This window comes from Microbispora sp. H10830, assembly GCF_014161375.1.
GTDB lineage: Bacteria > Actinomycetota > Actinomycetes > Streptosporangiales > Streptosporangiaceae > Microbispora > Microbispora catharanthi.
The window spans coordinates 1-57,671 of the sequence record NZ_JABBWX010000011.1 but is presented as its reverse complement, the minus strand read 5'-3'; the positions used below and the strand labels follow the sequence as shown (position 1 = coordinate 57,671).

Genomic DNA, 57,671 nt, shown 5'->3' with positions numbered 1-57,671 from the left:
GATCCTGGAGCCCTCACCCGACCGGGTCACGCCGCCCTGTCCGTTCGCCGGCCCAGGCCGCTGCGGCGGCTGCGACTGGCAGCACGCGTCGCTGGAGGCGCAGCGCCGGCTCAAGGCCGACGTGGTCGCCGAGCAGTTCCGGCGCCTGGCGGGCCTCGACCTCAAGGTCGTGGTCGAGGAGGTGCCGGGGGCGGAGGACGGCCTCGGATGGCGCACCCGCGTGCGGTTCGCCGTGGAGCGGGACGGCACGGCGGGGCTGCGGCGCCACCGGTCGCACGAGATCGAGCACGTCACCGAGTGCCTCATCGCGCACCCCGCCGTCGAGGAGGTCGGCGCCGAACGCCTGGCCTGGCCGGGGGCCGCCTCGGTCGAGGTGGTTGCGGCCTCCGGCGGCGACCGCGCCGTGATCGTCGAACCCGTCCCGCGCCGCCGGGCGGACATCCCGGACGTGGACGCCGCGGTCCTGCTCGACGAGGGCAGGCGGGGCACGCGGGCGCTGCGCGGCCGGGCATCGCTGACCGAGCGGGTGGGCGAGCGGGACTTCCGGGTCACCGCGAGCGGATTCTGGCAGGTCCACCCGGGTGCGGCGGCCACGCTGCTCGGCGCGGTGCTCGACTTCGGCCGGCCCGAGCCGGGGGAGTGGGCGCTCGACCTCTACTGCGGCGCCGGCCTGTTCGCCGCCGGGCTCGCCGAGGCCGTCGGCCCCGAGGGCGCGGTGCTCGGCATCGAGTCCGAGCCGCAGGCGGCGCAGGACGCCCGGTTCAACCTGCGTGACCTGCCGCAGGCGCAGGTCGAGCGGGGCAGGGTCGAGGAGGCGCTCGACCGGCTGCGGATCGAACGGGCCGACCTGGTGGTGGCCGACCCGCCCCGCGCGGGTCTCGGCCGTCCGGTGGTCGAGCGCGTCGCCGGCCTGGAAGCTTCGCGCGTGGTCTACGTCTCGTGCGACCCGGCCACCCTGGCCAGGGACGTCGCCTGGTTCGCCGGGCACGGCTACCGGCTGGAGGACCTGCGGGCCTTCGACCAGTACCCGATGACCCACCACGTGGAGTGCGTCGCGCTGCTCGTCAGGGACTGAGCAGGGCGCCGCCTCACGGGTGGGGCCGGGCCATGCCGGCGACCAGGAGGTCGGCCAGCCTCCGGACCGCCGCCGCCGCGCTTTCGGGCGAACCGGCGCGGAAGGAGGCGATGGCCCTCAGGCCGATCCTCACGTCCTCGACCGACAGTTCGGGACGGACGCCGCCCGCGCTCCGGGCCCGCTCGACGAGCTGCTCGAGCCTTCGGGCCTGTGCGCGGCGCTGCCCGGCGAACGCGGCGCCCGCGGGATGGGAGCCGAGCAGCGCTCCGTTCAACCCGCGGTGCCGCACCTGGCCTTCGGCGAACCGGTGGACGGTCCCGCGCAGCGCGCGCCAGGGGTCGGGGTCGTCCAGGGCGGCACGCATCTGCGCGCGGCACACGGCGACCTGCTCGGCGAGCACCGCGCCGACGAGGTCCTGTCGCGACGGGAAGTGCCGGTAGACGGTCGCGACGCCCAGGCCGGCACGCCGGGCGATCTCGTGCACCGGCAGGTCGAGCCCGTCCGCGGCGAACGCGGCACGGGCGACCGCCACGACGTGCCGCCGGTTGTGCTCCGCGTCCATCCGGGGTTTCCGAGTCAATGTCGTCCGCGCCCCTCTCACTTGCGGCGATCCGAGGCAGCCGCTCCCGTTCGTCCGCCTACCGTGGTCGGCGGCCAGTCGGAACAGCCGGATGGGTGATTATGTTCCCGGATGTGGAAATGTTTGCGGTGCGGTTCGAGCGGTTCGGTCCCCCCGAGGTCCTCGCCGTCGGGGGATTGCCCGAGCCTCACGCGGGTCCCGGCGAGGTGCGCGTCAGAGTCAGGGCCGCCGGGGTCGCACCGGTCGACCTCGCGCTGCGCGCAGGCGCGTCGCCGTCGAGCGCACGACTCTCCCTGCCGCACATCCCCGGCGTCGACGCCGCCGGGGTGATCGACGAGGTCGGCGCGGACGTCACCGGGTTCGCCGCCGGGGACGAGGTCTTCGGCGCCGTCGACGTCTCGCGGCTGGGCGGCGCCGCCGCCGAGTTCGCCGTGCTGGCGTTCTGGGCCGCGAAGCCGCCCTCGATGTCGTGGGAGGAGGCCGGCGCCGCCGGCACGAGCGTCGAGACCGCCACCCGGGCGCTCGACAGGCTCGGCGTACGCACGGGAGCGACGCTCCTGATCGACGGCGCCTCCGGCGGTGTCGGCAGCGTCGCCGTCCAACTGGCGGTCGCCCGCGGCGCCCGCGTGATCGGCACGGGCCGCCCGGAGAACCACGCCTTCATCGCCGGGCTCGGCGCGGTCCCGGTCGCCTACGGGCCCGGGCTCGCCGAGCGCGTCCGCGCTCTCGCGCCCGGAGGGGTCGATCTCGCGCTGGACGTCGCCGGCGCCGGCTCGCTTCGCGAACTCATCGCGATCATCGGTACGCCGGCATCGGTCCTCACCATCGCGGACTTCGCCGGTCCGGAGCTCGGGGTCGGCATCTCCCGCGGTGAGCTCGGCGGCGAGCCGGACGGGCGCCATGGTCTCGCCCTCGCGGCCGCACTGTCGGCGGAAGGGCGCTTCCGCGTTCCCGTGCGGGCGGTGTTCCCCATGGACCGGGCGGCCGAGGCGCACGCGGCCGCCGCGCGAGGGCCACGGCAGGGCAAGGTCGTCCTCGCGGCTCCTCCCTCTCACGGCGAGCACGATGGAGGCGCCTCGATGTGACGGCACGGCGGTGGCGTCCCTGTCGGGTCGCTCGCGGGCCGAGCTACAGAAACCGATCGCGGCTCCGCCCCGCACCCGCGCACACGGGTCGAGCCGCCCGCAGGAAGAGCGCAGGCCGGTGAGAAGGGTCACCAGGGGCGGACGGGACGGGCGCCGGGCGTGACCTCGGGGCGGGCGACGCCCGCGTCGGGGCGTGCCGGCCAGGCCAGGATCCGTACGACCTCGCCGGCCGGTGCGGCGCCTCGCAAGGACAGCCAGCCCAGGCCGTTGCGGGCCCGGAACGCCGCCAGGCGCCCGGCCTCGCCGGGGCCGAGGTCGCCGGGGCCGGCGAGGACCGGCGCGAGGCCCATCCGCCGCCACGCCCGGTCGGGCGGCACGTCCAGCGCCGCGGCGATCTGGAGGCGCGCCGCCCGCGCGGCGACGGCCAGGTCGTGGAGGTTCGAGACGCCGGAGGCGATCGGCACGAGCAGGCCGACGGACTCGATCTCCGTCCCCTCCTCGCGGGCCGCCCGCAGCATCTCCTGGTCGGCGGGCTCCAGGCCGCGCCGGGAGGCGGGGAGCGTGAACGTGACCCGCAGCGGGCGGCCGCGCGCCCGCGCCTCGCGCTGCAACCGGGCGACGGCGGCGGCGCGGCGGCGGACGGCGGCGGGCCCGGCCGACCCACCGGCCTCGAAGTCGACGCCGGGTGGGTCGAGCGCCGTCACGACGTGGCGGTAGGCCGCGAGCAGCCGGGCCGGGTTCTCACAGGTGACCGCCAGCTCCTGCCCGTACGGCCCGCCGAACGCCGGCCACACCTCGCCGCCGTCGGCCCTCAGCCGCTCGATTCGCGCGGCGACGGAGTCCCCGCCCCGCGGTCGCGCCCCCGCCCAGTGAGGAGCGCAGCCGCCCGGGCCTGCGACGATGTGACCGATGGCGAACGAGCGCACCCCCGCTCGCAGCAGTTCCGGGTGCGGCTCCCCGGCGGCGTCGAGGAACCCCCGATAACGGGTCGCGGGCTCGTCGGCGGGGGGAGCGGCGGCGGGCGGGGTCGGCGAGGCGACCGTCTGGCGCGCGGCGACCAGCGTCTCCGGCACCGGGGAGGCCGGACTCCGCGCACCGGTGGGCGCGGCCGTGGCACCCTGCCTGCTTTCGGGCCTGCTTCCGGGCCTGCCTCCGGACGTCGCGTCCCAGCCGCCGGGCGGCGTGGCGGGCAGCGCCCACAGCGCCGCGCCGGTGCCCGCGACGAGCGCGGCCGACGCCAGGAGGACGAGGGAGCGCGGGGGGCGGCCCGCTTCGCGGGAATGACGTGCGGAGTCCACGCTCACCACCCTGAGTTGCGATACGACCACGTTGCGCACAGGCGGCTCGCACTCTAGCAAGTCATGGACGCGGGGGCGGGGATAATGGACGGATGAAATTGAGGATCTTCACCGAACCCCAGCAGGGGGCGAGCTACGACGACCTGCTCAGGGTGGCGCAGGCGGCCGAGCGGCTCGGGTTCGACGCGTTCTTCCGGTCCGACCATTACCTGCGGATGGGCGACGGCGACCCCGCCCCGGGCCCGACCGACGCGTGGATCACCCTGGCCGGTCTCGCGCGGGAGACCTCGCGCATCAGGCTGGGCACGCTGGTGAGCGCCGCGACGTTCCGGTTGCCCGGGCCGCTGGCGATCAGCGTCGCCCAGGTCGACCAGATGAGCGGCGGCCGTGTGGAGCTGGGTCTCGGCACCGGCTGGTTCGAGGAGGAGCACACGGCGTACGGGATCCCGTTCCCCTCCCTGGGCGAGCGGTTCGAGCGCCTGGAGGAGCAGCTCGAGATCGTGACCGGGTTGTGGGCGGCGGCCAAGCCGTTCTCCTTCGAGGGCGCGCACTACCGGCTGGCCGACTCACCGGGGCTGCCCAAGCCGGCGCAGCGGCCCCGGCCGCCCGTCATCATCGGCGGCGGGGGCGCCAAGCGGACGCCGCGGCTGGTCGCGCGGTTCGCCGACGAGTACAACGTGCCGTTCCACCTCCCCGAGGACACCGCCGCGGCCTTCGACCGGGTCAGGCAGGCGTGCGACGCCGTGAGCCGGGAGACCGTCCTGCTGTCGGCGGCGCAGGTCGTCTGCGCCGGGCGGGACGAGGCGGAGATCGCCCGGCGGGCCGCCAACATCGGCCGCGAGGTCGACGAGCTGCGCGTCAACGGGCTGGCGGGCACGCCGCAGGAGATCGTGGACAAGATCGGGCGGTTCGCCGAGATGGGCGCGGAGCGTCTCTATCTGCAGGTCCTCGACCTGCACGACCTGGAGCATCTGGAGCTGATCGCGGCCGAGGTGCTGCCGCACGTGTGAGAAGGGCGCTGCCGCACGTGTGAGAAGGGCGCTGCCGCACGTGTGATAGTGCGGCACGTCTGAAAAGCCATAGCCGGTCGAAGGGGGCATCCGGCACACTTTGCCGGGTGCTCCTCACGATCTCGACGACGCTACGGCCCGCCACGGACCTCGGCTTCCTCCTGCATAAGCACCCCGACCGGGTGCAGGAGTTCGAGCAGTCGTTCGGCATGGCGCGGGTCTTCTATCCGGAGGCGGGCGAGGACCGGTGCACCGCGGCGCTGCTGCTGGAGGTCGATCCGGTGCGGCTGGCCCGTTCGCGGGGCTCGTCCTCGCCCGACTTCTCCCTGGGGCAGTACGTCAACGACCGGCCGTACGCCGCGTCCTCCCTGCTGGCGTCGGCGCTCGCCGACGTGTTCCGCACGGCGCGGACCGGCCGGTGCGCCTCCCGGCAGGACCTCGCGGACGGGCCGATCCCCCTGGAGATCGGCCTGCCCGCCCTGCCGTGCCGGGGAGGGGCCGATCTCGCGCACCGGCTGTTCGGGCCGCTGGGCTGGGAGGTCGGCGCCGAGGCCGTGCCGCTGGACCCCGGCTTCCCCGAGTGGGGCGAGTCCCGGTATGTACGGCTCGCGCTGCGCGGCGACGTGCGCCTGGCCGACGCGCTCAACCACCTGTACGTCCTGCTCCCGGTGCTGGACGACGCCAAGCACTACTGGCTGGCGGGCGACGAGGTCGACAAGCTCGTCCGCGCGGGAGAGGGCTGGCTGGCCGGTCATCCGGACAAGGGGCTGATCACCCGCCGCTATCTCGGCCGGCGGTGGGCGCTCACCCGCACCGCCTTCGCCCGTCTCGCCGAGCTGGGCGACGACGTGGAGGAGAGCCTGGACCCGCCGGTGGAGGAGGAGCCGGGCGCCGAGGCCCCCGGCTCCGCCGCACCGGTCAGCGGAGCCGGGCAGGCGGAGCCCGACATCGCCGACCCCGACATCGCCGACCCCCAGATTGTCGAGCCCCAGATCGCCGAGCCCGGCCGCACGCCCGACGCCGCCCCTGAGGAGCGGGTGCCGCTGAACACGCTGCGCCGGGAGGCCGTCGTGGCGGTGCTGGAGGAGGTCGGCGCCCGCACCGTGCTCGACCTCGGCTGCGGCTCGGGGCAGCTGCTGTCGGCGCTGCTCGCCAAGCCGGCCTTCGCCAAGGTGGCCGGCATGGACGTGTCGGCCCGCGCGCTCGCGATGGCCAAGCGCCGCCTGCGCGCCGACCGGATGCCGGACGCCAAGCGGGCCAGGCTGGAGCTGTTCCAGGGCTCGCTGACCTACACCGACGCGCGCCTGGCCGGGTACGACGCCGCGGTGCTGATGGAGGTCGTCGAGCACGTGGACCCGCCGCGCCTTCCCGCGCTCGAACGCGTGGTCTTCGGCGCGGCGCGGCCCGCACACGTGATCGTCACGACGCCCAACGTCGAGCACAACGTCAGGTACGAGCTGCTCGCGGGGGCGCGGCGCCACCCCGACCACCGGTTCGAGTGGAGCCGGGCGGAGTTCGCCCGGTGGGTGGCGGGCGTGTGCGAGACGTACGGCTACGCGGCCGAATCGCGGCCGGTCGGCGAGGACGACCCCGAGGTGGGCGCGCCCACCCAGATGGCGGTCTTCAGCAGGAGGGAGGAGCGGCCGTGACCGAGATCAGCGTGCCGGAGCTGTCGCTGGTGGTGCTCGTCGGCATCTCCGGGAGCGGCAAGTCGACGTTCGCGGCCCGGCACTTCGCGCCCACGCAGGTCGTCTCGTCCGACTTCTGCCGGGGCCTGGTCGCCGACGACGAGAACGACCAGACGGCCACGCCCGAGGCGTTCGACCTGCTCCACCACATCGTGGGCATCCGCCTGAGGCGGGGCCTCCTCACGGTGGTGGACGCGACCAACGTGCAGTGGGAGGCCCGCAAGAAGCTCATCGAGCTGGCCAGATCTCACGACGTGCTCGCCGACGCGATCGTGCTCGACGCGCCGGAGGAGGTGGCGCGCGCCCGCAACGCGGCCCGCCCCGATCGAGCCTTCGGCCCCCACGTGATCACCCGGCAGCGCAAGGAGCTGCGCCGGTCGCTCGGCAAGATCTCCAAGGACGGCTTCCGCCGGGTCCACGTGCTGCGCGGCGACGAGATCGACGACGTGACCGTCACGTACGAGAAGGCGTGGACCGACAAGACCGACCTCACCGGGCCGTTCGACATCATCGGCGACGTGCACGGCTGCCGGGCCGAGCTGGAGTCCCTGCTGGTGAAGCTCGGCTGGGAGGTCGGGCCGGACGGCGCCGTCCACCCCGAGGGGCGTACCGCGGTCTTCGTCGGCGACCTGGTCGACCGTGGCCCGGACACGCCGGGCGTGCTGCGGCTGGTCATGAGCATGGTCGAGGCCGGGACCGCGCTGTGCGTGTCCGGCAACCACGAGCAGAAGCTGGTGCGGGCCCTCGACGGCCGCAAGGTGCGGGTCGCCCACGGCCTTGAGCGGTCGCTGGAGCAGCTCGCCGCCGAGCCGGAGGAGTTCCGCGCGGCCGCCAGGACGTTCATGGACGGTCTCATCAGCCACTACCGGCTCGACGGCGGCAAGCTGGTGGTCGCGCACGCCGGGCTCAAGGAGGCCTACCACGGGCGGGCCTCCGGGCGGGTGCGGGCGTTCGCCCTGTACGGCGACACGACCGGGGAGACCGACGAGTACGGTCTGCCGGTGCGCTACCCCTGGGCGAACGACTACCGGGGGCGTGCCATGGTCGTCTACGGGCACACCCCGGTGCCCGAGCCGGAGTGGGTCAACAACACGATCTGCCTCGACACCGGCGTGGTCTTCGGCGGGCGGCTGACCGCCCTGCGTTACCCCGAGCGCGAGCTCGTCTCGGTCCCGGCCGAGAACGTCTGGTATGAGCCGGTGCGGCCGCTGGCCGCGGCCACCCCCGCCCGCGATCCCGGCGTGCTGGATATCGGCGACGTGGACGGCACCCGCTTCGTGGAGACGAGGTTCGGCGGCCGGATAAGGATCGCGGAGGAGAACTCCCGCGCCGCACTGGAGATCATGAGCCGGTTCGCCGTGGACCCCCGCTGGCTGGTCTACCTCCCGCCGACCATGGCCCCGCCGGAGACCTCCGCGCTGGAGGGCTACCTGGAGCACCCGGCCGAGGCGTTCGACGAGTTCGCCCGGGCGGGGGTGACCCGGGTGGTGTGCGAGGAGAAGCACATGGGCTCGCGGGCGATCGCCGTGCTGGCGCGGACGCCGGAGGCCGCGGCCCGCCGCTTCGGCGTCGCCGACGGCACGACGGGCAGCGTCTACACCCGCACCGGGCGGCCCTTCTTCGACGAGCGCGTGCCGGAACTGGTGGACCGGCTGCGCGAGGCGGCCGCGCCGCTGTGGGAGGCGCTGGAGACCGACTGGGTGGTGCTCGACTGCGAGCTGCTGCCGTGGTCGGCCAAGGCGGAGGGACTGATCCGCGACCAGTACGCCTCGGTGGGGGCGGCCGCCCGGGTGGCGCTGCCCGAGGCGGTCGCCGCGCTGGAGTCGGCGGCGGGACGTGGCCTGGATGTAGGCGCTCTGCTCGACCGCACCCGCCGCCGTGCCCACAACGCTGCCCGGTTCCGCGACGCCTATGCCCGCTACTGCTGGCCGGTCTCGGGCCTCGACGGCGTACGGCTCGCGCCGTTCCAGATCCTCGCCTGCGAGGGCAGGGCGACGGCGGTGGAGGAACCGCACGAGTGGCACCTGAAGACGCTCGGCCTGATGGACTCGCCGCTCGTCACTCCGACCCGTCACGTCTTCGTCTCCCTCGACTCGCCGGAGGAGCTGGAGGCGGCCGTCGCGTGGTGGACGGCGCTGACCGAGGCCGGGGGCGAGGGCATGGTGGTCAAACCGGCCGCGAATCAGGAGGGACGGGTGCAGCCGGGCGTGAAGGTGCGGGGCCGTGAGTACCTGCGGATCATCTACGGCCCCGACTACACCGAGTCGCTCGACGTGCTGCGGCGCAGGTTCACCGGCAGGAAGCGGTCGCTGGCGCTGCGGGAGCACGCGCTCGGCCTGGAGGCGCTGACGCGCCTGGCCGGGGGTGAGCCGCTGTGGCGGATCCACGAGGCGGTCTTCGCCGTCCTCGCGCTGGAGTCCGAGCCGGTCGACCCCCGTCTTTGAGACCGGACGGCCCCCTGGTGCGGCCCCCCGGTACGGTCTCCCGCTCACGCGACGGGAGCCGTACCCGGGGGCCGTGGTCAGGGAGCCGGGTCCAGGGGACAGGGCTCAGCGGGACAGGGTTCAGCGGGACAGGGCTTGGCTCAGCGGGACTCGGCCGCGGCGGGCGCGTCCGCTCCGGCGGCGGCCGGCTCGGCCAGGTCCACGCTGTCGCGCAGCCGCACCTGCGGAAGGAACAGCACGGCGAGGATGCCGACGACCGCGATGCAGGCCGAGATCAGGAAGATGTGGCCGGTGGCGTCGCCGTAGGCGGCCCGCACGATGGTGCGGATCGGCTCGGGCATCGCCTTGATGTTGAGGGTGCCGCCGCCCTGCGACCCGGTCGGCCGGATGCCGGCCTTCGCGAGGCCCGCGACGATGTTCTCGGTGACCCGGTTCGCCAGCACGGCGCCGAGGATCGAGACGCCGATCGTGCCGCCCAGTGAGCGGAAGAACGTGACGGCGCCGCTTGCCGCGCCCAGCTCGCGCAGCGGGACGGTGTTCTGCACGGCCAGGACGAGGTTCTGCATGGACATGCCGACGCCGACGCCGACCACCAGCATCCCCGCGCCGACGAGGACCAGCGAGGTCTGGTGGTCGATCGTGGACAGGGCCAGGAAGCCGAGCGTGAGCACGATCGAGCCGACGAGGATGTACGGCTTGACCCGCCCGCTGCGGGACACCATCCGCCCCGAGATCGTGGACGACACGAGGACGCCGAACATCATCGGGATGGTGAGCAGGCCCGCCTCGGTGGGGCTGTAGCCGCGGCCGATCTGGAAGTACTGGCCGAGGAAGACCGCGCCGCCGAACATCGCCATGCCCACGGCCAGGCTGGCCAGGATGGCGAGGGCGGGCACGCGCCGCCGCACGACGTGCAGGGGGACGACGGGCTCCCGGACCACGGTCTCGACCCACACGGCCAGGACCAGCAGCACGATCGCGGCGCCGACCATGGCGAAGGTCTGCCAGGAGATCCAGTCGAAGGAGTTGCCGACGAACGTCACCCAGATCAGCAGGACGCTCACGCCGATCGCGATCAGGAGGGCGCCCACGTAGTCCACCGAGGTGTCCGGACGGCGGATGGACGCCACGTCGAGCGTGCGGTGCAGGACGACCAGGGCGATGAGGGCGAACGGGATCGGCAGGAAGAAGCACCACCGCCAGCCGAGCCAGGAGGTGTCGGTGATCAGACCGCCGAGCAGCGGGCCGCCGACCGTGGCCACCGCGATGACCGCCCCGAGGTAGCCGTTGTACTTGCCGCGCTCCTTCGGCGGGATCATCGCGGCGATGACGACCTGGACCAGGATCTGCAGGGCGCCCATGCCCAGGCCCTGGACCGCGCGGAAGGCGATCAGCATCGGGGTGTTCTGGGCGAAACCACAGGCGAACGAGGCGACCAGGAAGATGCCGATGGCGACCTCGATCAGCAGCTTCTTGCTGAACAGGTCGGCGAGCTTGCCCCAGATCGGGGTCGAGGCGGTCGTGGTGAGCAGCGCCGCGGTGACCACCCAGGTGTACTGCGACTGGGTGCCGTTCAGCGCACCGATGATCTGGGGGAGCGCGACCGACACGATCGTGCTGCTGATCATCGCGATGAACAGGACGAGGAGCAGGCCGCTCAGCGCTTCGAGTACCTGCCGGTGGCTTTTCGGGCCGGCCTCCGGCAGCGTGGGTGCGCTCACGCGCAGCCTCCAATCGGATGGGTGAGGACAACTGCCCCAAGATTACATGCCCACTGGGCAACTTTGCGCAGTGGGCAATGTTTGAGCGGCTAAGCTGAGCCCACCATGGAGACGACGGCGGGATTGCGCGAGCGTAAGAAGGCCGAGACGCGGCAGGCCATCCACAAGGCCGCCCTGCGGCTCGCCGTGGAACGCGGGCTGGATCATGTCACCGTCGACGACATCGTGGAGGCCGCCAACATCTCGCGCAGGACCTTCTCCAACTACTTCGGCAGCAAGGAGGACGCCCTCCTGTACGGCGAGGAGGAGCGGGTCCGGTCTCTGGTGCGGGCGGTCCGCGAACGGCCGGCGGGGGAGCCGGGCTGGCAGGCGCTGCGCGGCGCCGTGCGCGACGAGCTGAAGGACCTGGGAGAGCTCGACCGCGAGTGGGCGGTGCGCACCTCGCTCACCAAGCGCCACCCGTCCCTGCTCGCCCGGCAGCTCGCCAACCACGCCGCATTGGAACGGGAGCTGGTCCAGGCGATCTCCGACCGCGACGGGGCGGGAGCGCCGGCCGCCGACCTGAAGTGCCGGATCATGGCCGCCGCCTTCCTCGTCGCGTTGCGCATCGCGACGCACGTCTGGATCGAGGAGCAGGAGGCCCGCCCGCTCTCGCAGATCATGGAGCAGGCCCTCGACGAGGTGGCGCGGCCTTTCCCCTGAGCCTCCGGCTCTTCCGCCGGCCCGTCTGGGCCCCGTCTGGGCGCCGTCTGGGCGCCCGGTCTGGGCCTCCGGAGCTCGGCGGCGGGGCTCAGCCCGTGAAGCGGGCCAGGAGCAGCCCGAGCCTGAGCTCGTGGTGCTCGCGCGGGAGCCGGCCGCCGCGCATGAGGGTCACCAGGCCGTGCAGGGCGGCCCAGAAGGTCTCGGTCAGCGCGCCCAGGTTGTCGCCGCCCGAGTAGGGACGGACGGCATCGGCCAGCTCGCCGAAGGCCGCCTGCAGGGCGGGCGGGGCCTCGGGGGTGGCGAACGGCAGCGGGACGATCTGGCTGAACATCACGTCGTAGAGGGCCGGGTGCCGGTCGGCGAAGGCCATGTAGGCCGCGCTGACGCCGGCGATGGCGCGGCGGGCGTCCGGCGCCGCGGTCCTGGCCGCCCGCAGCTCCACGGCCAGGTCGGCGCAGCCCTCCACGGCGACGGCCGCCATGATCGCGCCCTTGCCCTTGAAGTGGCTGTAGAGCACCGGCTGGCTGTACTCGACCCGCTCGGCCAGCCGCCGGGTCGTCACCGCCTCCCAGCCCTCGGCCTCGGCCAGCTCACGGGCCGCCGTGATGATCAGCTTCTCCCGCTCGGCGCGCTCGCGCTCCCTGCGTGACTGGATAGACATGCTTGGAACTCTAGCAGCGCTAGCGTTTATCGCAACGCTCTGCTAGCGTCATTCTCGTTCCTAGCGCTGCTAGTTCTCGGAGAGAGACATGCTCACCCCCGTCGCGTACGGCCTCGCCGTCGTCCTCAACCTGTTCGTCCTGTTCATCGGAGCCCGTTTCCTGCTCGTGCCCCAGGCGGCGGCCGCCGGCTACGGCGTCCCGGCCAAGAAGGACGGCGACGCGGCCTACCTGATGATCAAGGGCCTGCGTGACGGGGGCTACGGTCTGCTGGGCCTGGCCCTGCTGGCCTTCGCCGGCGCCCGCGCCGAGGCCTGGTACATGCTGATCGTCGCCCTGCTGCCCCTGGGTGACACCCTGATCGTGCTGCGCAACGGCGGCACCCGGGCGGTCGCCTTCGGTATCCACTTCGCGACCGCCGTGACCGTGCTCATCAGTGCCGCGCTGCTCTTCGCCGTCTGAACCCCCGTATCCGCAGCACCACTTCTGACGAAGGACTCCGACATGTCGCTGGTCGTACCCGACTTCGCCGAATCCGTGATCGTCCGCTCCGCCGACGCCGAGGTCATCGGCCGGGCCCCCATCACCATGCGGCTGCTGGCCGACAGCAGCGCCACGGGCGGCGCCCTGTCCGCCCAGCGCATCACCCTCAACGACGGGGCGGACGGCGCCGCTCCCCATCACCACTCCGGCTCCGCCGAGCTGTTCTACCTGCTCGACGGCTGCGCCCAGCTTCTGACCGGGGACGAGGTCGTCACCGCCGAACGCGGCGACCTCGTCATCGTCCCGCCCGGGCTCGCCCACGCGTTCGCCGCCGCCCCCGGCCACGACGCCGACATCCTCATCGTCGTCACACCGGGCGTGGAGCGCTTCGAATACTTCCGTCAACTGGAGCGCATCGCCTACGGCAAGCAACCCCCGGAGTCCCTCCTGGAGGTTCAGGAGCTCTACGACAACCACCTGCGCACCAGCGCCGTGTGGAACGCGACCAGGAGCGGGCGGCACTAGCATCGCGGCATGGCCCCCACCAAGGCCGACCTCGAGGCGGCCAGGAACGCGACGATCGAGGACGTGCTCGGCCCCGGGCTCGACGTGCTGTTCTGCGGGATCAACCCCAGCCTCTACTCGGCCGCGACCGGTCACCACTTCGCGCGGCCGGGCAACCGGTTCTGGCCCGCCCTGCACCTGTCCGGTCTCGTGCCGCACAGGCTCGCGCCGTCCGAGCAGCACCTGCTCCCGGCGTACGGGCTGGGCATCACCAACATCGTGGCCCGGGCGACCGCCCGGGCCGACGAGCTGGCCCCGGAGGAGCTCCGCGTGGGCGGTGAGCGGCTCGCGCGGCTGGTTGCGGAGGTCCGCCCCCGCGTCCTGGCGATAGCGGGGGTGTCGGCCTATCGGGTCGCCTTCGCGCGCCCCGCGGCCCGGATCGGCCCGCAGGAGGACGCGATCGGCGGGACGGCGCTGTGGGTCCTGCCCAACCCCAGTGGGCTGAACGCCCACTGGAGGCTGGAGGACATCGCGGCCGAGATGGCCCGCCTGCGCCCGCCGCGTTCCTGACGGGATCGACCGCGGCGGTCAGGGGCGGCCCGCACCGGGCTCCTCAGGGTTTTCGGAGTCCTCCGGGTTCAGGCGCCGGTCCGCCTGTGCCTCGTGCCCGGCCCGCACCCGCGCAGACAGGAAGCGGGCGGCCTCGTCGAGTGCCTCGTCGGCCTCGTCGAGGTGGCCGAAGTGGTTCTGGAAGACGTGCGGCACCTGCGGCCAGACCCGCAGCGTGACCTCCACCTCGTCGGCGGCCGCACGCCCGGCGAGCCGGACGGCGTCGTCCAGCAGGATCTCGTTCGAGCCGGCCTGCACCAGGAGCGGGGGCAGGCCCCGCAGGTCGGCGAACACGGGGCTGGCCAGCGGCTGGGCGGGATCCTGACCGGCCAGGTAGGGGGTGGCGAGCGCCTGGAGCGCCTCCCGGGTGAAGATCGGGTCGGCGTCCTTCTTCGTGCGCATGCTCTGCCCGCCGAGTGTCAGGTCGACCCACGGGGAGAAGACGACGGCGCCCGCCGGCTGCGGCAGGCCGGCGTCGCGAGCCGCGACCAGGGTGGCGACGACCAGCCCGCCGCCCGCGGAGTCCCCGGCGAGCACCAGTTCCTCCGCTCGCACACCCCCGTCGAGCAGTGCCCGGTAGGCGGCGAGGCCGTCGTCCACCGCGGCGGGGAAGGGATGCTCGGGGGCCAGCCGGTAGTCCACGGACGTCGCCCGAAGCCGGGCACGGCGCGCCAGCTGGGCGGTGACTCCCGCGTGCGTGCCGGGCGACCCCAGGACGTAGCCGCCGCCGTGGAAATGGAGCAGCCGCCCGCGGCCGGTGGCGCCTGCCGGGGTCAGGTCGAGCGCGGGACGGCCGGCGAGCACCGTCTCCTGCGCCGCGACGTCGCCGGGCAGGGGCCGGGAAATTGCCTGGGCGAATCCGGCGCGCCGCTCCGCAAGCGTCGGGTTCGGGTGGACGGGGGCGTTGCGGTGCAGGGCGTCGACGGCCTCGCGCTGCCGGCGGGTCATCAGGACCTCCATGATGTCGGGGGTGAGAGGATGCATTCCGTGGAATGCACATATGACCCTCAATCCGATTCCGCAGAAGATGATTCCCGGGAATCAACCGAATCGGTTGATGTGACGGACATCACTCGTCTGTTCACCGATCTCGTCCGCGTCGAGACCCGGCTGTACAACGCGGTGAGCGACCGGCTGCGCGCAGAGCACGGCATCGGCCTGGGTCAGTTCGAGTTCCTGGAGATCATCGACGGCCGCCCCGGGTGCCGGGTGCTCGACATCGTGCGCGAGGTGGGGATCACCGTCGGAGCCGTGAGCAAGGCCGTCGACCGGCTCGAGAGCGCGGGCCTGTGCGTGCGCGCGGCGCATCCGGAGGACCGGCGGTCCTCGGTGCTCAGCCTCACCCCGGAGGGTTCCCGGCTCCTGGCCGCGGCCCGTCCGACCTTCGAGGCCGAGCTGGCCGCCCGCACCGCCACCGTCCCGGCCGCCGACCTCACCCGCACCGCCGCGACGCTCGCCACCCTGCGCGCGGTGCTGGAGGAGCACCGGCGGGACGGGGCCTGAGCCCTGTCCCGCCGGCGGGGCGCGGGCGCGTCTCAGGGGTGGCCGGGGCGGGACAGGATCCGCCGGGCGACCGGCGGCGGCAGGTGCGCCACCTCGCGGTCGTGGAAGGCCAACATGTCCTCGGCGTCGGCGTACAGTTCGGCGACGGCTCGGGCGCAGTCCTCGACGACCCGGGTGTCGGTGATCCGTCGTCCGCCCACGTGGGCGCCGATCTCGTCGTAGAGGACCTCGTACATCAGGTCCCGGTCGAGGATCAGCAGCTCGGGCAGCGGCGCGCGGCTCTCCAGGTGGCGTACGGACCGGGCGTGCAGCGCCCGTGCCCGCTCGCCCGCCCGCGTGCGCGCCGCGAGCAGGACGATCTCCCACTGCAGGTAGGGCGTCGGCGGCATCTCGACGATCCGCAGCCGGCGCAGCTCCGCCCGGGGCGGCAGGTCGTCGGCGAAGCGCATCTCGTCCATCAGCGCGAGCGACCGGTCCCAGTTTCCGCTCATCATGGCGACCCAGCTCGGGGTGTCGGGTTCGTGGAAGTGCTGGGCGCGTTCCAGCTTCCATACCACGCCCTCGATCCGGCGCAGGTGGTCGTAGAGCTCGGACCGGTACTCCGCCGCGGGAAGAACCTGTCCCGCGGCCTGTCTGACGTGCTCGAACGCTTCTCCGGGCATGAAGTCTCCTTCGGCCGAAGCCGAATCGCTGGTCGGAGCGCGCCAGGTTCCGGCCCGGATCTGGAAACGTGGCGCGCGTGGGTCTTCCGGGGACGTCCGGTGAATCAGTTCCCCGTCGAGTTGCTGCACACGGCCGTCTCCGTCGCGTCCAGCAGCCTGATCCTGATCTGTCTCGTCCCCGCCGTTCCTTCGGTCTCCTGCACCACCTCGGGTTCTGGCTCGGCCGGTTTCATCTCACCCTCCGTTCGTCGGCGTGGCCGCAAACTCTCCCCCGAGGGCGACATGTCGATCGTTGGCCGCTCCCGATCCGGGGTCAAGGCCCAATCTGGGCGGGCTTGTCCGACAGGCCGGGCGGAGGCGGCAGCGGGGCCACCTCACGCTCGAAGAACGGCAGCAGGTCCTCGCCCTCGCCGTACAGGGAGACCAGGGCGGACAGGCAGGGTGAGACGACGCCGGGATCGGTGATCCGGCGGGCGCCGACGGCGGCCCCGATCTCGTCGTAGCGGACCTCGTACAGCAGGCCCGGGCCGAAGACCACCAGTTCGGGCAGCGGCGCCCGGGTCTCCAGCGGTGCGACCGCCGCAGCCCCGATCACCCTGATCTCCTCGCCCGCCGCCACCCGCACGGCGAAGATCTGCGCCTCCCATTGCAGGTATGGGGTCAGGGGCAGCTCGACGACGCGCAGCCGCCGGAACGGGGCCCGCTCGCGGTACATCGCGGTCAGCGGGGCCCGCATCTCCTCGATGAGCTCGACGGCCAGCGCCCAGTCGCCCGCGTCGGCGGCACGCCAGCTCGGCACGGCCGGCTCGTGGAAGTGCTGGGCGCGCTCCAGCTTCCACACCACCCCCGCCGCGTCGCGGTAGACCTCGTCGAACTCGGCCTGGTAGGCGTCCAATCCCAGGAACTCGCCGTCGGCGGCCCTGACGTCATCGAACACATCGCTCGGGATCACGGTTCCTCCTCAGCAGTCCGGCGGCACGGCGCGCCTTCGGGCCGTGCCTGCGCCACCACGTCGTGGCCCAGAGGACGTGGAACCCGGTGACGACCAGCACCGTGACCACGCCGTCCGCCGCGGCGACCCAGCCGGGCGGGTCGAGCAGCGTGCGCACGGAACCGGCGAGCAGGCCCAGGGTCGCGGGAATCGTCACCGCGACGGCGAGGCAGAGGCACAGCGCGGTCCCGGCGAGGAGCAGCGCGGTGTACGCCCGGACCCAGCGGCCCTCGGTCCGCGGCAGCCGGGCGAGCGGATCGGCCGACCGGCGCAGCAAGGCCCGGCGGCACACGTGCGCGGCGTACGCGGCGGAGTCGCCGTACAGGTTCCGGCAGCCCGTCACGTCCTGCAGGACGAAGTAGAGATCGGTGCGCATGAACACCAGGAACTGGGCCGACAGCATGAGCAGCGCCGTCATCGCGACGACGGACAGGGCCGGTCGCGGACCGGCCGGCACGGTCAGCAGGAGGCAGGCCGCGCACACGGCGGCGTCCAGCGCCATGCCGGAGAGGTAGACCGTCAGCCGGACCCGGCGATCCGCCAGCCAGACGCCCGACACCTCGGTCTGCGCCGTGAGGAACTGCAGACGGGTGCCGAACCTGATGCGCCCCGGCACGCCGGCGGCGCGAGCCGTGCACAGATGGGCCAGCTCGTGCAGGAGGATCAGCAGCCATCCGGCCGCCGTCTGGGCGAGCAGGACCAGCGTCCCGCGGTCGCTCCAGAGCAGGTCCCGCCAGCCGGGTACGACGCCGGGCCGCAGCAGTGCCACCGCCGCCCCGGCCAGGATCACGGCCGCCAGGGCGGCGTGCAGGAACGGGTTGAGCGTCCACCGCACGTGGCGGGGCAGCAGCCGGGGGAAGGTGGGCGGCGGGGGAGCGGCCGCGGGAACGGGGCATCCGTCGACCGCCGCCACCAGTCCCGCACGGACCAGGCCGTCGACGAATCCGCCCACGTTCACCCGGGTGCCGGTCTCCGCGCCGAGCCGCCGCTCCACCTCGGGGACCGTCGCCCCCTCCTGGAACAGGCGGATGACCCGCATGCCCTGCGCGGGCACGGCGATGACGTCGCCCGTCTCCACCCGCCCGACGATCCACTCCTCGCGATCCCGGCGTACGCCGAGGTCGTGCAGGATGACCCGGGTCGGTGTCATGACGAGTGGCCCGTGGGGCGCACCGGGGCGGGAGTACGGCCCGCCCCGGTCCCGGTGCCCGGCAGATCACGCGCCGCTGCGCGCGGCCAGGGCGGCGCCTCGCCGCGCATCACCCGTGGGGAGCTCCTCGAAGGCGCGGACTTTTCGCGGGGCCCGAAATCGTCACCCGGCCCGTGGAAATTCCCCGCATGCTCGGAATTCCTACGGGACCAGAAACCCCACTCGCGAGAATTCCCCGTAGCCTCGGACTTTCCGCGGAACCCGGGAAAGGCGCCCACAGCTCCGCTACGGCCTCCTCCGCCTCGCGATGCGTCCACCTGGATCCCCGCTCCTGACGGGCAGCATGTGTCAGGCACTCGCGGGCCGGCCTCAGGTGGAGTTCCCCTGGCTGAAGGCCGTCGTCTCGATCTTGTCCAGTCTGCGGATCGCGATCTCGGCCGCGACAGGTTCGGCGGATTCCTCCGGCTGGGTCTGGTTTTGCTCTTGAGGGGTCATCGAGCACCTTCCGCTGTGGATTGTTGGTGCGGACCTCGCGCGAGAAAACATCTAAATGTTCGGATGTCGCACATGATCGGTCAAGTCCTATTTTGCGACTCGGTCGATTTCCGCTGACTTCCACAGACCGGGCAGTCCGGACGAGGCGGATGCCGCACCCAGACGTGCTGGTCCGGTGCGATGAGGTTCAATCCGACGACCGTCCCGGTGGCGGGCTCGGGCACTCCGGTGATCAGCGAGATCACCGAGTGGGCGACCAGGTGGCCCGAGACGCCGGCCGAGGCGGCGACCACGCCCGGTCCTCCGAGGTCCACCGGAAGACCCGGCCTGCGGCGGCGCGCCTCCCCCGCGGCCAGGCACTCGTAGCAGGCGCCCCGCCCGGGGGCGAAGGCGCCCACGGTCACGAGGGGACCGTTGTAGCCTCCGCCGACCCACGGCACGCCGGCCCGCGCGCAGATCCGGTTGGCCCAGATCCGGATGCCGGGCTCCCTCGGCTCGTCGGCGCACAGCGCGAGGACGTCGGCGCCCGCCACCACGGACAGCAGGTCCCCCTCGCTGCCGATCGTCCGCCGCTCGCCGGTGACCTCGATGTCGGAGTTGAGCCGGCGCAACCTGCCGACGGCCGCGTCCACCTTGGCGCGGCCGAGGTCGTCCTCCGTGTAAAGAACCTGCCGGTTCAGGTTCGACAGTTCCACCACGTCGGCGTCGACGCAGTGCAGGCGACCGACGCCGGAGGCGGCGAGCGCCCACGCGGCGTGGCTCCCCGTGCCGCCGAGGCCCAGCACCACGACCCGGGCCGTCCGCAGCCGCACCTGCGCGTCCCATCCTTGCCGTCCCGGCGCGAGGTCGACCTGATGGAAGAACGCCTGGCTCCTGTCGTACCGCTCGCGCTCCCGTTCGCTGAGCTCCCCCGGTATCGGGGCCGAGGCGTCCTCCACATGTCCCGACGCGATGAGGGCGGCGACGATCCGCGAGGCCTGGGGCGCGGAAACACCGGGCAGCCGCCGGCACACGGCCTCCGCGACGTCGGCGGGAGACCGGGTGCCGTCCATCAGGGTGAGCGCGGCCCACGCGCCGCCCGTCGGATCGCTGATCTCGGTGGCCAGGCCGTAGATCTCGCCCCCGATGCGCACCGTTCCGTCATCGAAGCGGTGCGGCTCGTGCTTCCGCTTGACCCGTGGCAACAGCACGTGTCCTGGTTCCTCCTCGGCAGACGCTGACGCGCTCCTACCGAGAAGTCATCACCTGGAGCTCCATTGCGCAAGACCCGGAGGTCAGTGCCGGGTGTGGTACCGGTGGTGACGGCGGTGGTGGGCCAGGCCGAGCACCACCTTCACCAGCAGGGCGACGAACAGGAGCTTGAGCACCAGGAACGGCGGCCACATCGGACCGGCCGCCAGGACGACGATCGCGGCCACCGGGATGAGGAACATCGCCGGATGCCGATGGCGGCCGTGCCGCCGCGGGGCCATGCCGTGTCCCCAGTTGCCATATGCCCAGTGCGGGCCGCCGGGCCGGGAGGGACCGTACGGGCCGTACGGGCCGGGGCGCGCGCCCACGGGGGAGCCGGGGAAACCGGGCACGCCGGCGGGCGGGAAGCCCGGGCGCCACGGGCTCCCGGCCCGTGCGTCGCCTGCCCGGCGGCCGCCGCCCGGCGCGCTCCCCGTCCGGGCGTCGTCCGGCCACGCGCCGGGCAGGTCGGCGGTCACCCGCCGCAGGTCCTCGGCCGTGCGCGCCGAGAGCGTCGCGTCGAGGCGCTCGTCGAGTTCCTCGCGGGTGATGCGGCCCTGCGCGAACGCGTCGTGCAGGAGCCGCGTCACCTCGTCGCGCTCCCGGTCGCCGATCCGCAGCCCGCCGTACGCCGGACCGCTCGGCGGGGCGTGGCCGGCCGACCCCGCGCTCGGCGTCTCGCCGCCGCGGGAGGCGTTTGCGCCGCCTGCGGCGGCGGGCTCGTCGGGGGAGACCATCGTCATTCCTCCACAGGGTCGCCGTCGGCGAGGATCCGGTACAGCTGCCGCCTGGTCTCGGTCAGGACCTGCCTCGCCTGCCTGACCTGCCCCTCGGTGCCCGAGTGGGCGATCTGGAACAGCGCGGACGCCGCCTGCCTGGACAGGTCGAACAGCTCGTGGACGTTGTCCCCGATGTCCGGCGTCATCTCCTCCCAGGGCGCCCGGACCTCGTCCCCGTGCTCCTCGACGTAGGCGCGGCCGGCCTCGGTGAGCTGGAACGTCTTGCGCCCGTCGGTCTCCTCCGCGCGCACCAGGCCCTCGTCGGTGAGCTGCTGCAAAGCCGGGTAGACCGCGCCCGGGCTGGGCTTCCATCCACCCTGGCTGCGCTCGGCGATCTCCTGGATGATCTGGTAGCCGTTGCGCGGCTCCTCGGAGAGCAGGGCGAGGATCGCCGCCCGTACGTCACCGCGCTTGGCCTTCCTGGGCCGTCCGAAGCCCCGGGGGCCGAACGGGAAGTTGCCGCCCGCCCACGGCGGCCCGAACGGGCCGGGCCCGAAACCGCCCCAGGGGCCGCGCCCCCGCGGGCCGCCCCTGTGCCGGTGCTCGTGAGGACCCCCGCCCTCGTGATGTTCCTGGTGCCACATGACTGCCCCCTTCACCAGCGCCTCGCGCAGCGCGCGCCGCATCTCATGCCTGAACTCGTGCCGGAACCGGTGTCCGAACTCCGGGCGGGCCCAGGGCCCGCCGACCGCGTGTGCCGAACTCATCGCAGTGCCCCCTTCTGGTTCACGATTCGCCTGGTTCACGATCCGTTCTCGATGGCTCAACGATATATCGCGATCGTTCTCGCGACAATGCCCGGGTAAGAGTGACATAGCTCACGCGGAAGTTTTTCGAGTAGGGGGAACAGGCCCCGAGACCGTAGCGTTATCTCTCACGAAGACGGGATCGTTCTGCTCTGAGAGGGCTGGGGGGTGCTCTTGGAGCGGGACGATCCCGTCTTTGTATTTTCCGGCCGCCGTCACGTGGCACGTTCCTGCCGTTGCCGTGCCCCTGGGGTGCGACACGGGCCCGGCGGGTGGGCGCTTCGCGGAATTTGTCGGTGCTTTGCCGTAGAGTCTCAAAGCGTGATCTTGTCATGATGGGGCACTCGCACGCCCTCAGCGGGGCGGCGGTGTGGCTGGCGGTCGCGCCGGCCCTGGTGGCGCTGCCGGACGCGCTGGGACATCCGGAGCTGGCGACGCTGACGGGGCCGATCCTGACCCCGCCCGAGCTCGTCGCAGGCGCCGTGGTGTGCGCGGGCGCGGCCATGCTGCCCGATCTCGACCACCCCAGTGCCACGATCGCCCAGACGTTCGGACCGGTGACCTGGCTGCTCAGCAAGGGTGTGAACTTCGTGAGCGGCGGGCACCGGCACGCCACCCACTCGCTGCTCTTCAGCGTCCTGATGGGAGTGGGCGCGCACCTGCTCGGCGACCGCTACGCCATCGGCCGCGACATCCTGGTCGTGCTGATGATCGGCCTGGCGATCCGCGCCGTGGGCATCGGCGTGCCCGGCAAGACGCTCACCTCCGCGATCGTGAACGTGGGACTCACCGCGGGGCTGTTCCTGACCTTCATGACGCTCGGGGTCACCTACTCCTGGCTGGGGCTGGCCATCGGCGTCGGCTGCCTGGTGCACGTGATCGGCGACTGCCTGACCGAGCGTGGCTGTCCCGTCTTATGGCCGATCAAGGGGCGCTGGCTCCTGCCGTGGGACATCGGCATCAAGACCGGCAAGGCGTTCGAGAAGCAGTTCCTCGGCCCCGCCCTGTCGATCGTCGTGATCGCGCTGTTCTGCCTGCGGCTGATGCCCGCCTGAGCGGGGACGCGCCCGGCGCGTCCGCAGGAACTTCCCGAAAGCTGAAAAATCCGGCTGTTTGCCGATGTCAGTGCTTTGGCCGATGGCCTACCCGCAAGTAACTTGATGTCGAGATATCTTGGGGGATATCTTGACGTCGAGACATCCGTCGACCCGCACAGGTTAGGGCAACCTAATTGTCAGGAGTGTCCCGTGCGTGCGGGAGGATGCACACGAAACCTGAGACAAGCCCGGAACCCTGGGGAGGCGAACTTCGTGTCCGCGAACAGCTTCGGCAGCCGTGACACGCTGCGCGTCGGTGACGCGTCATACGAGATCTACCGGCTGGACGCCGTCGAGGGGTCGGCGCGCCTCCCGTACAGTCTCAAGATCCTGCTGGAGAACCTGCTCCGCACCGAGGACGGCGCGAACATCACCGCCGACCACATCCGCGCCATCGCGGGCTGGGACCCGAACGCCCAGCCGAGCGTGGAGATCCAGTTCACCCCCGCCCGCGTGATCATGCAGGACTTCACCGGCGTGCCCTGCGTCGTCGACCTCGCCACCATGCGCGAGGCCGTACGCGACCTGGGCGGCGACGCGGCGAAGATCAACCCGCTCGCGCCGGCCGAGATGGTCATCGACCACTCGGTCATCGTCGACTTCTTCGGCCACCCCGACTCCTTCGTCCGCAACGTCGAGCGGGAGTACGAGCGCAACCGCGAGCGCTACCAGTTCCTGCGCTGGGGCCAGACGGCGTTCGACGAGTTCAAGGTCGTCCCGCCCGGCACCGGCATCGTCCACCAGGTCAACATCGAGCACCTGGCCCGCGTGGTCATGACCCGCGACGGCAAGGCGTACCCGGACACCTGCGTGGGCACCGACTCCCACACCACGATGGAGAACGGCATCGGCGTGCTCGGCTGGGGTGTCGGCGGCATCGAGGCCGAGGCGGCGATGCTCGGCCAGCCGATCTCGATGCTGATCCCGCGGGTGGTCGGCTTCAAGCTGACCGGCAAGCTGCCGGCCGGCGCCACCGCGACCGACCTCGTGCTCACGATCACCGAGATGCTGCGCAAGCACGGTGTGGTCGGCAAGTTCGTGGAGTTCTACGGTGAAGGCGTCTCCAGCGTGCCGCTGGCCAACCGCGCCACGATCGGCAACATGAGCCCCGAGTTCGGCTCCACCTGCGCCATCTTCCCGATCGACGGCCAGACCATCGACTACCTCAAGCTCACCGGCCGCTCGCCGGAGCAGGTCGCGCTGGTCGAGGCGTACGCGAAGGAGCAGGGCCTGTGGCTCGATCCCTCGGCGCCCGAGCCCGCCTTCAGCGAGTACATCGAGCTCGACCTGTCGACCGTCGTCCCGTCGATCGCGGGGCCCAAGCGCCCGCAGGACCGCATCCCGCTGGCGGACGCCAAGTCGGCCTGGCGCGCCGCGGTCCGCACGTACGTCACGGACGAGTGCATCGAGGGCCCCGCCGACGAGGCGTCGGCCGAGTCGTTCCCGGCGTCGGACTCTCCGGCGATCTCCCACAGTGGGGCGGGCGACGTGCCGCACACCGTGCGGCGTAACGGCGAGCGGCCGCACCGGCCGACCCCGGTCACGCTGTCGGACGGCACCTCGTTCGAGATCGACCACGGTGTCGTCACGATCGCCGCGATCACGTCCTGCACGAACACCTCCAACCCGTACGTCATGCTCGGCGCGGCCCTGCTGGCGAAGAACGCGGTGGACAAGGGCCTGTCGCGCCAGCCGTGGGTGAAGACGTCGCTCGCCCCGGGCAGCCAGGTCGTCACCGGCTACTTCGAGCGGTCCGGCCTCCAGCCCTACCTGGACAAGCTGGGCTTCAACCTCGTCGGCTACGGCTGCACCACCTGCATCGGCAACTCCGGCCCGCTGGAGCCGGAGATCTCCACGGCGATCCAGGAGAACGACCTCGCGGTCACCGCCGTGCTGTCGGGTAACCGCAACTTCGAGGGCCGGATCAACCCCGACGTCAAGATGAACTACCTGGCCTCGCCGCCGCTCGTGGTGGCGTACGCGCTGGCCGGGACCATGGACATCGACCTCAACAACGAGCCGCTCGGCGTCGGCTCCGACGGGCAGCCGGTCTTCCTCAAGGACATCTGGCCCGCGCCCGAGGAGGTCGCGGCGGTGGTGTCGGAGTCGATCAGCCAGGACATGTTCCAGCGCGACTACGCGGACGTGTTCAAGGGTGACGAGCACTGGCAGTCGCTGCCGATCCCGACCGGCGACACCTTCGAGTGGGACCCGGAGTCGACGTACGTCCGCAAGGCGCCGTACTTCGACGGCATGCCCGCCAAGCCCGAGCCGGTCACGGACATCCGGGGCGCCCGGGTTCTCGCCAAGCTGGGCGACTCGGTCACCACCGACCACATCTCGCCCGCGGGCGCGATCAAGGCCGACACCCCGGCGGGCCGCTACCTGCGCGAGCACGGCGTCGAGGTCAGGGACTTCAACTCCTACGGCTCTCGCCGCGGCAACCACGAGGTGATGATCCGCGGCACGTTCGCCAACATCCGGCTGCGCAACCTGCTGCTCGACGGCGTCGAGGGCGGCTACACCCGCGACTACACCAAGGGCGGGGAGCAGGCGTTCATCTACGACGCGTCGCAGAACTACCAGGCCGACGGCATCCCGCTGGTCGTCCTGGCCGGCAAGGAGTACGGCTCGGGGTCGTCGCGTGACTGGGCGGCCAAGGGCACCGCGCTGCTCGGCGTGCGCGCCGTCATCGCGGAGTCGTACGAGCGCATCCACCGGTCGAACCTGATCGGCATGGGCGTGCTGCCGCTGCAGTTCCCCGAGGGCGAGAGCGCCGACTCGCTGGGCCTGACCGGCGAGGAGACCTTCGACATCGTGGGCGTCGAGGAGCTCAACACCGGCTCGACGCCCGCCACCGTCACCGTGCGGGCCGGGGACGTCGAGTTCCAGGCCGTGGTGCGGATCGACACGCCCGGCGAGGCGGACTACTACCGTCACGGCGGCATCATGCAGTACGTCCTGCGCTCCCTGCTCGCCAAGAGCTGAGCCGAATCCTTATCGGACATGACGCCGTCCTGGACGGGATCTCAGTCCCGTCCAGGACGGCGCCGCTGCTCTCTACAACATGTCGACGACCCAGTCGGCGATCTCCGACAGTATGTCGGGCGGAACGACTCCGATTCTTGTGCCGAACCGCTCAGGTGAGAGCGCGCGTAGCTGTTCGACCATCGCCCAGCTTGTCTTCGGCAGCCCGGTTTCCTCAGGCGCTATCTCGATGTGCGTGTCCCAGCCGCGGAATCGCGTCGTCAACGGGACGGCAAGCACGGGGTCGCGTACGAGCCTGTTGAAGATGTCGTTGCTGACGACGACGGCAGGCCGGCCGTACCCTTGCTCGCGGCCGATCGGCTCGCCGAGGCTCGCCCACCAGATGTCGCCTTGCCTAACCCTCATCCCTCTCCTTGGGTTCGTTGGGGAGATCCTCGGGCAGATCGATCAGACCTTCCCACTCAGGGGCGATGCGGTTTGACGGAGGGCCGAGCCACAGGTCGCGCTCCGCGACGTACTCCGCCCAGCTTTCCGGGTCGTCCCTTCGTGTCCGCTCCATCTGCTCTGCGACCCGCTGCCAGCGGAGCTTCTTCCTGTGCTCCCTCACGGCGTCCTCGACCAATGCAGTCATGCTCTTGCCTTCCTGCTCGGAGAGTTGCGCTATCAGGTCTCTGATCTCGACGCTGACCCGGATCGTCGTGTGGCGTTGCTCGCTCCCCATACCGCGAGGCTACGATCCTGTCTACAAAAAGCGCTATGGCGATGTCGCCACGAGGGAGTCTACGAAGGCTCTGATTACTCTCGCAACATATTTCAATTACTGACGGTGATTGTCCGAGTTCCTGGGCCCGGATAACCGATTGCCGGGTGGCATGGGGGCACCGCTAGGGTCCGGCGCATGGATCACGACGTGGCGTTGCTGCTCATCGCGGGCGTGGCCGTCTTCATCGGCGCGGTCGTGCAGGGCGGGGTGGGCTTCGGGCTGGGCCTGGTGGCCGCACCCCTGATCACGCTGCTCGATCCCTCGGTCATGCCGGGGGCGGTCCAGGTCGTCAACATGGCGATGCCGCTGTTCACCCTGGCCAGGGAGTGGCGCAGGGCCGAGTGGCGGGGAGCGGGATGGGCCCTGCTGGGCCGGCTGCCGGGCAGCGCGATCGGCGCCCTCGTGGTCGTCTACGTGAGCGCGGCGACGCTCGGCGTGCTGGTCGGCGTCATGGTGCTGGTCGCGGTCGTGCTGACGGCCCGCGCCGTGTCCGTGCCGCGCAACGGCGCGACGCTGACGGCCGCCGGGTTCCTCTCGGGGATCACCGGCACGGCCACCGGGATCGGCGGCCCGCCGATCGCCCTCGTCTACCAGAGCGCCCGCGGCCCGCAGATCCGGGCGACGCTGGCGATGTACTTCTGCGTGAGCGCCGCCCAGTCGCTCGTCATCCTCGCCCTCCTCGGCAGGCTTCCGGGGCGCGCCCTGGCCGCGGGAGCGGCGCTGGTTCCCTTCGTCCTGCTCGGTTTCGCGGCCTCGGGGCCGCTGCGCCGCTACCTCGACGGCGGGCGGGTCCGTACGGCCGTCCTGGCGGTGGCCGCCGTCTCCGCCTGCGCGCTGCTCGGGCAGAGCCTCGCCCACTGAGCGCGCCTGTCCGAGATCCGGGGACTGGACAGTCCCTCTCAAGATCGGCAGTCTTGTTTCCTCATACGTAGGGGGAGCGATGATCGGCAGCGTCCTGGGGGTGCTCATCTCGCTCGCCGTTTCGGCGACCGTGCTGTTCTTGGTCATCTACTGGGCCGTGCGGCTGGGGTTGCGGCACGAGCGGATCAGGGCGCAGCACGCTCAGGTGATTCAGCAGCCCGCATACGGTCCGCCGCAGCGGCCTTACGGGCCGCCGCCGGGCCACGGCGGATAGCCTTACGGCGGCAGGCCGCGGAATCGGGTCAGGCGGACGACTCCCGCAGGCGCTCGACACGGACGCCGCGCAGGAGCGGTTCGACGGTCGCCGCGGCGGCGGCCAGGCAGGCGGCCAGGGCGGCGGCGGCCACGAGGACGACCGGTCCGGGGCATCACCGGCCTCCGCATCGCCGGCCCCGCCGCCACACACGGGGGGCGTCCCTGCCGACGGTAGGAGTCGTGGGATAACGAACGTGTCACGATCACCCGTCGAAGCCGGGCGGGACGTAACGCCGTCCGATGTTGATCGTGCGTTTCTTCATTGTTACCGCGGACAACAAACGTTACCGTCCTGTGTCTTTCACCACCTGGGCTTTGGGCTTACGTTGTCTCAAACAACATTCCCTGGAGCGGTGAACGCCGTGACCCGGCCCCTGCCGTACCGGGTGGCCAAGGTGCCTACAGCCCACAAGATCTGCCCAGACGGCGGGAAGGGGCACCGGCTCGGCCGCACCCCCTCATAGACCCCCAGCCAAAGAAAGGACCCACGCATCATGCGCAAGGGGATCCTCAGCATCGGCGCCGCCGCCGCGGCGCTCACCCTCGGTCTCACCGCCTGCGGGGGCGAGAGCGGTGACACCTCCGCGCAGACCAGCGGCGCCCCCTCGGCCGCCGCCGGCGACGCCAAGCCCGGCAAGGTCGGCGTCATTCTGCCGGACAGCAAGTCCTCCGCCCGGTGGGAGACCGCCGACCGCAAGTACCTGGAGGAGGCGTTCAAGACGGCGGGCGTCCAGTACGACATCCAGAACGCCCAGGGCGACAAGACCGCCTTCCAGACGATCGCGGACCAGATGATCACCAACGGCGCGACCGTGCTGATGATCGTCAACCTCGACAGCGGCACCGGCAAGGCCGTGCTGGACAAGGCCAAGTCGCAGGGCGTCGCGACGATCGACTACGACCGCCTCACGCTCGGCGGCAGCGCCTCCTACTACGTGTCGTTCGACAACACGGCGGTCGGCAAGCTGCAGGGCGAGGGCCTGGTCAAGTGCCTGACCGACAAGAAGGCCGACAAGCCGATCATCGCCGAGCTGAACGGCTCGCCGACCGACAACAACGCGACGCTGTTCAAGCAGGGCTACGACGGCGTGCTGCAGCCGAAGTACGACTCCGGCGACTACAAGAAGGGCCCGGACCAGTCGGTTCCCGACTGGGACAACACCCAGGCCGGCACGATCTTCGAGCAGATGCTGACCCAGGAGCCGAAGATCGCCGGTGTCCTCGCGGCCAACGACGGCCTCGGCAACGCCGCGATCTCCGTGCTGAAGAAGCAGAAGCTGAACGGCAAGGTCCCGGTCACCGGCCAGGACGCCACCGTGCAGGGCCTGCAGAACATCCTCGCCGGCGACCAGTGCATGACGGTCTACAAGGCCATCAAGAAGGAGGCCGACGCCGCCGCGCAGCTCGCCGTCTCGCTGGCCAAGGGCGAGCAGCCGCAGGCGAGCGGCACGGTCAAGGACACCGAGGGCAACCGTGACGTCCCCTCCGTGCTGCTGGAGCCCCAGGCCATCTTCTTCGACAACGTCAAGGACGTCGTGGCCGACGGCTTCGTGACCAAGGACGAGCTGTGCACCGGCGACTTCGCCGACAAGTGCACCGAGGCCGGCGTCAGCTAAGCACATCCATCCACCGGGTGCGTACGGCGACGCGGACCCCCTGAGCGGGTGACGTGCTGAGCCGCGACGAGCACCGTGCGGGGCGCCCCGTCCTGACCTGGCACCGTTCTGACCAGGCACAGGGCGCCCCGCACCGCCCGGAGCGACGAGAGGCGGCCCGGAGAACGGCGCCGTACCGGCCCCATCGATCTACGGAGTAGCCCATCGTGTCCCAGGGACCGATCCTGGAACTGCGCGGCATCAACAAGAGCTTCGGCCCCGTGCAGGTCCTTCACGACGTCGCCTTCTCGGCCTATCCGGGCGAGGTGACAGCACTCGTCGGCGACAACGGCGCCGGCAAGTCGACGCTGGTCAAGTGCATCGGCGGCATCCACCCGATCGACTCGGGCGAGTACTTCTTCGATGGCGAGCGGGTCCACGTGAGCGGGCCCAGGGACGCGGCGGCGCTGGGCGTCGAGATCGTCTACCAGGACCTCGCCCTCTGCGACAATCTCGACATCGTGCAGAACATGTTCCTCGGCCGCGAGCGCCGCAGCGGTCTGGTCCTGGACGAGGACACGATGGAGGAGATGGCGGCCAAGACCCTGGCCGGCCTGTCGGTCCGCACCGTCAAGTCGCTGCGCCAGCACGTCTCCAGCCTGTCCGGCGGTCAGCGGCAGACCGTGGCGATCGCCAAGGCCGTGCTGTGGAACAGCAAGGTCGTCATCCTCGACGAGCCGACCGCCGCCCTCGGCGTCGCGCAGACCGCCCAGGTGCTCGAGCTGGTCCGCCGCCTGGCCGACAGAGGTCTCGCGGTGGTGCTCATCTCCCACAACATGAACGACGTCTTCGCCGTGTCCGACCGGATCGCGGCGCTGTACCTGGGCCGGATGGCGGCCGAGGTCAAGGCATCCGAAGTGACCCACGCGCAGATCGTGGAACTGATCACCTCCGGGCGCAGCGGGGAGCTCGGCCTCAAGAACGGCAACGGAGCGGCATCATGACAACCGAAACGCTCCCCAAGCAGGAGAACGCCGAGTCCGCGCTCGGCGGGCACGTCAAGGGCTACCTCGAGCGGGTCAAGGGCGGTGAGCTGGGGGCGCTTCCCGCGGTCTTCGGCCTCGTCATCCTCTGCGTGGTCTTCTCGGTCCTGCGCCCGGCCTTCCTGTCGGCGGTCAACTTCGCCAACCTGTTCACCCAGGGCGCGGCGGTCGCCGTCATCGCCATGGGCCTGATCTTCGTGCTCCTCCTCGGCGAGATCGACCTGTCCGCCGGTTTCGCGAGCGGCGTCTGCGCGGCGGTGCTCGCCGTGCTGCTGACCCTGCAGGGCTGGCCCTGGTATCTCGCGGTCCTGGCCGCGATGGTCACCGGCGCGGTCATCGGCCTGGTGCTCGGGTCGCTGGTGGCCAAGCTCGGCATCCCGTCCTTCGTGGTCACGCTGGCGGCGTTCCTGGCCTTCCAGGGCGTCGTGCTGCTGCTGGTGAAGGACGGCACCAACATCTCGATCCGCGACGAGACGATCCTCGCGATCGCGAACAAGAACGTCCCGCCGGTCGCCGGCTGGGCGGCGCTGGTCGTGGGCGTCGCCGCGTACGCCGCCATCCAGTTCGTGCAGGCGCGCCGCCGCGCGTCCCGCGGCCTGGTCGCGACCCCCGTCGCGGTCATCGCGGCCCGGGTCGCGACGCTCGCCGTGGTCGCCGGGATCGCGGTGTACGTGCTCAACCTGGAGCGCAGCCGCAACGCGGCGCTCGTGTCGCTCAAGGGCGTGCCGATCGTCGTCCCGCTGATCGTGATCCTGCTGATCGTCTGGACCTTCGTGCTGCGGCGCACGGCGTACGGCCGGCACATCTACGCGGTCGGCGGCAACGCCGAGGCCGCCCGCCGGGCCGGCATCAACGTGGACCGCATCCGCATCTCCGCCTTCGTCATCTGCTCCTTCATGGCCTCGCTCGGCGGCATCATCGCGGCGTCGCGGGCCAACTCGGTCGACCCCAACACCGGCGGCAGCAACGTGCTGCTGTTCGCGGTGGGCGCGGCCGTCATCGGCGGCACCAGCCTCTTCGGCGGCAAGGGCCGGGCGCTCGACGCGCTGCTCGGCGGCGCGGTCGTCGCGGTCATCGAGAACGGCATGGGCCTCATGGGCTACAGCGCCGGCGTCAAGTTCGTCGTGACCGGCTCGGTGCTCCTGCTCGCCGCGGGCGTGGACGCGCTGTCGAGGAAGCGCGCGGCGGCGACCGGCAGAAGATGACGTGATCGGGCCCGATAAGGTGATCTCCGACCCCTGACCTGCTCAGGTTCCCCCCGACCCCACGGAATCCGAGGCTGCCCCGATGATGCGCGCCGGTCCCTCACAGGAGGAGATCCGCAAGCACAATCTCGGGACGCTGCTACGGCACGTCCACCTCGGAGGGCCGACCTCGCGGGCCGAGCTGACCTCGTTGATGGGGCTGAACCGGAGCACCATCATGGCGCTCACGGCGGACCTGACGGCGGCCGGCCTCGTCAGGGAGGAGCTGCCCAAGGACACCGGCCGGGCGGGACGGCCGTCGCTGGTCGTCCGCCCGGAGACGGCCCGCGTCTACGTGCTCGCCTTCGAGGTCGGGGTCGACCGGCTGGCGGCCGCGCGCATCGGCCTCGGCGGCGTGATCCTCGACCGCCGCGAGGCGGTGCGGGCGCGCGAGCCGTTCGACATGGCCCAGGTCGTGGGGACGCTGGCGGGCTTCGCCCGGCAGATGCGGCGCAAGACGCGCGAGGACACGATCTGCGTCGGCGCGGCGGCGGCGGTCTCCGGAGTGGTCCGCGCCTCCGACGGCGTGGTCAGGATCGGGCCGAACATCGGCGCGTTCGAGGTGCCGCTGGGGGAGGAGCTGACCAAGCGGCTCGCGCTCGGGCTGCCCGTGGCGATGGGCAACGAGGCCAACCTCGGCGCGCTCGCCGAGCACACCCGCGGGATCGGCGCCGGCTGCCGCGACCTGATCTACCTGCACGGTGACGTGGGCATCGGCGGCGGCATCATCGTGAACGGCCAGCTCCTCGGGGGGTACGGCGGGTACGGCGGAGAGGTGGGCCACATGATGGTCAACCCCGACGGCCGCCGGTGCGCCTGCGGCTCGCGCGGCTGCCTTGAAGCCGAGGTGGGGGAGCCGGCTCTGATGGAGCACGCCGGCCGGTACGGCGAGATGATCGGCAGGGACGCGGTCCGCGCCGTCGTCGACGCCGCCGACCGGGGCGACGTGATGGCGCAGGAGGCCCTCGCCCACGTGGGCAACTGGCTCGGGCTCGGCGTGGCCAGCCTGGTGAACATCTTCAACCCCGAGATGGTCGTCTTCGGCGGCATCCTGCGGGAGATCTACCTGGGCTCGGCCGCCCAGGTGCGCAGCCGGATCGCCACCGGCACCCTGCGCGCGACGCGGGAGCAGGTGCGGCTGCGCACCTCGGCCCTGGGCGACGACGCGACGCTGATGGGGGCGGCCGAACTGGCCTTCGCCCAGGTGCTCGCCGACCCCCTCGAAGCGCTGTCCCGGGTCGCCCCCTGACGGCGTGGACGCCGTGACCGGCGCGGCCACCTGGATGGCCTACACCACCGCCTACGGCCTGCTGATCGAGTTCGGCCGCATCAACCCGGGCGACACCGTGCTCATCAACGCGGCCTCCAGCAGCGTCGGGCTGGCAGCCATCCAGGTCGCCAACCACATCGGCGCCGTCCCCATCGCCACCACCCGCACTCACGCCAAGAGACAACGGCTGCTGGACGCGGGCGCCGCCCACGTCATCGCCACGGAAGAGGAGGACCTGGTCAAGGAGGTCGCCGCCGTGACGAGCGGCGGGGGAGTGGAGCTGCCCAGTTCGGCAAGATCGTCCTCACGGTCCCCCGTTAGGCGGTCCTGGACGCGGGGGCGGAGAAGGTGTCGCACACCTGCGGGCCGCCGCCGGACCAGCCGCGCGTGAGCCAGTAGCGGATGTTGCGCGTCTTGCCGTGCCACATGTCGCCTTCGACCTCCGCGAGCTGCTCGTCCCAGTCCTGCCGGTCGCGGCCGAGCGAGGGCCAGACACTGCGGACGAAGGCTCCGGAGAAGCACTCGGCCTGCAGCTCGATGCGGCGGTTGAGGTCGTAGGCCCGCTTCCCGCTCAGCGTGCGGGACTGCCGCTCGAACTCGGCCAGGATGCCGGCGCGGTCCTGCGCGTAGTGGCCGTACTCGTGGGTGACGATCGTGAAGAGTTCGAACCCCATGGGGTCCGACAGCTCCTCTTTGGACAGCATGATCCACATCGTCGTGTTCCTGGGGCAGTACAGGGCCGCGGCGTAGCTCGCCACGTACTGGCCGCAGCCCGTGTACACGCTCTTCGTGATGTAACGCACCCTGGGCGGGGAGAACCGCAGTCCGGCCTGCCGGAACCTCTCGCTCCAGGTCCGGTCGAGGCAGCCGAGCAGGTCGTCCAGGTAGGCCCGGTAGGAGTCGAGGTCGTCGGCCCGCCGGGCCGGCTCGGCGCACTTCGAGGATTCGAACTCGCCCGCGGTGTAGAGCGGGTTCCTCGTCAGCGCTCCCGGCCCGGTGGGCACCGGCCGCGCCGGGGTGCCGGAGGCGCCCGCCGTGCCGGTGAGGGACAGGGCTCCCGCCACCGCCGTGACCGCGAGGGCGGCCACGCGGAGGCTTATGCGAATCATCAGTGGGCATCCCAAGCGGACAGAGAGCTAGTCAGGAATGTGGCGAATCGCCCGAAGATCCGGTAATGCGGACCTTCCTTCCGATGGATCATGAGGGTAGGGCAGGAGGCGGCGACGGGTAAAGCGGGATCGACGTCGGCACCGGGAAGGTCTCGTGGAGGTTCGGTGCAACCCCTGATACCCCCGCACCTTCCTCGAACTAGACTCGATCCGTTCGATGGCGAGCGGGAAGGATGAGCGGTGGGGATTCTGGAGACGATCAAGGACCCGCTCGACGTGAAGCGCCTGGAAGAGGGGGAGCTGACCGTGCTGGCGGCGGAGATCCGCGACCTGCTGGTCTCCTCCGTCGCGAAGACCGGCGGCCACCTCGGGCCCAACCTCGGCGTCGTCGAGCTGACCATCGCCCTCCACAGGGTTTTCGACTCGCCGCGCGACCCGATCCTGTTCGACACCGGCCACCAGGCGTACGTGCACAAGATGCTGACCGGGCGGGCCGGGCAGTTCGGCACGCTGCGCCAGGAGGGCGGCCTGTCGGGGTATCCCAGCCAGGCCGAGTCCGAGCACGACGTCATCGAGAACTCGCACGCCTCCACCGCCCTGTCGTACGCCGACGGGCTGGCCAAGGCGATCACGCTGCGCGGGGAGGCCGGCCGCACGGTGGTGGCCGTGATCGGCGACGGCGCGCTGACCGGCGGCATGGCCTGGGAGGCGCTGAACAACATCGCCGGGCGCAAGGACCTGCCGCTGATCATCGTGGTCAACGACAACGGCCGCTCCTACTCGCCGACGATCGGCGGTCTCGCCTCCCACCTGTCGTCGCTGCGGATGACCCAGGGCTACGAGCACGTGCTCGAACTGGTGAAGAGCAACCTCGGCCGGGTGCCCGTGGTCGGCGCGCCGCTGTACGACACGCTGCACGGCATCAAGAAGGGCCTGAAGGACATCCTGACCCCGCAGGTCATGTTCGAGGACCTCGGGCTGAAGTACGTCGGCCCGATCGACGGCCACGACGAGGGGGCGGTGGAGGCCGCGCTGCGCCGCGCCAGGGCCTTCCGCGGGCCCGTCATCGTCCACGTGCTCACCCGCAAGGGCAACGGCTACACGCACGCGGAGAACCACGACGAGGACTGCTTCCACGGTCCCGGCCCGTTCGACCCGCTGACGGGCGAGGAGCGGCCCAAGCCGCACAGCTGGACCAACGTGTTCAGCGAGGAGATCGTGAAGATCGGCGGCGAGAGGGACGACGTCGTCGCGATCACCGCGGCGATGCTCCACCCGGTCGGCCTGGCGGCGTTCGCCGAGGCGTACCCGGACCGGATCTACGACGTGGGCATCGCCGAGCAGCACGGCCTGACCAGCGCCGCCGGCCTCGCCATCGGCGGGCTCCACCCGGTCGTGGCCCTCTACGCGACATTCCTCAACCGCGCCTTCGACCAGCTCCTGATGGACGTGGCGCTGCACCGCCTGCCGGTCACCGTCGTGCTCGACCGCTCGGGGGTGACGGGGGACGACGGCCCCAGCCACAACGGCATGTGGGACCTGTCGATCCTGCAGGTGATCCCCGGGCTGTCGATCGCCGTCCCGCGCGACGGCGCGCGGCTGCGCGAGCTGCTGGCCGAGGCGGTCGGGATCGACGACGGCCCGTCGGTGGTCCGCTACCCCAAGGGCGCCCTGCCCAAGGACGTGGAGGCCGTCGGCAAGCTCGGCGAGATGGACGTGCTCCGCGCCGGCGACGCCGACGTGCTGCTGGTCGCGGTCGGCCCGATGGCCGAGATCTGCATGGAGGCCGCGAACCTCCTCGACGCGCAGGGCATCTCGGCCACCGTGGTGGACCCCCGCTGGGTGAAGCCGCTGGACCGGGCCCTGGTGCTGGCCGCCGCCGCCCACAAGCTGGTCGTCGTGGTGGAGGACAGCGGCCGGGTCGGCGGCGTGGGCGACGCCGTGGCGCGCCTGCTGCGCGACGCCGACGTGGACGTGCCGGTGCGGACCTACGGCATCCCCCAGCGCTTCCTCGACCACGCCAAGCGGGCCAAGATCCTCTCCGAGATCGGCCTGACCGGGCAGGACCTCGCCCGTCAGATCACCGAGGCCGTGGCGCGCCGGTCGCAGGTGATGGAGAGCCATCCGGCGCGGCTTGTGCAGCCCACCGATTGATAACCAGGAGTAATACCGGTGTGACCGGGAAGTCTGCAGGTCATCGACGTGATGAGGAGCCTGCGGATGAGCCTTTTCCGGACGAAGCCGGTAGAACAGTCGATTGAGGATGCCGAGGGCGGCGAGCATCGGCTCAGGCGCAGCCTGAGCGCTCTCGACCTCACCGTCTTCGGCATCGGCGTCATCGTGGGCACCGGCATCTTCGTGCTGACCGGCGTGGCGGCGCGCAACACGGCCGGTCCGGCCGTCGCGATCTCCTTCGTGGTCGCCGGGATCGTGTGCGCGCTCGCGGCCCTGTGCTACGCCGAGTTCGCCGCCACGGTCCCGGTCGCCGGCTCGGCCTACACCTACGCGTACGCGACGGTCGGCGAGTTCCCTGCCTGGGTCATCGGCTGGGACCTGATGCTGGAGCTGGCACTGGGTGCGGCGGTGGTCGCCTCGGGCTGGTCGGGCTACTTCGCCTCGCTGCTGAAGAACTTCGGGATCTACCTGCCGTCGTCCATCGCCGGCGACGACGCCGTCTTCAACGTCCCGGCGGCGCTGATCGTGATCCTGCTGACCGGGGTGCTGGTGGCCGGGATCAAGATGTCGGCCCGGTTCAACGGCGCCATGGTGGCGGTCAAGCTGGCCGTCGTGCTGCTCGTGATCATCGCCGGGTTGTTCTTCATCAAGGGGGCCAACTACCGGCCGTTCATCCCGCCGGCCCACCACATGGCCGCCGGAGAGGGCATGAAGGCCCCGCTCATCCAGGTGCTGTTCGGCGTGCAGCCGGTCGCGTACGGCGTCTTCGGCGTCTTCACGGCCGCCGCCCTGGTGTTCTTCGCCTACATCGGGTTCGACGTCGTGGCGACCGCGGCCGAGGAGACCCGTCGCCCGCAGCGCGACCTGCCGATCGGGATCATCGCCTCGCTGGTCGTCTGCACGATCCTCTATGTGGCGGTCTCGCTCGTGGTCGTCGGCATGCAGCACTACTCGGAGCTCAGCGCGTCGGCCCCGCTCGCCGACGCGTTCCGGTCGGTGGGCCAGCCCTGGATGGCGACGCTGATCAGCATCGGAGCCATCGCCGGGCTCACCACCGTCGTGATGATCCTCATGCTGGGCCAGAGCCGGGTGCTGTTCGCCATGTGCCGCGACAGCCTGCTGCCCCGGTCCCTCGCCAAGGTTCACCCGACGTTCCGCACGCCGTACCGGATCACGATCGTCATCGGCGCGGTCACCGCGCTGCTCGCGGCGCTGATCCCGCTGAGCGCCATCGCGGAGCTGGTGAACATCGGCACGCTGTTCGCGTTCGTCATCGTCGCGGTGGCGGTGGTGGTCCTGCGCAGGACCCGCCCCGACCTGCCCCGTTCCTTCCGCACGCCGTTCGTGCCGGTGGTGCCGATCCTGTCGGTGCTGGCCTCGGCCTACCTGATGCTCAACCTGCCCGTGGAGACCTGGATCCGGTTCTTCGCCTGGATGGTCGTGGGCACCGCCGTCTACTTCCTGTACGGCCGCCGCCGCAGCAGGGTGGCCGCTACCACCCCTGGGGAAGCAGTCCTCGAACGGTGAGCACGGCGCCGACGGCGGCGAGCAGCGCGCCGCTCGCGCCCAGCAGCAGGCGGTAGCCGCGGGGGGTCAGCCGGTCCCGGCCGGCCCCCACGGCTCCCGCCAGGGCAACCTTGGAACCCACCAGGACCAGGTAGAACCCGCCCACGAAGGCCAGCGCGTACGCCGGGGCCCGGTCCCACGCCGAGACGAAGATCGGTGAGCCGACCGCGATCCAGAACAGCCAGGGGTGGGGGTTGAGCAGGTTCACCACCACACCGCGCAGGACCTCCCCGGCGGAGGAGGGCGCGTCCTCGCCGGGGCGGGGCGGCAGGGCCGTACGGGCCTCGCGCAGCGTCTCCACGCCCAGATACACGACGTAGAGCCCGCCTCCGACCGACAGCACGCGCAGGAGCACCGGCGGCAGCGCCCCGACGGCCGTCACGGCGAGCAGCACCACGGGCAGGTCGGACAGCAACGGCACGCAGGCCAGGCGCACCCCCGAGCGGAACCCGCCGCGCAGGCTCGCCGTGATGACGAGCGTCAGCAGCGCACCGGGCGTGACCCCCGCGCCCAGGCCGAGGCTGAGCCCCATCAGCAGTTCCGTCACGCCGGTAACCTCCCGTTTCGTCCGCACGAGAGGCTATCGCCGGTCGATCCGCGCGAGTACGCGGCGGGCGAGATCACCCCGGGCGAACCACCGCGCCGGCGCGATCGCGGCCCGTCGCCGCCCCGATCGAGGCGTGGTCACCCCGCGGGCGACCACGGCCGGTCGCTGGGCCGGTCGCTGGGCCGATTGTGCCGGTTGACCCCGGTTCACGCCGAATGAACCGGCGGTGGACCCGGTCCTGATCTCCTTGCGGCGAACCATCGCGGTTCTGTGCGTACCCCCCCGCTCGTTGGAGACCCGATGCGCCTTCGCCCGCGCGGCATCGCCCTGGCCGCCACCGTCCTGCTGACGGCCGGTGCCGTACACCTCGGACCCGCCCTGCCCGCGACGGCCGAGCGCACCTCCGGCCCGACGCCGTCGCCGGCCGCCGCCCCGACGGAGAGAGAGGCGGTCGAGCTCGCGCGGACGTCGCGACAGCGGGTGGAGGTGCTGTCGCTGCGTACGGAGAACCGCCAGGTGTTCGCCAACGCAGACGGCAGCCTCACCTCGGAGACCTCGGCGCTGCCCGAGCGGGTACGGCGTGGCACCGGCTGGGCCGATGTCGATCCGACTCTGGTCTTCGGCGCGGACGGGACCGTGCACACGGTGGCGACCCCGCTGGAGCTGACCTTCTCCGGAGGCGGGACGGCCCCTCTGGCCGCGATCGGCGAGGGCGGGCGTTCGGTGGCGATGACCTGGCCGGAAGGTCTGCCCAAGCCGTCCCTTGAGGGGGACACCGCGACGTACGCCGAGGTGCTGCCGGGGGTGGACCTGAAGGTGACCGCGTCGGTGCTCGGCTTTTCCGAGGTGCTCGTGGTCAAGTCCAGGCAGGCCGCCGCCAACCCCGCGCTGAACCGGCTCACCTTCGGCCTGCGCGCGAACGGGCTGAGCGTGCGCAAGACGGCGACCGGCGGCTTGAGCGCGGTCACCGAGTCGGGGAGCGAGGTGTTCCACGCGCCCGCGCCGCGGATGTGGGACTCCTCGGGCGTGCCCGCCGCCGCCACGCTGAAGGCCGGGCCGGCGGGCGAGGGCAGGCAGGCCGTCATGGGTGTCGACGTCGGCCCGGACCGTCTCGCGCTCACCCCGGACGAGAACCTGCTGACCGCCGCCGACACCACCTATCCGGTCTACATCGACCCCCAGTGGTCGGGGTCGAAGCTGGCCTGGACGTACGTGGACAAGGCCTACCCGTCGCAGGAGTACTGGAACTCCAGCCACATGCCGGAGGCGGGCTCCTATGGCGGCGGCGTCAAACGGTCGTTCTTCCGCATGGACTCCGACAACGTCAACGGCAAGCACATCCTGAAGGCGACGTTCCGCATCACGCAGGTCAAGTCGTGGGGCTGCACCTCAGATCCGCAGGCCGTGCAGCTCTGGCTGACCGGCGGCATCTCGTCCTCGACGACCTGGAACCGTCAGCCGTCCTGGAGCAGCCATCTGGACAGCGTCGCCTCCGACGCGGGATACAGCTCCTCCTGCCCGGACAAGGGCATCGAGTTCGACGTGACCGGCGCGATCGTCAAGGCCGCCAAGTCGGGCTGGTCGAACACGACGTTCGGGCTGAAGGACTACGACGACACCGGCAGCAGCGCGTGGGGCTGGAAGGGCTTCAGCAGCTCGCCGAAGCTCGTCATCGACTACAACACCCCGCCGGCGGCCCCGTCGGGCATCGGCACCTATCCGGCGACCCCCTGCGTCACCGGAGCCTCCCGCCCGGCCGTGAACGCCGGTGACGCGGCCAACCCGCTCCAGCTCAAGGCCCGCATCTATGACCCGGACAAGGCCAACGACGGCGTACGGGCCGAGTTCGTCCTGCACCACTACAACGCGGCCACCGGCGTGTGGGACGACATCACCTCGACCATGCCCGGCGGCGGCAAGACCGCCTACAAGTACACCACCTCGCCCACCGACCACTCGGTCAAGCTGGCCGGGCTCGTCACCGGTCACAGCTACAGCTACAAGGTGAGGGCCTACGACGGCACCGACTCCAGCGCGTGGAGCAAGTGGTGCGAGTTCACCGTGGACACGGTCGACCCGACCACCCTCCCCAAGGTGACCTCCGCCGACTATCCGGCCGACACCCCCGACGACTGGAAGGGCAGCGTGGGCTGGGCGGGTGGGTTCACGCTGTCTCCCGGCGACGGCGAGAGCGACGTGACGGCCTTCCGATGGGCGCTGGACGACCCCGCCCTGGCCACGGCCGCGACCCAGGTGCAGATCCCCGCCGGGCAGACGTCCGTCAACGTGCGCCTCGCCCCTCGTCATGACTGGCTGAACGCCCTGTTCGTCTTCCCGGTCGACCGGGCGGGCAACGTCGGCAAGACCCCCGCCGTCTACAGCTTCTACGTCAACACCGGGTTCGGCCCGGAGGGACACTGGCGGCTGGACGAGACCTCGGGCACCACGGCGGCCGACTCCGGGGCGACGACACATCCGGCGACGATCGCGGGCGGCGCCACCTGGTCCGGCGGCCGCGTGGCCGGGGGTCTGCGCCTGGACGGCGGCACCGGGTACGGCAGCACGGACGGCCCGGTGGTGCACACCGACAGGAGCATGAGCGTCTCGGCCTGGGCGCTGCTGAACGACAAGAGCAAGAACTCCACCGTGGTCAGCCAGGACGCCGTACGCGGCACGGGATTCCAGCTCTACTACTCCTCCGGCTCCAAGCGGTGGGTCTTCAGCAAGTTCGACGCCGACGTCGACGACAAGACCATCATCCGGGCGATCAGCGACGCCGAGCCGACGACCGGCATCTGGACCCACCTGACCGGCGTGTGGGACGCTCCCCACAGGCAACTGCGCCTGTACGTCAACGGCATCCTCCAGTCCACGACGGGTCCCTTCCCCTACGCGCCCTGGGACGCGACCGGCGCGCTGCAGATCGGCCGGGTGCGGTCGCACGGCGCGTACATCGAGAACTTCGCCGGCGACATCGACGACGTGAAGATCTGGAAGCGGGAGCTGTCGGACGACCCGCGCACCGTCAACGACCCGGCGCTCGGCAACGAGATCGCCGCCATGGCCAAACAGCCGCCCATCCAGCGCGGCTGGTGGACGTTCGAGGAAGGCACGGGCACCACCGCGGCCAACTCCACCGACAGCCGCTGGCCCGCGGCGCTCGGCGGCGGCGCCGGCTGGTCCGGCGACGGCTTCGACGGCGGCGGCGCGCTCAGCCTCAACGGCACCACCGGCTACGCGACCACCCCGTCGGCGCCGCTGCGCACCGACCACAGCTACGCGGTGACGGCCTGGGTGCGCCTGTCAGGCGACGACACCTGCGTGCTGCCGAGCCACGCGATCACCGTCCTGGCCCAGGACGGAGCCACCTACAGCTCCTTCTACCTCGGCTACCGGCTCATCGCCGAGAACGGCGTCGCGGTGCCGCACTGGTCGTTCTCGACGACCCCTGACGCCGCCAGCGGCACCCTGACGCACGCCATCTCGGCCGAGCCCGTCGACTGCTCGGCGCTCAACACCTGGACCCACCTGGCGGGCGTGTACGACGAGCAGTCCAAGCAGATCCGCCTCTACGTCAACGGCCAGCTCAACGACCAGCGTCCCGTCACCGGCGGATGGGCGGCAGGGGCGCTGCAGATCGGCCGCGCCAAATACCGCAGCGCGGCCGTGGACTACTTCAGCGGTGACATCGACGACGTCCGCGCCTACACCGGCATCCTGACCGACCGCCAGGTCGTCAACATCGCGATGAACCTCCCCCTGGACGGCTGACCGCCGCCTCGTCCCCCTCTCATCCACGTTCAACCGGAGGTAGTCGTGCTCGCTTCATGGCGAGGCTGGGCCGGGGTCGCCGGAATGCTGGCGGTCGTGGTGCCGGCCGCTCTGGCCGTACCCGTTCCGGAGGCGCGCGCGTCGGGCGACCCGGGCTGGCACGAGGCGCAGGACCAGCGTCCCGTGCCCGGCCACGAGAGCCGCGCGCGGGCCGCCGTGCCGGACCCCGGGGCCCGGTTCGACCTCAGGGGCGCCCCCACGGTGACCTGGCCGCAGGCCGGCGCCGCGGTGGTCTCCCTCGGCTCCCCGGCCGGAAGCGCGGTGGCCGCCACGGCGCCCGCGGGCGCGGGGGCGGGCATGACGCGGGCCGGCCTGCTGCCGGTGTGGATCGGCCCGGCGGGCGCGGCGAAACCCGGCACGGCGCCGCCGTCCTCGGAAGCCCCCGCCGCGGCGAGAGCCGGTACGGCGACGCCGTCCTCCGGCGCCTCGGCGGCGGCCGTACAGGTGCGGGTGCTCGACAGACCCACGGCTGAGCGGTCGCACGTCACCGGCCTGGGCCTGCAGCTGACCCCGCAGGCGGGAGGCGCGGCACGGCGGGTCGCGGTCGAGGTGGACTATTCCGGATTCCGGTACGCCTACGGCGGCGACTGGGCGTCCCGGCTGCGCCTGGTACGCCTGCCGGACTGCGCGGCCGCCACCCCCGATCGGCCCGGCTGCCAGACGCGTACGCCGCTGCCCACGCGTAACGATGTCACGACCGGCCGGCTGACCGCCGACGTGGATCTCGCCGCCGCGACGACGATGACGCTGGCGGCGGAGGCCGCGCCCTCGGGGTCGGCGGGCACCTACGAGGCGACCTCGCTGTCGCCGTCCGCGACGTGGAGCGTGAGCAACCAGACCGGCGCGTTCTCCTGGGCGTATCCGCTCCGGCTGCCGCCGGTGCCCGGCGGTCCGACGCCGAATGTCGGGTTCGCCTATTCCTCCGGCAGCGTGGACGGCCGCACGGTCGCCACCAACAACCAGGCCTCCTGGATCGGCGAGGGCTTCGACTACTGGCCCGGGTTCGTCGAGCGCAGATACAAGGCGTGCGCCGACGACGGCGTCACGCCCAAGCGCAACGACCAGTGCTGGGGCAACTCGAACGCGACGCTGTCGCTGAACGGGCAGGCCACCGAGCTGGTGCTGGACGACGCGACCGGCACCTGGCAGCCGAAGGACGACGACGGCGCCAAGATCGAGAAGCTGTCCGGCGCCGGCAACGGCGACGACGACGGCGAGTACTGGCGGGTCACCACACCGGACGGCACCCAGTACTACTTCGGCCGCAACCATCTGCCCGGCTGGAGCAGCGGCCAGGCGGAGACGAACTCCACGTGGACGGTGCCGGTCTTCGGCGACGACGACGGCGAGCCGTGCCACAAGTCGTCCTTCTCCGACTCCTGGTGCCGGCAGGCGTGGCGGTGGAACCTCGACTACGTCGTCGACCCGCACGGCACGGTCAGCACCTTCTGGTACGGCAAGGAGACCAACTACTACCGCCGCGATGTCACCACGCTGACCGACGGCGTCCCCAACGGCACCCCGACCTCGTACGACCGGGGCGGTTACCTCAAGCGTATCGACTACGGCCAGCGTTCGGACGCGATCTTCACCTCGTCCGCCCCGGCGCGGGTCTCCTTCGACGTGAGGGAGCGGTGCATCCCGACGTCGAGCTTCGACTGCGCGGAGAGCAAGTTCACCAAGGACAACGCCAAGTACTGGCCCGACGTGCCGTACGACCAGAACTGCGACTCCGGTGAGAAGTGCATCGACAAGTACTCCCCGACGTTCTGGACGCGCAAGCGGCTGGCCGCCGTCACCACCCAGGTTCTCTCCGGCGGCACGTACAGGGACGTCGACACCTGGACTCTGGACCAGCAGATGCGCGCCCCCGGCGACGGCACGGCCGCCACGCTCTGGCTGGCGGGGATCACCCACACCGGCAAGGTCGGCGGCACGGCGTCGCTGCCGTCGGTGAGGTTCGCGGGCGTCCAGAAGCCCAACCGCGTCGACGCCCTCGAAGGACGCCCGCCGCTGACCAAGTGGCGGATCTCGGCGATCGACAACGAGACCGGCGGCTCCCTGTCCGTCGCGTACTCCGGCGAGGACTGCACGGCCGGCGACAAGCCGGAGATCGGGACCAACACCCGGCGGTGCTACCCGCAGTACTGGTCGCCGGAGGGCGCGACCTCGCCCACGCTCGACTGGTTCCACAAGTACGTCGTCACCCAGGTGCGGGAGATCGACCGTACGGGCGGCGCGCCCGACGAGGTGACGAGCTACGAGTACCTCGGCGGCGGCGCGTGGCACCACGATGACGACGACGGGCTGACCAAGGAGAAGTACAAGACCTGGTCGCAGTGGCGCGGCTACGGCAGGGTGCGGGTCACGCACGGCGAGGCGCCCGAGCAGCGCTCTCGGTCGGAGTACCTCTACTTCCGCGGCATGGACGGCGACGAACTGCCCGGCGGGGGCACGCGGAACGTGAAGGTCACCGACTCGGCGGGCACCGCGGTGGACGACGCCGACGCCCTGCAGGGACGGGTCCGCGAGGAGATCCACTTCGACGGCCCCGAGGGCGCGGCGTTGACCGGCAGCGTCACCGGTTACTGGGTGAAGCGGACGGCCAAGCGAGTGCGGTCCTGGGGCACGACCACCGCGAGCATGGTGCGCGAGGACACCGAGCGCGCCCGCACCGCACTGGCCTCCGGCGGCTGGCGCCGCACCCTGACCGACACCGACTACAACGCCGACGGCCTGCCCACCCAGGTCGACGACCGCGGCGACGAGTCGACCGCGAGCGACGACCAGTGCATCCGCACGGAGTACGCGCGGGACGAATCCCGCTGGATGGTCTCCTATGTCTCCCGAGTGGAGACCGTCACCAAGGCGTGCGACGTCACTCCGAAGCGGCCGGACGACGTGGCCTCCGACGTGCGCAAGTACTACGACGGAAAGGCGTTCGGCGCCGCGCCGTCCAAGGGCGACGTCACCAGGACCGAGAAGCTCGGCTCGTGGAACGGCGGCCCGCAGTACGTCACCGTCGGCACCACCGCGTTCGACGCGTACGGCCGGCCGGTGGTGGTGACCGACGCCTCGGGCGGCAAGACGACAACGGCCTACACCCCGGCGACCGGCCTGGTCACCGGCACCACGGTGACCAACGCGCTCGGGCATGTGGACAAGACCGAGGTCGAGCCGGCCTGGGGGCTCCCCACCGCCACGATCGACCTCAACGGCAAGCGCACCGACCTGGCCTACGACCCGCTGGGCCGGCTCGCCGCCGTGTGGCTGCCGGGCCGGGCGAAGGCGACGTACGCCTCGACGCCGAACATGAAGTTCGGATACCGGATCCGCACCGACGGGCCGACCACGGTGACCACCTCGACGCTCCGCAACGACGGGGCGACCTACACCATCGGCTACGCCCTCTACGACGGCCTCCTACGTCACCGGCAGAGCCAGCAGCCCGCCCCCGGCGGCGGCCGCGTGGTGAACGACACGCTGTACGACACGCGCGGCCTGGTCTACAAGACCAACGCGGACTACTACGTCGAGGGGGCGCCGGGTGCCACGTTGTGGACCCCGGGCAGCGACGACGACGTCCCCGGGCAGAGCGTCACCCTCTACAACGGCATGGAGTGGCCCACCGCGCAGATCTTCCGCAAGCGCGGCAGCGAGCAGTGGCGGACCACCACCACGTACGGTGGCGACCGCATCAGCGTCGACCCGCCGGCCGGAGGCACTCCGACCACCAGCATCACCAACGCGCGCGGGGAGCTCGTCGAGTTCCGGGAGTACGGGAGCGACGGCCCGGCCGGGGACTACGACGCCACCACCTACACGTACACGCCCACCGGACGGCCCGAGAGCATCAAGGACGCCGACGGCAACGCGTGGACCTACCACTACGACCTGCGTGGCCGCCTCGTTCAGCTCGACGACCCCGACAAGGGCACCGCGAAGCTGACCTACGACGACACGACCGACCGGCTGCTGACGACCACCGACGCCCGCGGCAAGAGCGTCTTCTTCACCTACGACGCGCTCGGCCGCAAGACCGCCGAGTACGAGGGCACCTCGGCGAGCGGCACCAAGCTCGCCGAATGGAGGTACGACACCCTGCTCGACGGCACCGTGGTCAAGGGCCAGCCGACCGCCTCCATCCGGTACGTCAGGAACGCCACGACCGGCGCCATGGACGCCTACACCACGGCCGTCACCGGCTTCGACGACGCCTACCGGACACTCGGCGCCCAGACCGTCATCCCCGCCTCCGAGGGCGCGCTGGCCGGCACCTACAAGACCAGCACCGACTACAACCTCGACGGCACCGTCCACCGCACGGTGCTGCCCGCGGCCGGTGGTCTGCTCGCCGAGACGATGCTGTACGGCTATGACGAGCTCGGCCACCCCACCACGACGCGCGGCCTGACCAACTACGTCACCTCCACCACCTACTCCAAGCTCGGCCAGGTGCTCGACATGACCATGAGCACCGGCCTGAAGCGGGTGAAGGAGACCAACTTCTACGAGGAGGGGACGGGCCGGCTCACCCGATCGCTCTTCGAACGGGAGACCTCCCCGATCTCGATCGCGGACACCAACTACTCGTACGATCCGTCGGGCAACATCACCAAGATCGCCGACACTCCGTCCGGCCAGACGCCCGACGTGCAGTGCTTCCGGCAGGACCATCTGCAGCGCCTGACCGAGGCCTGGACCGCCACCGACGGCTGCGCTTCGGGGCCCTCGGCCACAGTGATCGGCGGAGCCGCGCCGTACTGGCAGTCCTTCGGCTACGACAAGGTCGGCAACCGCACCAAGGAGGTCGACCACCAGGCGAACGGCGACGTCACCAAGACCTACGCGTACGCGGGGGCAGGCAAGCCGCAGCCGCACACGCTGACGTCGGTCGCCTACCAGGGCGGCGACCGCGACGGGCAGATCGACAGCTACACCTACGACGCCGCCGGCAACACCACCGAGCGCGGCTCGGGCCGGGCGCTGGAGTGGGACGTCGAAGGGCACCTCGCCAAGTCCACCGATCCGTCCGGCGTCAGCACCTTCGTCTACGACGCCGGCGGCGAGCGCCTGATCCGCCGCGATCCCACCTCGACGACCCTCTACGTCGCGGGCATGGAGATCCGGCTGGACAAGACCACCGGGGCCAAGACCGCCACCCGTTACTACTTACACGGCGGCCAGGTCGTCGCCGCCCGCACCACCGGCAAGGCCCTCACCTGGCTCGCCGCCGACCATCACGGCACCACCGACGTCTCGGTCACCGACGACGACGCGCAGACACCCGTCCGCCGCCGCTACACCCCCTTCGGGCAGCAGCGCGGCACGCCGCCGTCGTTCTGGCCCGGCCAACGGGGCTTCGTCGGCGGCGTCATCGACGAGGCCACCTCCCTCACCCACCTCGGCGCCCGCGAATACGACGCCGAGACCGGCCGCTTCATCTCCGTCGACCCGGTGTTCGACGCCTCGGACCCGCAGAGCTGGAACGGTTACGCCTACGCCGACAACAACCCGGTGAACGGGTCGGACCCGACGGGGCTGATGCTCGACGGCGGCGGCCAGTGCGGCGTCATCGCGTCGAATCCGTGCAATCCGCCCTCCGGTGGTGGCGGTGGCGGCGGTGGCGGCGGCGGTCACCCGACGTACAACCCGCCGCCCCCGCCGAGCAGCCCGCCGCACTGCGGGCGCTGGAACTTCGGCTGCAAGGCCAAGAACTTCTGGAACCAGCACAAGGCCACCATCGTCAACGTCGCCGTCTCGGTCACCGTGACCATCGGCTGCGAGGCCGCCACGTTCGGCGCAGGCAGCATCGGCTGCGCCGCGGCGGGTGGAGCCGCCGGCAACCTCGCCGGATACCTCGTCTCGACGCCGCGCGACCAGTGGAGCATGGGCGGCGCGTTCAAGTCCGCCGCGATCGGAGCGGTGACAGGGGCGGCCGGCGGCGTGCTCGGCAAGGCCGCCTCGGCGGCGCTCGGCAAGCTGGCCACCACGGCGGCGGGCAAGGCCGTCGCCGGGGTCGTCGGCAAGGCCGCGAGCAGGGCGAGATCGGCCCTGGGCAAGGCGGGCGGCGCCGCCGACGACGCGGCCGAGGGCGCCGCGGCGAAGGCGGCGGGCAAGGCGGCCGGGAAGCCACGCGCGGGCTCCGGGACGCGAACGTCCTGCCCCACCAGCTTCGTCGCCGGCACCCTGGTCAAGCTCGCCGACGGCACCACCAAGGCGATCGAGAAGGTCAAGGTCGGCGACAAGGTCCTCGCCACCGATCCGGCCACCGGTAAGACGGAGGCCAAACTCGTCGTCGCCGCCTACTCAGGCGCCGCCTACCTCACCCTGGTGCAGATCACCGTCGACACCGACGGCAAGAAGGGCCACGACACCGGGGTCATCCTCGCCACCGAACACCACCTGTTCTGGGACACCCAGGACAAGGCGTGGGTCCGCGCCGACCACCTGACGCCGGCAGATCGTCTCCGCACCCCCGCCGGTGCCACCGTCCGGGTTGTCGGCACCGCCGCCGTCCCGGCCCGCCCCACCGTCTACGACCTCACCGTCTCCGACACCCACACCTTCTACGTCCAGGCCGGCCCCACACCTGTCCTCGTCCACAACTGCCCAAAGGCCCTGAACGCCGCCGAACAGGCAACGCTTGGTCGCATGAGGTCGTTGTTCCCAGAGGAAAACTTGCAAGGAGTCAATGCACCGGACGCGGACTTCATCGGCAACAGCGGCAAGTTCGACGCCATGGGCGCGCCTGGCGCTTTCAAGAATTGGGCGCGGCAGAGGAACAACTTCCTGGCGCAGATTCCTCGTCATGCAGCGAAATCCGACTTCGGTATCGTCGACATGTCCGGAGCCTCCTCCAGCCAGATCAGCGAGGTGATGGCCTACTACCAGGGACTCGACAAGGCCACTCAGTTACGTCTCATCGTCATCGACGGTACGAAGATCCTCAACTAGGCTGGAGTCGACATGTCTGCGCTGTTCGCCTTTGAGGTCGGTGACGTCTCCATGAGGAGTGCGACCTTCGAGCGCATCATCACAGATCTCCTGGCGCGGTCTGCGGATCCGGCTGACCGGCGGGCGTGTCAAGACGCCCTCGATCTGAACTGTCTTTGGGTGGACCAAATCGACGCACCTCGTAAGTGCGCCTTTCTGACGAACCTGCATGATGTCCTGGCGCAGCATATGAAGACAGCCGTTCATCTCGATAACGAGGTCGCGGTCGACGAAATCAAGACAGTCATGAACGAGTTGAAAGGGCGATATCCGGAGTGCTTCCGCTCGTAGCCTCGAGAGTCCGGCGACTGCTGATCTTGCTCTGAGTCAGGGGGATGCCTAGGATCTAGGCGTCCTGCGACTCAGGGTGGAGGCGGCGTGGATTACCGGCTCCTCGGTTCCGTCCGGGTCCGCGACGCGGACGGCCGGGAGATCCCGCTCGTCCGCCCCAAGCATCGTCAGGCCGTCGTCGCCCTGCTGGTGAACGCCAACAGGGCCGTCCCGGCCGATCGCCTCGTGGAGCATCTCTGGGACGGCGTCGCGCCCCGTTCGGCCCGGGGCAACCTCAAGACGTACGTCTCGGCGCTGCGCCGGCTGCTGTCGCCCGCAGACCCGGGGGCCGCACCGATCGAGACGGTGGGAGACGGCTACCGCCTCGACGTACGACCCGGCGAGCTCGACCTCCTCACGTTCAGGGACCTTGCTCGGCAGGGGCGCCGCACGCTGCAGGCGGGTGACGTACGGCGGGGGGAGGCCACGCTGCGGCGGGCCCTCCTGCTGTGGCGCGACGACCCCTTCCACGACGTGCCGCGCACCCTCGCGCTTGAGGAGATCGCGGTAGGGCTGCGGGAGGAGCGGCTGGGGGTCTTCGAAGACTGGGTCGACGCGCGGCTCGAACTCGGCCTGCACACGGAGGCGATCGGCCCGCTCCGGCAGTGCGTACGCGACAACCCCTTGCGTGAGCGCCCGTGGGGCCAGCTGATGCTGGCCCTGGCGCGTGACGGCCGGCGTGCGGAGGCGCTCGCGGCCTTCCACGAGCTCAGAACGCGCCTGGTCGGGGACCTCGGTGTGGAGCCGGGTCACCCCGTCCAGCGGCTCCACCAGCGAATCCTCGCCGGGAACGCTGAACTTCTCCTCGGCGCCCCCTCACCGGATGCCGCGGGCGACGTCCCCAAGGCGTCCGACGGCGAGGCATCGGCGAGGCCTCCGGCGGTGCCGAGGCAGCTTCCCTCGGACGCGCCGCACTTCGTGGGCCGGGAGCGGGAGCTGAGCCGCCTCGAGACCTGGCTGAACCCGCCCGACGGGTCGCCGCCGACGCCGGTGGTGGCGATCTGCGGCCCGCCGGGTGCGGGCAAGTCCGCCCTGGCACTTCACGTGGCGCACCGGGCCGCGGCCCGTTTCCCCGACGGCCAGGTGTACGTCAACCTGCGCGGCGCGATGCCCGGGGTGCGGCGGCTGGACACGGGCGAGCTGATCGGCCGGCTCCTGCGAACGTTCGGCACGCCGGGGTCGGAGGTTCCCGCCGACGTCGACGAGGCCGCCTCGGCCCTGCGTACGATCCTCCACGACAGGCGGGTGCTCTTCCTTCTCGACGACGCCTCCTCGATCGCGCAGGTCGGTCCCCTCCTGCCGATGACGCCCGGCTCCACCGTCCTGCTCACGTCCCGTCAGAACCTGGCGCAGGCCGCTCCCGCCGCGCACGTCGACCTCGGCCCCATGACACGGGGCGAGGCCGTCGCCATGCTGGCCCGGCGGTTCCAGGCCGGCGGCATCGGGTTCTCGCAGCGAGCCGTCGAACGGCTGGCCGACCTCTGTGACGGGTTCCCCCTGGCTCTGCATGTCGCCGGCGCCCGGTTGGCGAGCCGTTCCGGCTGGTCGCCCGACATGCTCATCGAACGCCTGGAGGACGAGAGCAGCAGGCTGGACGAGCTGCGCACCGGGGATGCCGGCGTGCGGAGCAGCATCGCGGTCAGCTACACGGCCCTGGCCGACTGCGGGCAGGCCCTCGACCGCGAGGCCGCCTGGGCCTTCCGCATGGTCGGGCTGCTGCGCGTGCCCGACCTCGGCCTGGAGGCGGTGGCCGTGCTGCTCGAACGGCCGCCGCGGGCCGCCGAGCAGGTCATCGAGAGGCTGTTCGACGCGCGGCTGGTGGAGAGCCCGACTCCGGGCCGCTACACGATGCACGACCTCATCAGGTTGTACGCGCAGGAGCGCGCACTGGACACCGAACCGCCGGACCGGCGGAAGGCCGCGCTCCGCCGCGTGCTCGGCTTCTTTCTCGCCACCACGAGCGCGGCCGTGCGCGTGATCGACCCGCACCGCCTGCACGCCGGCGTGCCGGAGGTGCCGCAGACGCCCGAGCCGCTGCACGATCGGGAAGAGGCGACCCGCTGGCTGGAACGGGAACGGCCCAACCTGATGACGATCGTCGGCCAGGCATGGGACGCGGATGCCGCGACGGCCCGTCTCGCCGTCGGCCTGGCCCTCAGCCTGCAATGGGATCTCGCCGCGCAGGGATACCGTCACGAGATGCTCTGGCTCGGCACGAGGTCGCTGCAGACCGCCCGCCGGCTCGCAGACCGGGGGAGCGAGGCACAGGCGCTGGCGATGGTGGCGATGGCGCACCGCCTGCTCAACCACGACGCGGAAGAACTGAAGTGCCTAGACGAACTGCTGGATTTGTGCCGGGAGCTCGCAGACCCCCTCGGAGAACTGCGAGCGCTCGGCAACCTCGCCAGCGCCTGTCTCCTCCTGGAGCGTCCGGAGGAGGCGTTGCGGTACGCCGAGCGGCAGTTGACGATCAGCCGCCGGGTCGGGTCCTCTGTGGGCGAGCGCTATGCGCTGATGATGATGGGCGACGCGCGTCTGGTGCTCGGATCCCCCGCCGAGGCCGTCGCAACGCTGTGGCAGGCGCTGCGACGCGCCCGGGAGGCGGGTGACGCGATGCACGAGGCGATGACGCTCCGGCGTCTCGGGGAGGCGTACCTCGCGGCCGGGGACGCCGTCGCAGCCCGCGCGCATCTGCGGGACTCGCTGTCGAGCTTCGACGCCTGCGCGCAGGGGCCGCAGGAGCGTTCTCAGGCCCTTGTCGCGCTCGCCAGGTCGTCCCGGATGCTCGGCGACCTCGGCGAGGCGGCGAGGCACGTCGCGGAGTCGCTGCGGATCGCCAGGGAGAGCGGCGACAGGCATGACGAGCGACGCGCCCTCGCGGAGCAGGCCGAGATCCACGGCCACTGCTGACCGCTCCGGGGCCGTCCGAACTTTCTCGTCAGGAAGGGCGTTGATTTCCCCGAAGGAAGGCAGTCCGAATGGGAGGAAAGATGAACAGACACATGAAGCACCTCCTGGTCGCCGCATTGATCGGAGCTGGGCTGGTCGCAGGGGTCCGCGTCGCTGCTCCGGCCCATCACGTCGAGGCGATCGTCCCGGCCCCCATCCCGGTGGGCAGCTGCTGCTGACCGGCCGGGGATCCGGAAAACAGCGGCCCCCGGCGATACGGCAGTAATGAGGACGGGTCAAGCACCGGCGACGGTTGCGCCGTAAACATTACGGATTACGTTTCCGGTGGGGACAGGATTCACCGCCGGACGCGTCGCTCGCAGAAAACCGGCCGTCCGGCGCCAACCGCCGCCGCGGACATTCACGGGGTCGCCCTTGTGCCCGGGGGCAGCGCCCCATTCGCCGTGCTCCCCTGGACGCGACGTGCCCTCGGGCCGGCGCCGGCAGAGCCGCCCAGCGCTGGCCGACATGCGCGATTCGGCGGCGTCCTTTCAGAGGCTTGTGTTTCCAAACTGTATCAATTACCTTGACTCGGTGGAATCGGGACTGATAGCGCGCGGCTAAAAGAGAGTGAATGCGCCCGTGGCGGCGGATGCCGGGCGAGGAATTCACGGCCGCATTCCACCGATGTGTCAGGTCGGTAGGTCGGACCGACCACTGTCGGCCATCAAGGGAGTTTCGGTATGACGTTGTTCCATCACGGCAGCGTGCGCCCCAAGGGCGTGCGCCGGCTCTCGGCGGTGATCGTCGCCGGAGTCATGGCGATCGCGTCAGTTCTGGTCGCGCCGCGGCCGGCGGTGGCGGACACGCCGTGGCTGAGTGTCTCCGAGGACGGCTACGTGTCGATCAGCGTCCCGGCGGCCTACATCGAGGCCAACGTGGGCCAGGTGTCCCAGGTTGCCGTCGAGGGGAACTTCGGCCCCTCCTCCGCGTGGGCGGAGTACGGCCTGACCCGCAGGGGCGACGTATGGTGGGGGGCCCTCGGCCCGCTCAAGCCGGGGCTGTACTACTACCAGGTCACGGGTGACGACACCAAGGGTCTGAAGGACCCGACGAACAGCACCACCGTGGCGTCCAAGCCCCTCTGGAGCACTTTCCTCGTTTCGGGCGACTCGGCGCGTCTGCTGGCGGATGTGCCTGAGGGGCAGGGCGGCAAGGTCGAGATTCTGGCCTATCGGGTCAAGAAGGAGGAGCGGTCGGCTCTGGTCTGGACCCCGGCCGGGTACTCGGCCAAGGGCGGCAAGCCGTATCCGGTGCTGTTCCTGCAGTCCGGCACGGACAGGAGTGCCACCGACTGGCTCGACCTCGGCCGCGCCAAGCAGATCCTCGACAACCTGTCGGCTCAGCGTTCCATGGAGCCGATGGTGGTCGTGATCACCGACGGCCGCGGAGCGGACGACGACAAGGACCTCAAGGACCTCCGTAAGGCGGTCGGGGACGCCTACCGCGTCCATCGCGACCGGGAGCACCAGGCGATCGCCGGTGTGTCCGAGGGCGGGTCGCAGGCGTTGCGCGCCGCGCTGACCGGCCCGGGCCAGTTCGCCTACGCCGGCTCGTTCTCGGGTCTTCTGACGAACGGCGTGGACCGGGCGAAGGCCAACGCGGCCAACCGCAACCTCAAGCTGGTGCGTCTGTACACCGGGAACGTGACCGATCCCGCCTACAACGCGACCGTCCGCCTGACGAAGGCGCTGAAGCACGCCGGCGTCAGGTACGAGTTCGACGGGGTCAACCCCGACGCCGGGGCGAACTGGAAGGCATGGCAGGAGAACCTGATCGATTTCGTGCCGAGGCTGTTCCGCAATGTGGCGAATCACGGTCCGAGCGCCGGTCACGGGCCGCTGAAGGGCGAGTTCACTCCGCCGCCGGCGGGTACCACTCCGACGCCGTTCGTGTCCGAGGGCGGCTTCGTCACCTTCGAGACCACCACGGACTTCAAGGACGCCAAGCACGTCACGGTGTGGGCGAACGACGCTCCCGGCGGGAGCTGGCTGCGCATCCCGATGTCCCGTGAGGGCGACCGGTGGCGGGTGACCGTGGGTCCGCTGGACCCGTGGTTCTACTACTACCAGTGGATCGTGGATCGGGTCTCGGTCAAGGACACGTCGAATCCGACGAAGGTGACCTCCGAGCCGAACTGGAGCAGCTTCTTCATCCCGGGTGAGAGGTCGCGCCTGCTTTCGGACGTTCCCGCCGGTCAGGGCGGAAAGGTCGAGAGTCTGACGTACCGGAGCACCGTGGCGAATGCGGACCGGACCGCGTTGGTGTGGACCCCGCCCGGATACGACGCGAAGCGCGCGCATCCGTATCCCGTCCTCTACCTCCAGCACGGCAGCGGTCAGAGCTACACGGACTGGGTGGAGATGGGCCGCGCCAAGCAGATCCTCGACCACGAGTTCCTGGACGGCAAGCTGGTGCCGATGGTGGTCGTGATGGGCAACGGCAACGTGTCCGACTTCAACAAGGAGCTGCTGGACAACATCGTTCCCGCGGCCCGCGCCCACTACAACGTCTCCAGCGACTCGTCGCAGCAGGCACTCGCCGGGCTCTCGATGGGCGGTGTGCAGACGCTCGGGGTGCTCAAGGCGTATCCGGGCCGGTTCGCCTACATCGCGGCGTTCTCCGCCTGGTTCGGCGACGGTACCGGCGTCGACGTGGAGGCGATCAACAAGGGGACCACGATGTTGCGCCTGTACGTCGGCGATGTGACCGACTTCGTGCAGCCGTTCTTCATGTCGTCGCTGACCACGATGAAGGATCTCGGCATCCGCTACGAGTTCGACGGGGTCACCCCCGGACCGCACGGCTGGGACGTGTGGCAGAAGAACCTCATCGACCTGGCGCCGCGTCTGTTCAAGCGCTGACCGACGGCCTCCGCGGCGCCGCATCCGAGTCCTCACCTGCCGGGACGAACGCGCCCCGCTGATCGCGGAGACGCACCGATGGCCGTACAGCGGGCATGGCTCCTGTGGGCGGCTCCGCGGGTCGCGTCGGGCAGGCATATCCGGCCGTGACCTCGTGTCAGCCGCGCAGCGGCCGACAGCCGGCCAGGGCGGGCCTCACCGGGGGGTCTGCTGGTGGAAGGCGAGCTTCCAGCCGTCCTGCCTGAGCACGTACAGGCTGCTCATCAGCGCCGAGTACGCGGGGCCGCCGTCCCGTTCGGCGACGACCCCATACGTCACCAGTCCGGTGTCGTCGGTGAGGCGTACCACGCGCGAGTCGTGGAGCTCGTAGGAGGACCACGGCTGCCCAGCCATGGACTTCACGATCGCTGCTCGGTCGTCGAGCACCATGCCGCCCGGCAGAAGCATGACGACGGTACGGTCGAGGACCCGCTCGTAAAACGCGGCGGCGGCCTCGGGGGTGGAGGAAAGTGCCGCCCAGCCCGCCGTCTCCAAAGCGATCAGTTCGTCGTGTGTCCTTTCCATGTCCGGCCTCTTCTCGTCGTCGTGAACGATGACACAAGGGCTGCTTTCCCGATCGCCGGCGAGCATGCGCGCTGATTCTGCTTGCCCGCGTAACGATCACTGGGCATGGTCGCTGCCGTTCCAGACGGGGTCAAGCCGAGATCCACCCGCTCGGCTACCTCACCCCGCCTACCGGCAACGTGGCCTGAACCTTCCGCAGTCGCGCGGCGCACCCTCCGTGGATGTGCTGGAGGTTGCCCGGGGACACGGTCACTGGGGCCTATCCGGTTTGGGTGGGCCGCGACGCGGACGGCGACGTCGTCTGCTTCGTCGCCGACATGCTCATCCTGAACCAGGCGGCCGCCTGATCCGGCCGTCGGCGACGTGCATCCCGGCTCGTCCGGCAGGCACGGAGGGGCGGGGCGTGTGGCACCGGAGGGCCCGCGAGATCGTGACCACCGCTCGACGGTCGGCCCTGCGGTGGGAGGAGACGCGGCGCTCACCTGGCGACAGGGTGCGAGAGGGCGCGGAATTCGGCTTGACCGCATAATGATCACTGGGCATATTCGCCGACATGTCTGATGGGACCGAGCCGAGATCCTCCCGGTCACGACTTCTGTGGATCGCGGGTCCGCTCGTCGTCGCCGTACTGATCGCCGCCGCCTGGGGGCTCCCCCGACTGCTGGCCGGGCCGCCCCAGGGACCTCTCCCGCCACCACCCGGCCCCTGGCCCACTACCGGTACGTTCGAGGTGAGCGTCGGCTCGGCGACCGAGGCGGAGAAGAGGGCCGTCATCGCCGCGCTTGAGGCCCGCCCCGACGTACGCGAGGTCAAATATCAATCAGCCGAGCAGGAGTGGAAGGAGTATCAGGAGTCCAGGAAGCTCACCTGGAGCACAAGCGATGACCCGCTCCACGAGTGGCAACGCGAAGACATGACCGACTCCATCGTCGGCGTCCTGCTTGACCGGTCGAAATCCCGTGAATTCTCCCGCGCCATCCGTGCGCTACCTGGTGTGGACGGCGTCTATCCACAGGGCGACGGATTCTGGTACGGCAAGACGCACGTGACGCTGCGCCTGTGCCTGCGTAAGCCGATCGAGGGAACCGGCTGCCGCGAGCCCCTGACCACGGCACAGCAGGACGCGATCGTCAAAGCCGTCCGTGGCACGCCGGAGGTCGAGGCGTTCTACTTCGAGGATCCCGAGCACGCGACCAAGGACCTGCGGGCCCGCACCGACAGCGACTTCACAGCTGGGGTGTCCTACTACCACCTGAAGCTCAAAGACCCCGAGGACGTCCCCGTCGTGATCGACCGCTTCCGCGGCATGGAGGGCCTCTGGCAGGCCCGGCCGGTCGAGCGCTGTCTGCTGTGCTGAAGCAGGGCCGTGCCGGGCACCGCGTTTCCTCGGGCAGCTCGGAGATCCGCCACCTATGCACGAAGGCATGAAACGCACCCAGGTCAAGGTTGACCCTGCCCTCGTCGCCGCTGGACCTCGCCAGGAGAACATCGAGGCTCGCTTGCCGGTGAGGCGGGTTGATCAGTTCTGTGGCGGACAGCTATGGCCATTCGAGGCGAACAAGGTAGCTCTCACGCTGCTCCTCCAGGACGACGTAAGTGGCTAGGCCTCGTTCACCGAAGGGGTGGGTGAGCATGTTCGATCTCGGCTTGGCCGATTGTACGGTTCCCCGCTCCACGGAGCGGTCTCCAGAAGCGTGAACAACTCCGCGAGCGGGCGCAGCGCTTCCTCAGGGAGCGCGGCGATTTGCTCTTCGGCTATCGGATCGATAACGAGCTTGTACACCTACACATCGATCCCGCGGGCGGCGAGAATCTCGCGCCACGGCTTCCCCTCGGACCGGGGTCCGCCGGCCAGGACATGTTCGGCCCGCTCGTGCATCTGCCGGCGGCCTTCAGGATCGCGTACCGAGTCGCAGGCGGAGATCCACCACCGGTGTACGAACGCGTTCAGTGCACCCAGGTCCAGGCTGACCCTGACCTCGTCGAGTACTGCCTTCAGCCCCGCGTCGAACGCCTCACGGTCCGGTGACGTCCCCTCGAGTGGTGTAACTCCAAGCTGTTGATGCAAGCCCCGGACATGGGGCGAGCCATCGTGTGACGGTCAGCGAGTTCCCGACCAAAGGTTCTCGCGGAGGACACCACACGATGGC

48 protein-coding genes (1 of these 48 running past the window's edge) are annotated in these 57,671 nt (G+C 71.1%); 29 read left to right on the top strand and 19 right to left on the bottom strand.

Annotated features, from left to right (window positions below; translation table 11 throughout):
* Positions 1-1,075, top strand: partial view of a class I SAM-dependent RNA methyltransferase gene (locus tag HHX35_RS26230; protein WP_259405419.1) — the 3' portion only. It extends 194 nt beyond the left edge of the window; the window shows 1,075 of its 1,269 coding nt (coding positions 195-1,269); its start codon lies beyond the left edge, outside the window; the stop codon is at positions 1,073-1,075.
* Between the two features lie 13 nt (positions 1,076-1,088).
* Here the strand turns inward: HHX35_RS26230 and HHX35_RS26225 are convergent, their stop codons facing one another.
* Positions 1,089-1,637 carry a TetR/AcrR family transcriptional regulator gene (locus HHX35_RS26225; protein ID WP_182901394.1) on the bottom strand — a complete coding sequence of 183 codons (549 nt, stop codon included), beginning with the start codon at positions 1,635-1,637 and terminating at the stop codon, positions 1,089-1,091.
* Between the two features lie 137 nt (positions 1,638-1,774).
* Between HHX35_RS26225 and HHX35_RS26220 the strand changes: the two genes are divergently transcribed.
* Positions 1,775-2,740, top strand: a complete 966-nt coding sequence (locus HHX35_RS26220; protein WP_182901603.1) for an NADP-dependent oxidoreductase — start codon at positions 1,775-1,777, stop codon at positions 2,738-2,740.
* A gap of 128 nt (positions 2,741-2,868) precedes the next feature.
* Here the strand turns inward: HHX35_RS26220 and HHX35_RS26215 are convergent, their stop codons facing one another.
* Positions 2,869-4,038 (bottom strand): hypothetical protein, encoded by a 1,170-nt coding sequence (locus HHX35_RS26215; protein WP_182901393.1) that lies wholly within the window; start codon positions 4,036-4,038, stop codon positions 2,869-2,871.
* A 92-nt stretch (positions 4,039-4,130) separates the two neighbouring features.
* Here HHX35_RS26215 and HHX35_RS26210 point away from each other — a divergent pair, with 92 nt between their 5' ends.
* The 3 genes from HHX35_RS26210 (at position 4,131) to HHX35_RS26200 (ending at position 9,180) form a co-directional block, all read left to right on the top strand.
* Positions 4,131-5,048 (top strand): LLM class F420-dependent oxidoreductase, encoded by a 918-nt coding sequence (locus tag HHX35_RS26210; protein WP_182901392.1) that lies wholly within the window; start codon positions 4,131-4,133, stop codon positions 5,046-5,048.
* Positions 5,049-5,155: 107 nt separating this feature from the next.
* A complete protein-coding gene (locus tag HHX35_RS26205) occupies positions 5,156-6,697 on the top strand; it encodes a 3' terminal RNA ribose 2'-O-methyltransferase Hen1 (protein WP_182901391.1) in 1,542 nt (513 codons plus the stop codon).
* The gene (locus tag HHX35_RS26200) at positions 6,694-9,180 is read left to right on the top strand and encodes a polynucleotide kinase-phosphatase (protein WP_182901390.1); all 2,487 of its coding nucleotides are present in this window, start codon (positions 6,694-6,696) and stop codon (positions 9,178-9,180) included. The genes HHX35_RS26205 and HHX35_RS26200 overlap by 4 nt, the downstream gene beginning before the upstream one ends.
* Before the next feature lie 140 nt (positions 9,181-9,320).
* On the opposite strand, the gene HHX35_RS26195 is transcribed toward HHX35_RS26200, so the two are convergent.
* Positions 9,321-10,808, bottom strand: coding sequence for an MFS transporter (locus tag HHX35_RS26195; RefSeq protein WP_182901602.1), 1,488 nt, complete (start codon positions 10,806-10,808; stop codon positions 9,321-9,323).
* Positions 10,809-11,006: 198 nt separating this feature from the next.
* Between HHX35_RS26195 and HHX35_RS26190 the strand changes: the two genes are divergently transcribed.
* Positions 11,007-11,603: a TetR/AcrR family transcriptional regulator gene (locus HHX35_RS26190; protein ID WP_182901389.1), complete on the top strand. Its 597-nt coding sequence runs from the start codon at positions 11,007-11,009 to the stop codon at positions 11,601-11,603.
* 88 nt (positions 11,604-11,691) lie between these two features.
* On the opposite strand, the gene HHX35_RS26185 is transcribed toward HHX35_RS26190, so the two are convergent.
* Entirely contained in the window at positions 11,692-12,264 is a 573-nt protein-coding gene (locus HHX35_RS26185; RefSeq protein ID WP_182901388.1) for a TetR/AcrR family transcriptional regulator, read from the bottom strand.
* Positions 12,265-12,352: 88 nt separating this feature from the next.
* On the opposite strand from HHX35_RS26185, the gene HHX35_RS26180 reads away from it, so the two are divergent.
* The 3 genes from HHX35_RS26180 to mug are packed head-to-tail and all read left to right on the top strand — an operon-like array spanning position 12,353 to position 13,819.
* Positions 12,353-12,724, top strand: a complete 372-nt coding sequence (locus tag HHX35_RS26180) for a DUF4267 domain-containing protein (protein ID WP_182901387.1) — start codon at positions 12,353-12,355, stop codon at positions 12,722-12,724.
* Between the two features lie 42 nt (positions 12,725-12,766).
* On the top strand, positions 12,767-13,270 hold the full coding sequence (locus tag HHX35_RS26175; RefSeq protein ID WP_182901386.1) for a cupin domain-containing protein: 504 nt from the start codon (positions 12,767-12,769) through the stop codon (positions 13,268-13,270).
* Positions 13,271-13,279: 9 nt separating this feature from the next.
* Positions 13,280-13,819 carry a G/U mismatch-specific DNA glycosylase gene (gene mug / locus HHX35_RS26170; RefSeq protein WP_182901385.1) on the top strand — a complete coding sequence of 180 codons (540 nt, stop codon included), beginning with the start codon at positions 13,280-13,282 and terminating at the stop codon, positions 13,817-13,819.
* An 18-nt stretch (positions 13,820-13,837) separates the two neighbouring features.
* Here the strand turns inward: mug and HHX35_RS26165 are convergent, their stop codons facing one another.
* Entirely contained in the window at positions 13,838-14,842 is a 1,005-nt protein-coding gene (locus tag HHX35_RS26165; protein WP_259405418.1) for an alpha/beta hydrolase, read from the bottom strand.
* A 75-nt stretch (positions 14,843-14,917) separates the two neighbouring features.
* Between HHX35_RS26165 and HHX35_RS26160 the strand changes: the two genes are divergently transcribed.
* Positions 14,918-15,361 (top strand): MarR family winged helix-turn-helix transcriptional regulator, encoded by a 444-nt coding sequence (locus HHX35_RS26160; protein ID WP_182901384.1) that lies wholly within the window; start codon positions 14,918-14,920, stop codon positions 15,359-15,361.
* Positions 15,362-15,393: 32 nt separating this feature from the next.
* On the opposite strand, the gene HHX35_RS26155 is transcribed toward HHX35_RS26160, so the two are convergent.
* The 8 genes from HHX35_RS26155 to HHX35_RS26130 all read right to left on the bottom strand — a co-directional run bounded on the left by HHX35_RS26155 (position 15,394) and on the right by HHX35_RS26130 (position 21,375).
* On the bottom strand, positions 15,394-16,023 hold the full coding sequence (locus tag HHX35_RS26155; protein ID WP_182901383.1) for a DUF6879 family protein: 630 nt from the start codon (positions 16,021-16,023) through the stop codon (positions 15,394-15,396).
* A 104-nt stretch (positions 16,024-16,127) separates the two neighbouring features.
* Positions 16,128-16,256, bottom strand: a complete 129-nt coding sequence (locus tag HHX35_RS43755) for a hypothetical protein (protein WP_259405417.1) — start codon at positions 16,254-16,256, stop codon at positions 16,128-16,130.
* 80 nt (positions 16,257-16,336) lie between these two features.
* Positions 16,337-16,975 (bottom strand): DUF6879 family protein, encoded by a 639-nt coding sequence (locus tag HHX35_RS26150; RefSeq protein WP_182901382.1) that lies wholly within the window; start codon positions 16,973-16,975, stop codon positions 16,337-16,339.
* On the bottom strand, positions 16,950-18,164 hold the full coding sequence (locus HHX35_RS26145; protein ID WP_182901381.1) for a hypothetical protein: 1,215 nt from the start codon (positions 18,162-18,164) through the stop codon (positions 16,950-16,952). Before HHX35_RS26145 ends, HHX35_RS26150 begins: the two co-directional genes overlap by 26 nt.
* A 369-nt stretch (positions 18,165-18,533) precedes the next feature.
* On the bottom strand, positions 18,534-18,659 hold the full coding sequence (locus tag HHX35_RS43750; RefSeq protein ID WP_259405416.1) for a hypothetical protein: 126 nt from the start codon (positions 18,657-18,659) through the stop codon (positions 18,534-18,536).
* Positions 18,660-18,739: 80 nt separating this feature from the next.
* Positions 18,740-19,849 (bottom strand): ThiF family adenylyltransferase, encoded by a 1,110-nt coding sequence (locus HHX35_RS26140; protein ID WP_182901380.1) that lies wholly within the window; start codon positions 19,847-19,849, stop codon positions 18,740-18,742.
* An 84-nt stretch (positions 19,850-19,933) separates the two neighbouring features.
* Positions 19,934-20,626 (bottom strand): DUF1707 domain-containing protein, encoded by a 693-nt coding sequence (locus tag HHX35_RS26135; RefSeq protein WP_182901379.1) that lies wholly within the window; start codon positions 20,624-20,626, stop codon positions 19,934-19,936.
* 2 nt (positions 20,627-20,628) lie between these two features.
* On the bottom strand, positions 20,629-21,375 hold the full coding sequence (locus tag HHX35_RS26130) for a PadR family transcriptional regulator (protein ID WP_182901378.1): 747 nt from the start codon (positions 21,373-21,375) through the stop codon (positions 20,629-20,631).
* Positions 21,376-21,746: 371 nt separating this feature from the next.
* Here HHX35_RS26130 and HHX35_RS26125 point away from each other — a divergent pair, with 371 nt between their 5' ends.
* Together HHX35_RS26125 and HHX35_RS26120 are read left to right on the top strand one after the other, a co-directional pair.
* Positions 21,747-22,469: a metal-dependent hydrolase gene (locus HHX35_RS26125; protein ID WP_142559909.1), complete on the top strand. Its 723-nt coding sequence runs from the start codon at positions 21,747-21,749 to the stop codon at positions 22,467-22,469.
* 255 nt (positions 22,470-22,724) lie between these two features.
* Positions 22,725-25,499 carry an aconitate hydratase gene (locus HHX35_RS26120; RefSeq protein ID WP_310739314.1) on the top strand — a complete coding sequence of 925 codons (2,775 nt, stop codon included), beginning with the start codon at positions 22,725-22,727 and terminating at the stop codon, positions 25,497-25,499.
* A gap of 72 nt (positions 25,500-25,571) precedes the next feature.
* On the opposite strand, the gene HHX35_RS26115 is transcribed toward HHX35_RS26120, so the two are convergent.
* A complete protein-coding gene (locus HHX35_RS26115; RefSeq protein ID WP_139574657.1) occupies positions 25,572-25,904 on the bottom strand; it encodes a type II toxin-antitoxin system PemK/MazF family toxin in 333 nt (110 codons plus the stop codon).
* Positions 25,894-26,220 (bottom strand): ribbon-helix-helix protein, CopG family, encoded by a 327-nt coding sequence (locus HHX35_RS26110; protein ID WP_182901376.1) that lies wholly within the window; start codon positions 26,218-26,220, stop codon positions 25,894-25,896. The genes HHX35_RS26115 and HHX35_RS26110 overlap by 11 nt, the downstream gene beginning before the upstream one ends.
* 177 nt (positions 26,221-26,397) lie before the next feature.
* Between HHX35_RS26110 and HHX35_RS26105 the strand changes: the two genes are divergently transcribed.
* From HHX35_RS26105 to HHX35_RS26075, 7 genes are all read left to right on the top strand, one after another.
* The gene (locus tag HHX35_RS26105) at positions 26,398-27,123 is read left to right on the top strand and encodes a sulfite exporter TauE/SafE family protein (protein WP_182901375.1); all 726 of its coding nucleotides are present in this window, start codon (positions 26,398-26,400) and stop codon (positions 27,121-27,123) included.
* Positions 27,124-27,202: 79 nt separating this feature from the next.
* On the top strand, positions 27,203-27,397 hold the full coding sequence (locus HHX35_RS26100) for a hypothetical protein (RefSeq protein WP_182901374.1): 195 nt from the start codon (positions 27,203-27,205) through the stop codon (positions 27,395-27,397).
* A gap of 535 nt (positions 27,398-27,932) precedes the next feature.
* A complete protein-coding gene (locus HHX35_RS26095; protein ID WP_182901373.1) occupies positions 27,933-29,054 on the top strand; it encodes a sugar ABC transporter substrate-binding protein in 1,122 nt (373 codons plus the stop codon).
* 206 nt (positions 29,055-29,260) lie between these two features.
* Positions 29,261-30,037: an ATP-binding cassette domain-containing protein gene (locus tag HHX35_RS26090; protein ID WP_139574663.1), complete on the top strand. Its 777-nt coding sequence runs from the start codon at positions 29,261-29,263 to the stop codon at positions 30,035-30,037.
* Positions 30,034-31,281, top strand: a complete 1,248-nt coding sequence (locus HHX35_RS26085; RefSeq protein ID WP_139574664.1) for a sugar ABC transporter permease — start codon at positions 30,034-30,036, stop codon at positions 31,279-31,281. Before HHX35_RS26090 ends, HHX35_RS26085 begins: the two co-directional genes overlap by 4 nt.
* Positions 31,282-31,363: 82 nt before the next feature.
* Positions 31,364-32,569 carry an ROK family transcriptional regulator gene (locus tag HHX35_RS26080; protein WP_225898021.1) on the top strand — a complete coding sequence of 402 codons (1,206 nt, stop codon included), beginning with the start codon at positions 31,364-31,366 and terminating at the stop codon, positions 32,567-32,569.
* 4 nt (positions 32,570-32,573) lie between these two features.
* Positions 32,574-32,981, top strand: a complete 408-nt coding sequence (locus tag HHX35_RS26075) for a zinc-binding dehydrogenase (RefSeq protein ID WP_310739313.1) — start codon at positions 32,574-32,576, stop codon at positions 32,979-32,981.
* Here the strand turns inward: HHX35_RS26075 and HHX35_RS26070 are convergent.
* A complete protein-coding gene (locus tag HHX35_RS26070) occupies positions 32,908-33,699 on the bottom strand; it encodes a neutral zinc metallopeptidase (protein ID WP_182901372.1) in 792 nt (263 codons plus the stop codon). The two genes, HHX35_RS26075 and HHX35_RS26070, sit on opposite strands and share 74 nt — an antisense overlap.
* Positions 33,700-33,939: 240 nt before the next feature.
* Here HHX35_RS26070 and dxs point away from each other — a divergent pair, with 240 nt between their 5' ends.
* Together dxs and HHX35_RS26060 are read left to right on the top strand one after the other, a co-directional pair.
* Entirely contained in the window at positions 33,940-35,853 is a 1,914-nt protein-coding gene (gene dxs / locus HHX35_RS26065) for a 1-deoxy-D-xylulose-5-phosphate synthase (protein WP_182901371.1), read from the top strand.
* A 66-nt stretch (positions 35,854-35,919) separates the two neighbouring features.
* A complete protein-coding gene (locus HHX35_RS26060; protein WP_310739312.1) occupies positions 35,920-37,401 on the top strand; it encodes an amino acid permease in 1,482 nt (493 codons plus the stop codon).
* On the opposite strand, the gene HHX35_RS26055 is transcribed toward HHX35_RS26060, so the two are convergent.
* Positions 37,367-37,987 carry a LysE family translocator gene (locus HHX35_RS26055; protein WP_182901370.1) on the bottom strand — a complete coding sequence of 207 codons (621 nt, stop codon included), beginning with the start codon at positions 37,985-37,987 and terminating at the stop codon, positions 37,367-37,369. The genes HHX35_RS26060 and HHX35_RS26055 overlap by 35 nt on opposite strands.
* Positions 37,988-38,287: 300 nt before the next feature.
* Here HHX35_RS26055 and HHX35_RS26050 point away from each other — a divergent pair, with 300 nt between their 5' ends.
* The 6 genes from HHX35_RS26050 (at position 38,288) to HHX35_RS26025 (ending at position 54,957) form a co-directional block, all read left to right on the top strand.
* Positions 38,288-41,758, top strand: a complete 3,471-nt coding sequence (locus HHX35_RS26050) for a LamG-like jellyroll fold domain-containing protein (protein ID WP_182901369.1) — start codon at positions 38,288-38,290, stop codon at positions 41,756-41,758.
* A gap of 45 nt (positions 41,759-41,803) precedes the next feature.
* The gene (locus tag HHX35_RS44760; RefSeq protein WP_182901368.1) at positions 41,804-48,775 is read left to right on the top strand and encodes a polymorphic toxin-type HINT domain-containing protein; all 6,972 of its coding nucleotides are present in this window, start codon (positions 41,804-41,806) and stop codon (positions 48,773-48,775) included.
* Positions 48,776-48,787: 12 nt separating this feature from the next.
* A complete protein-coding gene (locus tag HHX35_RS26040; protein WP_182901367.1) occupies positions 48,788-49,105 on the top strand; it encodes a hypothetical protein in 318 nt (105 codons plus the stop codon).
* Between the two features lie 87 nt (positions 49,106-49,192).
* On the top strand, positions 49,193-52,054 hold the full coding sequence (locus HHX35_RS26035) for a BTAD domain-containing putative transcriptional regulator (protein WP_182901366.1): 2,862 nt from the start codon (positions 49,193-49,195) through the stop codon (positions 52,052-52,054).
* Positions 52,055-52,134: 80 nt separating this feature from the next.
* Positions 52,135-52,272 carry a hypothetical protein gene (locus HHX35_RS26030; RefSeq protein ID WP_182901365.1) on the top strand — a complete coding sequence of 46 codons (138 nt, stop codon included), beginning with the start codon at positions 52,135-52,137 and terminating at the stop codon, positions 52,270-52,272.
* A gap of 504 nt (positions 52,273-52,776) precedes the next feature.
* Positions 52,777-54,957, top strand: a complete 2,181-nt coding sequence (locus HHX35_RS26025; RefSeq protein ID WP_182901364.1) for an esterase family protein — start codon at positions 52,777-52,779, stop codon at positions 54,955-54,957.
* A 195-nt stretch (positions 54,958-55,152) separates the two neighbouring features.
* On the opposite strand, the gene HHX35_RS26020 is transcribed toward HHX35_RS26025, so the two are convergent.
* Positions 55,153-55,587 carry a DUF4440 domain-containing protein gene (locus HHX35_RS26020; protein WP_182901363.1) on the bottom strand — a complete coding sequence of 145 codons (435 nt, stop codon included), beginning with the start codon at positions 55,585-55,587 and terminating at the stop codon, positions 55,153-55,155.
* A 155-nt stretch (positions 55,588-55,742) separates the two neighbouring features.
* Between HHX35_RS26020 and HHX35_RS42730 the strand changes: the two genes are divergently transcribed.
* Both HHX35_RS42730 and HHX35_RS26015 read left to right on the top strand, forming a co-directional pair.
* On the top strand, positions 55,743-55,868 hold the full coding sequence (locus HHX35_RS42730) for a DUF4241 domain-containing protein (RefSeq protein ID WP_220505906.1): 126 nt from the start codon (positions 55,743-55,745) through the stop codon (positions 55,866-55,868).
* Between the two features lie 206 nt (positions 55,869-56,074).
* A complete protein-coding gene (locus HHX35_RS26015) occupies positions 56,075-56,878 on the top strand; it encodes a permease-like cell division protein FtsX (RefSeq protein WP_182901362.1) in 804 nt (267 codons plus the stop codon).
* Positions 56,879-57,304: 426 nt separating this feature from the next.
* On the opposite strand, the gene HHX35_RS42725 is transcribed toward HHX35_RS26015, so the two are convergent.
* Positions 57,305-57,589, bottom strand: a complete 285-nt coding sequence (locus HHX35_RS42725) for a DUF6247 family protein (protein ID WP_220505905.1) — start codon at positions 57,587-57,589, stop codon at positions 57,305-57,307.
* Positions 57,590-57,671 lie beyond the last annotated feature (82 nt).

Coding starts and splice junctions, on each gene's coding strand:
- HHX35_RS26225 (WP_182901394.1), bottom strand. CDS start 1,637: ATGGACGCGGAGCACAACCGGCGGCACGTCGTGGCGGTCGCCCGTGCC.
- HHX35_RS26220 (WP_182901603.1), top strand. CDS start 1,775: ATGTTTGCGGTGCGGTTCGAGCGGTTCGGTCCCCCCGAGGTCCTCGCC.
- HHX35_RS26210 (WP_182901392.1), top strand. CDS start 4,131: ATGAAATTGAGGATCTTCACCGAACCCCAGCAGGGGGCGAGCTACGAC.
- HHX35_RS26195 (WP_182901602.1), bottom strand. CDS start 10,808: ATGATCAGCAGCACGATCGTGTCGGTCGCGCTCCCCCAGATCATCGGT.
- HHX35_RS26190 (WP_182901389.1), top strand. CDS start 11,007: ATGGAGACGACGGCGGGATTGCGCGAGCGTAAGAAGGCCGAGACGCGG.
- HHX35_RS26185 (WP_182901388.1), bottom strand. CDS start 12,264: ATGTCTATCCAGTCACGCAGGGAGCGCGAGCGCGCCGAGCGGGAGAAG.
- HHX35_RS26180 (WP_182901387.1), top strand. CDS start 12,353: ATGCTCACCCCCGTCGCGTACGGCCTCGCCGTCGTCCTCAACCTGTTC.
- HHX35_RS26175 (WP_182901386.1), top strand. CDS start 12,767: ATGTCGCTGGTCGTACCCGACTTCGCCGAATCCGTGATCGTCCGCTCC.
- mug (WP_182901385.1), top strand. CDS start 13,280: ATGGCCCCCACCAAGGCCGACCTCGAGGCGGCCAGGAACGCGACGATC.
- HHX35_RS26165 (WP_259405418.1), bottom strand. CDS start 14,842: ATGCATCCTCTCACCCCCGACATCATGGAGGTCCTGATGACCCGCCGG.
- HHX35_RS26155 (WP_182901383.1), bottom strand. CDS start 16,023: ATGCCCGGAGAAGCGTTCGAGCACGTCAGACAGGCCGCGGGACAGGTT.
- HHX35_RS43755 (WP_259405417.1), bottom strand. CDS start 16,256: ATGAAACCGGCCGAGCCAGAACCCGAGGTGGTGCAGGAGACCGAAGGA.
- HHX35_RS26145 (WP_182901381.1), bottom strand. CDS start 18,164: ATGACACCGACCCGGGTCATCCTGCACGACCTCGGCGTACGCCGGGAT.
- HHX35_RS43750 (WP_259405416.1), bottom strand. CDS start 18,659: ATGACCCCTCAAGAGCAAAACCAGACCCAGCCGGAGGAATCCGCCGAA.
- HHX35_RS26135 (WP_182901379.1), bottom strand. CDS start 20,626: ATGGTCTCCCCCGACGAGCCCGCCGCCGCAGGCGGCGCAAACGCCTCC.
- HHX35_RS26130 (WP_182901378.1), bottom strand. CDS start 21,375: ATGAGTTCGGCACACGCGGTCGGCGGGCCCTGGGCCCGCCCGGAGTTC.
- HHX35_RS26125 (WP_142559909.1), top strand. CDS start 21,747: ATGATGGGGCACTCGCACGCCCTCAGCGGGGCGGCGGTGTGGCTGGCG.
- HHX35_RS26115 (WP_139574657.1), bottom strand. CDS start 25,904: ATGAGGGTTAGGCAAGGCGACATCTGGTGGGCGAGCCTCGGCGAGCCG.
- HHX35_RS26110 (WP_182901376.1), bottom strand. CDS start 26,220: ATGGGGAGCGAGCAACGCCACACGACGATCCGGGTCAGCGTCGAGATC.
- HHX35_RS26105 (WP_182901375.1), top strand. CDS start 26,398: ATGGATCACGACGTGGCGTTGCTGCTCATCGCGGGCGTGGCCGTCTTC.
- HHX35_RS26100 (WP_182901374.1), top strand. CDS start 27,203: ATGATCGGCAGCGTCCTGGGGGTGCTCATCTCGCTCGCCGTTTCGGCG.
- HHX35_RS26095 (WP_182901373.1), top strand. CDS start 27,933: ATGCGCAAGGGGATCCTCAGCATCGGCGCCGCCGCCGCGGCGCTCACC.
- HHX35_RS26085 (WP_139574664.1), top strand. CDS start 30,034: ATGACAACCGAAACGCTCCCCAAGCAGGAGAACGCCGAGTCCGCGCTC.
- HHX35_RS26080 (WP_225898021.1), top strand. CDS start 31,364: ATGATGCGCGCCGGTCCCTCACAGGAGGAGATCCGCAAGCACAATCTC.
- HHX35_RS26070 (WP_182901372.1), bottom strand. CDS start 33,699: ATGATTCGCATAAGCCTCCGCGTGGCCGCCCTCGCGGTCACGGCGGTG.
- HHX35_RS26060 (WP_310739312.1), top strand. CDS start 35,920: ATGAGCCTTTTCCGGACGAAGCCGGTAGAACAGTCGATTGAGGATGCC.
- HHX35_RS26050 (WP_182901369.1), top strand. CDS start 38,288: ATGCGCCTTCGCCCGCGCGGCATCGCCCTGGCCGCCACCGTCCTGCTG.
- HHX35_RS26040 (WP_182901367.1), top strand. CDS start 48,788: ATGTCTGCGCTGTTCGCCTTTGAGGTCGGTGACGTCTCCATGAGGAGT.
- HHX35_RS26030 (WP_182901365.1), top strand. CDS start 52,135: ATGAACAGACACATGAAGCACCTCCTGGTCGCCGCATTGATCGGAGCT.
- HHX35_RS26025 (WP_182901364.1), top strand. CDS start 52,777: ATGACGTTGTTCCATCACGGCAGCGTGCGCCCCAAGGGCGTGCGCCGG.
- HHX35_RS26020 (WP_182901363.1), bottom strand. CDS start 55,587: ATGCTCGCCGGCGATCGGGAAAGCAGCCCTTGTGTCATCGTTCACGAC.
- HHX35_RS42730 (WP_220505906.1), top strand. CDS start 55,743: ATGTGCTGGAGGTTGCCCGGGGACACGGTCACTGGGGCCTATCCGGTT.
- HHX35_RS26015 (WP_182901362.1), top strand. CDS start 56,075: ATGTCTGATGGGACCGAGCCGAGATCCTCCCGGTCACGACTTCTGTGG.